49 protein-coding genes, 1 tRNA gene and 2 pseudogenes (2 of these 52 cut by a window edge) are annotated in these 57,671 nt (G+C 35.3%); 33 read left to right on the plus strand and 19 right to left on the minus strand.

Annotated elements, in window-relative coordinates; genetic code table 11:
- Positions 1–1,472, plus strand: the end of a protein-coding gene (locus ABWH96_RS01210) for a T9SS type A sorting domain-containing protein (protein WP_375579726.1). 2,608 nt of this gene lie to the left of the window's left edge; only the last 1,472 of its 4,080 coding nucleotides appear in the window; the start codon falls outside the window, past its left edge; it ends in the stop codon at positions 1,470–1,472.
- A 55-nt stretch (positions 1,473–1,527) separates the two neighbouring features.
- Here the strand turns inward: ABWH96_RS01210 and ABWH96_RS01215 are convergent, their stop codons facing one another.
- From ABWH96_RS01215 to ABWH96_RS01250, 8 genes are all read right to left on the minus strand, one after another.
- Positions 1,528–1,911 carry a hypothetical protein gene (locus ABWH96_RS01215; RefSeq protein WP_375579727.1) on the minus strand — a complete coding sequence of 128 codons (384 nt, stop codon included), beginning with the start codon at positions 1,909–1,911 and terminating at the stop codon, positions 1,528–1,530.
- Between the two features lie 393 nt (positions 1,912–2,304).
- Positions 2,305–4,200 (minus strand): asparagine synthase (glutamine-hydrolyzing), encoded by a 1,896-nt coding sequence (gene asnB / locus ABWH96_RS01220; RefSeq protein ID WP_375579728.1) that lies wholly within the window; start codon positions 4,198–4,200, stop codon positions 2,305–2,307.
- Positions 4,201–4,268: 68 nt separating this feature from the next.
- Entirely contained in the window at positions 4,269–5,456 is a 1,188-nt protein-coding gene (locus ABWH96_RS01225) for an MFS transporter (RefSeq protein ID WP_375579729.1), read from the minus strand.
- 285 nt (positions 5,457–5,741) lie between these two features.
- Positions 5,742–7,166, minus strand: coding sequence for a TolC family protein (locus tag ABWH96_RS01230; protein WP_375579730.1), 1,425 nt, complete (start codon positions 7,164–7,166; stop codon positions 5,742–5,744).
- Positions 7,163–8,539: an HlyD family secretion protein gene (locus tag ABWH96_RS01235; RefSeq protein WP_375579731.1), complete on the minus strand. Its 1,377-nt coding sequence runs from the start codon at positions 8,537–8,539 to the stop codon at positions 7,163–7,165. The genes ABWH96_RS01230 and ABWH96_RS01235 overlap by 4 nt, the downstream gene beginning before the upstream one ends.
- Positions 8,532–10,265: a peptidase domain-containing ABC transporter gene (locus tag ABWH96_RS01240; protein WP_375579732.1), complete on the minus strand. Its 1,734-nt coding sequence runs from the start codon at positions 10,263–10,265 to the stop codon at positions 8,532–8,534. The genes ABWH96_RS01235 and ABWH96_RS01240 overlap by 8 nt, the downstream gene beginning before the upstream one ends.
- A gap of 1 nt (position 10,266) precedes the next feature.
- Positions 10,267–10,947 carry a TetR/AcrR family transcriptional regulator gene (locus ABWH96_RS01245; RefSeq protein WP_375579733.1) on the minus strand — a complete coding sequence of 227 codons (681 nt, stop codon included), beginning with the start codon at positions 10,945–10,947 and terminating at the stop codon, positions 10,267–10,269.
- A 73-nt stretch (positions 10,948–11,020) separates the two neighbouring features.
- The gene (locus tag ABWH96_RS01250; protein WP_375579734.1) at positions 11,021–12,436 is read right to left on the minus strand and encodes an FAD-binding oxidoreductase; all 1,416 of its coding nucleotides are present in this window, start codon (positions 12,434–12,436) and stop codon (positions 11,021–11,023) included.
- A gap of 27 nt (positions 12,437–12,463) precedes the next feature.
- Between ABWH96_RS01250 and ABWH96_RS01255 the strand changes: the two genes are divergently transcribed.
- The 5 genes from ABWH96_RS01255 to purN all read left to right on the plus strand — a co-directional run bounded on the left by ABWH96_RS01255 (position 12,464) and on the right by purN (position 15,250).
- Entirely contained in the window at positions 12,464–12,961 is a 498-nt protein-coding gene (locus tag ABWH96_RS01255; protein ID WP_375579735.1) for a C40 family peptidase, read from the plus strand.
- A 76-nt stretch (positions 12,962–13,037) separates the two neighbouring features.
- Positions 13,038–13,111, plus strand: a tRNA-Ala gene (locus tag ABWH96_RS01260).
- A gap of 149 nt (positions 13,112–13,260) precedes the next feature.
- Positions 13,261–14,121, plus strand: a complete 861-nt coding sequence (gene nadC, locus ABWH96_RS01265) for a carboxylating nicotinate-nucleotide diphosphorylase (protein ID WP_375579736.1) — start codon at positions 13,261–13,263, stop codon at positions 14,119–14,121.
- Positions 14,122–14,198: 77 nt separating this feature from the next.
- Positions 14,199–14,675: a YcxB family protein gene (locus ABWH96_RS01270; protein ID WP_375579737.1), complete on the plus strand. Its 477-nt coding sequence runs from the start codon at positions 14,199–14,201 to the stop codon at positions 14,673–14,675.
- A complete protein-coding gene (purN, locus tag ABWH96_RS01275; protein ID WP_375579738.1) occupies positions 14,672–15,250 on the plus strand; it encodes a phosphoribosylglycinamide formyltransferase in 579 nt (192 codons plus the stop codon). Before ABWH96_RS01270 ends, purN begins: the two co-directional genes overlap by 4 nt.
- Before the next feature lie 431 nt (positions 15,251–15,681).
- Here the strand turns inward: purN and ABWH96_RS01280 are convergent, their stop codons facing one another.
- A complete protein-coding gene (locus ABWH96_RS01280; protein WP_375579739.1) occupies positions 15,682–16,266 on the minus strand; it encodes a hypothetical protein in 585 nt (194 codons plus the stop codon).
- Positions 16,267–16,454: 188 nt separating this feature from the next.
- On the opposite strand from ABWH96_RS01280, the gene purH reads away from it, so the two are divergent.
- The 7 genes and pseudogenes from purH to rodA all read left to right on the plus strand — a co-directional run.
- Entirely contained in the window at positions 16,455–17,981 is a 1,527-nt protein-coding gene (gene purH / locus ABWH96_RS01285) for a bifunctional phosphoribosylaminoimidazolecarboxamide formyltransferase/IMP cyclohydrolase (RefSeq protein ID WP_375579740.1), read from the plus strand.
- 112 nt (positions 17,982–18,093) lie between these two features.
- Positions 18,094–19,122 (plus strand): rod shape-determining protein, encoded by a 1,029-nt coding sequence (locus ABWH96_RS01290; protein WP_375579741.1) that lies wholly within the window; start codon positions 18,094–18,096, stop codon positions 19,120–19,122.
- Between the two features lie 106 nt (positions 19,123–19,228).
- Positions 19,229–20,065, plus strand: coding sequence for a rod shape-determining protein MreC (gene mreC, locus ABWH96_RS01295; protein ID WP_375579742.1), 837 nt, complete (start codon positions 19,229–19,231; stop codon positions 20,063–20,065).
- On the plus strand, positions 20,055–20,576 hold the full coding sequence (locus ABWH96_RS01300) for a Rod shape-determining protein MreD (RefSeq protein ID WP_375579743.1): 522 nt from the start codon (positions 20,055–20,057) through the stop codon (positions 20,574–20,576). Before mreC ends, ABWH96_RS01300 begins: the two co-directional genes overlap by 11 nt.
- Positions 20,573–21,838 (plus strand): penicillin-binding transpeptidase domain-containing protein, encoded by a 1,266-nt coding sequence (locus ABWH96_RS01305; RefSeq protein WP_375579744.1) that lies wholly within the window; start codon positions 20,573–20,575, stop codon positions 21,836–21,838. Before ABWH96_RS01300 ends, ABWH96_RS01305 begins: the two co-directional genes overlap by 4 nt.
- Complete coding sequence (locus ABWH96_RS01310) at positions 21,798–22,385, plus strand: penicillin-binding transpeptidase domain-containing protein (protein WP_375579745.1); 588 nt, start codon at positions 21,798–21,800, stop codon at positions 22,383–22,385. The genes ABWH96_RS01305 and ABWH96_RS01310 overlap by 41 nt, the downstream gene beginning before the upstream one ends.
- Positions 22,382–23,573, plus strand: a pseudogene (gene rodA / locus ABWH96_RS01315) (rod shape-determining protein RodA); the annotation flags it as partial. The gene ABWH96_RS01310 and the pseudogene rodA, both read left to right, overlap by 4 nt.
- A gap of 75 nt (positions 23,574–23,648) precedes the next feature.
- Here the strand turns inward: rodA and ABWH96_RS01320 are convergent.
- The 4 genes from ABWH96_RS01320 to ABWH96_RS01335 all read right to left on the minus strand — a co-directional run bounded on the left by ABWH96_RS01320 (position 23,649) and on the right by ABWH96_RS01335 (position 28,310).
- Positions 23,649–24,701, minus strand: a complete 1,053-nt coding sequence (locus ABWH96_RS01320; protein ID WP_375579746.1) for an imelysin family protein — start codon at positions 24,699–24,701, stop codon at positions 23,649–23,651.
- A 1-nt stretch (position 24,702) separates the two neighbouring features.
- Entirely contained in the window at positions 24,703–26,091 is a 1,389-nt protein-coding gene (locus ABWH96_RS01325; protein ID WP_375579747.1) for a di-heme oxidoredictase family protein, read from the minus strand.
- Between the two features lie 16 nt (positions 26,092–26,107).
- Positions 26,108–27,268 (minus strand): imelysin family protein, encoded by a 1,161-nt coding sequence (locus ABWH96_RS01330; protein WP_375579748.1) that lies wholly within the window; start codon positions 27,266–27,268, stop codon positions 26,108–26,110.
- Between the two features lie 85 nt (positions 27,269–27,353).
- Positions 27,354–28,310, minus strand: a complete 957-nt coding sequence (locus ABWH96_RS01335) for a hypothetical protein (protein ID WP_375579749.1) — start codon at positions 28,308–28,310, stop codon at positions 27,354–27,356.
- 32 nt (positions 28,311–28,342) lie between these two features.
- Here ABWH96_RS01335 and ABWH96_RS01340 point away from each other — a divergent pair, with 32 nt between their 5' ends.
- Positions 28,343–28,666, plus strand: a complete 324-nt coding sequence (locus tag ABWH96_RS01340; RefSeq protein ID WP_375579750.1) for a 2Fe-2S iron-sulfur cluster-binding protein — start codon at positions 28,343–28,345, stop codon at positions 28,664–28,666.
- 123 nt (positions 28,667–28,789) lie between these two features.
- Positions 28,790–29,368 carry a thymidine kinase gene (locus ABWH96_RS01345; RefSeq protein WP_375579751.1) on the plus strand — a complete coding sequence of 193 codons (579 nt, stop codon included), beginning with the start codon at positions 28,790–28,792 and terminating at the stop codon, positions 29,366–29,368.
- Here ABWH96_RS01345 and ABWH96_RS01350 read toward each other — a convergent pair.
- Together ABWH96_RS01350 and ABWH96_RS01355 are read right to left on the minus strand one after the other, a co-directional pair.
- Positions 29,355–30,107, minus strand: a complete 753-nt coding sequence (locus ABWH96_RS01350; protein ID WP_375579752.1) for a hypothetical protein — start codon at positions 30,105–30,107, stop codon at positions 29,355–29,357. The genes ABWH96_RS01345 and ABWH96_RS01350 overlap by 14 nt on opposite strands.
- Before the next feature lie 11 nt (positions 30,108–30,118).
- Entirely contained in the window at positions 30,119–30,547 is a 429-nt protein-coding gene (locus ABWH96_RS01355; protein WP_375579753.1) for a beta-ketoacyl synthase N-terminal-like domain-containing protein, read from the minus strand.
- Positions 30,548–30,734: 187 nt separating this feature from the next.
- Between ABWH96_RS01355 and ABWH96_RS01360 the strand changes: the two genes are divergently transcribed.
- The 9 genes from ABWH96_RS01360 to ABWH96_RS01400 all read left to right on the plus strand — a co-directional run bounded on the left by ABWH96_RS01360 (position 30,735) and on the right by ABWH96_RS01400 (position 42,373).
- The gene (locus ABWH96_RS01360; RefSeq protein ID WP_375579754.1) at positions 30,735–30,971 is read left to right on the plus strand and encodes a hypothetical protein; all 237 of its coding nucleotides are present in this window, start codon (positions 30,735–30,737) and stop codon (positions 30,969–30,971) included.
- Positions 30,953–31,267 (plus strand): type II toxin-antitoxin system RelE/ParE family toxin, encoded by a 315-nt coding sequence (locus ABWH96_RS01365; protein WP_375579755.1) that lies wholly within the window; start codon positions 30,953–30,955, stop codon positions 31,265–31,267. Before ABWH96_RS01360 ends, ABWH96_RS01365 begins: the two co-directional genes overlap by 19 nt.
- 25 nt (positions 31,268–31,292) lie before the next feature.
- The gene (locus tag ABWH96_RS01370; protein WP_375579756.1) at positions 31,293–31,430 is read left to right on the plus strand and encodes a hypothetical protein; all 138 of its coding nucleotides are present in this window, start codon (positions 31,293–31,295) and stop codon (positions 31,428–31,430) included.
- 155 nt (positions 31,431–31,585) lie between these two features.
- Positions 31,586–36,076, plus strand: a complete 4,491-nt coding sequence (locus ABWH96_RS01375) for a translocation/assembly module TamB domain-containing protein (protein ID WP_375579757.1) — start codon at positions 31,586–31,588, stop codon at positions 36,074–36,076.
- Positions 36,051–36,530: a translocation/assembly module TamB domain-containing protein gene (locus ABWH96_RS01380; RefSeq protein WP_375579758.1), complete on the plus strand. Its 480-nt coding sequence runs from the start codon at positions 36,051–36,053 to the stop codon at positions 36,528–36,530. The genes ABWH96_RS01375 and ABWH96_RS01380 overlap by 26 nt, the downstream gene beginning before the upstream one ends.
- On the plus strand, positions 36,497–38,836 hold the full coding sequence (locus ABWH96_RS01385) for a BamA/TamA family outer membrane protein (RefSeq protein WP_375579759.1): 2,340 nt from the start codon (positions 36,497–36,499) through the stop codon (positions 38,834–38,836). Before ABWH96_RS01380 ends, ABWH96_RS01385 begins: the two co-directional genes overlap by 34 nt.
- A 194-nt stretch (positions 38,837–39,030) precedes the next feature.
- A complete protein-coding gene (locus tag ABWH96_RS01390; RefSeq protein WP_375579760.1) occupies positions 39,031–40,008 on the plus strand; it encodes an NAD(P)H-quinone oxidoreductase in 978 nt (325 codons plus the stop codon).
- Between the two features lie 122 nt (positions 40,009–40,130).
- The gene (locus tag ABWH96_RS01395) at positions 40,131–41,039 is read left to right on the plus strand and encodes a mechanosensitive ion channel family protein (protein WP_375579761.1); all 909 of its coding nucleotides are present in this window, start codon (positions 40,131–40,133) and stop codon (positions 41,037–41,039) included.
- A complete protein-coding gene (locus tag ABWH96_RS01400; RefSeq protein WP_375579762.1) occupies positions 41,036–42,373 on the plus strand; it encodes a DUF2254 domain-containing protein in 1,338 nt (445 codons plus the stop codon). Before ABWH96_RS01395 ends, ABWH96_RS01400 begins: the two co-directional genes overlap by 4 nt.
- 103 nt (positions 42,374–42,476) lie before the next feature.
- On the opposite strand, the gene ABWH96_RS01405 is transcribed toward ABWH96_RS01400, so the two are convergent.
- Positions 42,477–42,950, minus strand: coding sequence for a regulatory protein RecX (locus ABWH96_RS01405; protein WP_375579763.1), 474 nt, complete (start codon positions 42,948–42,950; stop codon positions 42,477–42,479).
- A 47-nt stretch (positions 42,951–42,997) separates the two neighbouring features.
- On the minus strand, positions 42,998–44,146 hold the full coding sequence (locus ABWH96_RS01410) for an aminotransferase class V-fold PLP-dependent enzyme (RefSeq protein WP_375579764.1): 1,149 nt from the start codon (positions 44,144–44,146) through the stop codon (positions 42,998–43,000).
- Positions 44,147–44,464: 318 nt separating this feature from the next.
- Here ABWH96_RS01410 and ABWH96_RS01415 point away from each other — a divergent pair, with 318 nt between their 5' ends.
- The gene (locus tag ABWH96_RS01415; protein WP_375579765.1) at positions 44,465–45,904 is read left to right on the plus strand and encodes a hypothetical protein; all 1,440 of its coding nucleotides are present in this window, start codon (positions 44,465–44,467) and stop codon (positions 45,902–45,904) included.
- A gap of 173 nt (positions 45,905–46,077) precedes the next feature.
- A complete protein-coding gene (locus ABWH96_RS01420) occupies positions 46,078–46,449 on the plus strand; it encodes a nuclear transport factor 2 family protein (protein ID WP_375579766.1) in 372 nt (123 codons plus the stop codon).
- Between the two features lie 3 nt (positions 46,450–46,452).
- Here the strand turns inward: ABWH96_RS01420 and ABWH96_RS01425 are convergent.
- Positions 46,453–48,078, minus strand: a pseudogene (locus ABWH96_RS01425) (carbon starvation protein A).
- A gap of 111 nt (positions 48,079–48,189) precedes the next feature.
- On the opposite strand from ABWH96_RS01425, the gene guaB reads away from it, so the two are divergent.
- The 7 genes from guaB to ABWH96_RS01460 all read left to right on the plus strand — a co-directional run bounded on the left by guaB (position 48,190) and on the right by ABWH96_RS01460 (position 55,885).
- Positions 48,190–49,662, plus strand: coding sequence for an IMP dehydrogenase (gene guaB / locus ABWH96_RS01430; RefSeq protein ID WP_375579767.1), 1,473 nt, complete (start codon positions 48,190–48,192; stop codon positions 49,660–49,662).
- Between the two features lie 151 nt (positions 49,663–49,813).
- On the plus strand, positions 49,814–50,233 hold the full coding sequence (locus tag ABWH96_RS01435; protein WP_375579768.1) for a nuclear transport factor 2 family protein: 420 nt from the start codon (positions 49,814–49,816) through the stop codon (positions 50,231–50,233).
- A gap of 94 nt (positions 50,234–50,327) precedes the next feature.
- Positions 50,328–51,344 (plus strand): hypothetical protein, encoded by a 1,017-nt coding sequence (locus ABWH96_RS01440; protein ID WP_375579769.1) that lies wholly within the window; start codon positions 50,328–50,330, stop codon positions 51,342–51,344.
- A gap of 386 nt (positions 51,345–51,730) precedes the next feature.
- Complete coding sequence (locus ABWH96_RS01445; RefSeq protein ID WP_375579770.1) at positions 51,731–53,773, plus strand: M3 family metallopeptidase; 2,043 nt, start codon at positions 51,731–51,733, stop codon at positions 53,771–53,773.
- A gap of 421 nt (positions 53,774–54,194) precedes the next feature.
- Entirely contained in the window at positions 54,195–54,746 is a 552-nt protein-coding gene (locus ABWH96_RS01450) for a DUF488 family protein (RefSeq protein ID WP_375579771.1), read from the plus strand.
- Positions 54,747–55,223 (plus strand): DUF488 family protein, encoded by a 477-nt coding sequence (locus tag ABWH96_RS01455; RefSeq protein ID WP_375579772.1) that lies wholly within the window; start codon positions 54,747–54,749, stop codon positions 55,221–55,223.
- On the plus strand, positions 55,223–55,885 hold the full coding sequence (locus ABWH96_RS01460) for a hypothetical protein (protein WP_375579773.1): 663 nt from the start codon (positions 55,223–55,225) through the stop codon (positions 55,883–55,885). Before ABWH96_RS01455 ends, ABWH96_RS01460 begins: the two co-directional genes overlap by 1 nt.
- Before the next feature lie 175 nt (positions 55,886–56,060).
- On the opposite strand, the gene ABWH96_RS01465 is transcribed toward ABWH96_RS01460, so the two are convergent.
- On the minus strand, positions 56,061–57,671 hold the 3' portion of the coding sequence (locus tag ABWH96_RS01465) for an adenylyl cyclase (protein WP_375579774.1). The gene runs 159 nt beyond the window's last position; only the last 1,611 of its 1,770 coding nucleotides appear in the window; the start codon falls outside the window, past its right edge; the stop codon is at positions 56,061–56,063.

The following is a 57,671-nucleotide window of genomic DNA, read 5'->3' on the forward strand; positions in this document are numbered from 1 at the left end:
TTGTAAATGATATTCCAACTCATATTGAGAAACGGGGAGATTCAATTAGGTTATTTGGAAATAGTAAAATGGAATATATTGTAGATAAAGATCTAAAATATAAAAGAATGGTTTCAGAGGGAAACAGCTCATTTGACCATTTGGATGATAGATTAATTACTAATTATAAAAATAGAAAACTCCAATTATCGAACAGATCTATCTATGAAGTAAACACAAATGATTCAGTATACCTTAAACATTCAGGTAGTCTTCCTTTCGAAGAATCTACAAGATCATTAGCCTTTGTTCACAATGATACCTTAATCTATTATCCCAGCCACACAGTTTGGTTAGGAAAACGCTTTAAAATAAACAATTTCTATTATAAGAATTATAGTGCACCTAAACCTGTTCAAATCATAAAAGGCATTGAAGGATTTGACAAGATAGATTTAGAATGGACTGATTCAAACAATGAAGAAGGGTATATTCTGAAATACAGGTATATTAGAAAAGATAACGGTTACAGACATGAGTTTGATACTTTATTCTTGGATGCAAATGTTAACACTTTTGAATTAACAGAACTTTCTACTAATTCTAGAATTGAAGTTGTTATTACCCCCTACAATGAAAATGAAACGGGAGAATCTGTAGATGCTATTTTTAATACTTTAGACCCTAAACCCAACACTCCAATAATTACAAGCATAAAACAAGAATCGGCTGAGGGAATTGAATTAAGTTGGGAATTAACAGAACCATATATATTAGTTGAAGAGCTTTCTTTAAACAGATTGAAAATGAAAAGTAATGGCCCTTCTCAGAAATATATTATTAAGAATTATGAAGAAAATACGGATTTTCATGTTGAATTCTATGCATTAAATGAATATGAAAAAAGCGATGTTATCTACAGCGACACCATTTTAACCCGTTTATATTCTCCTTACATATCTGAAGTAGCCTATTTTGAAAAAGAAGGTAAATATCAAGTGGTGGTAAACGACAGTTCCAAATTTGAAACCTTGTTTAAGCTTTATAGAAAAGCTGAAGATCAAGAAGACTTTGAGTTATTAGAAACCATAGAAGGAAATCAACCCAACGAATTCACTTTTGATGACTTCATTGATGATCCTAGTATTAAGTACGAATACTATGTTCAAAGCTATTTGGTAGAAAATGACTCTGTGATTAATTCTTCATTTCCTTCAGATACGATTTCAACCGAAAATGCAGTATTATCCAACACACCGTTACATTCAGACGAGTTAAGTATTTTCCCTAATCCTGCTAATGACCATATTTTTATTAGTAGTGATTTAAATATTCAACTTCAGAGGATTGAAGTACTGTCCTTAGAAGGGAGACAGATTAAAACTTTTGAAGCTTCTGATATGATAGATGTTTCAGAATTAGAGAAGGGAATTTATTTGCTGAAAATTAAAGCGAAATCTGGAGAAGTGACCAAACGATTTATTAAAGAATAAACTTTAACAGCCTTGATTAAAAATAGCTCAAGGATTTCCTTGAGCTATTTTTTTATTATTCATTTAACCAATTTATGGCTTCCTCTTCCTTATTAAAATTTTTCTTGGGCATTCCGCTTTCTTTGGATACACTGTCAAGTTGCATTATGGATACATTTTCTGTGTGCAATTCAGCAACTTTTTTTACACCTGCCGTTACAATTTTTTCTTGTGCTTTGGAGTGTACATCTCTAACATCTCCAGGGTGAATAGCCATTTCAGTCGCATCTGTTAATAAAGTAAAATCTTTAGATAATTTATTTATGGCTTCATCCCAGTCCTGTAGGTAGCCAGGGATGTCTTCTTTATTTCTCCAGAATCCATTGATTTTTAAGAAGGCTCTGTTTTTAGTGATATCTACTTTTAAAGAGTATTGCTCATTTTCTGCAATTGTAATCATTTTAAAAAAATTTTGTTTGTGATATAAATATCCGGCAAAAGCGTAATTTTGTTTAGGCATAAATGCCTTTTTCGATAACCTTTAGATTTAACGGGATAAGTAATTGTATTATATTAATTTATTTTTGATTTGCTTTGGGATACTCCTTTTTTTGGGCTACATAAAGCCTTGGTGGGTTTTGTGGTGGAATGATGCGCCAAACAGGCTTAAGGTTTTGAAATATTATGGAATTACGTTTTTACTCCTGCTAATCTTGCGCTTCATTATTTAACTAATCAAAGTTTAACTAATTTCTGTCTTTTGCAATTTTAACAGATATTTAATCAATTAGATCATCTCAAAAACTCAAATCCAATTTTACTCTTAAACAAAGTAAGTATTGAATGATCAGCATTATTCCATATACTGCTCCCACCATTCTTGAAAAACAATCAAGGCCCAGACGTGGGCGTGGCTGTCTTCAGGATTATTGGAAAACAGTTTCATTTTGAGTGATGCTATTCCATCCCAATCAAAAACGTTCTGACGTTCGATTCGCTCTTTATCCAGCCATTTATTTTCAATATCTTGTTTTAAATCTTTTCTGAGCCAATCTAAAAGCGGTACTTCAAATCCGTGTTTGGGTCTATTGTAAATTTTTTCAGGTAGAATATCTCTGAAAGTATCCTGCAGAATCATTTTCTTCCTTTTACCATTCACTTTGAAATCTTCAGGTAGGCTGTTGGCAAAAGCCACTAATTCATGATCGAGAAATGGTACTCGAACTTCCAAAGCATGTTGCATGCTCATTAAATCTACTTTTTGCAACATATCCCCTTGGAGAACTAATTCTTGGTCTAGCTGTAAAGATTGGTTGATAGATTTAGTGTTGAGCGTTGAAAGCAAATTGTCTTTCCATAAATCAAAGCTCTCGAAATCAATATCTTCTAAAACGGAATTGGATAATAAATCTGTTGTTTTTCTGGCACTTTGCAAGCTGGCCAACATCCAATATTGTGATTGAATATCGTGCCTGGAAGCATCAGCAAATTTCTTTAATTGTCTCGCCAGATTTCCAAACGGGTTATTTCTTGACTTGGGTAATAAATTCCATAGTGGACTTAATGCAGTTACCATTTTCTCTTTAGCTCCTGGATGCCATAATCTAAAAAGGGCTGCATGCTTATTATATCCTGCAAAGAGTTCGTCTGCTCCATCTCCTGATAAAGCAACTGTTACATTTTCCTTGGTTAGTTGACTTAAAGCATAAACAGGCAAAGCAGAGCTATCGGCAAAAGGCTCGGAAAAGCTTTTTAACATTTTTGGTAAATAACCATATAAGTCATCCAGGCTTAAGGAAAATACTTGATGCTTGGAACCAATATGTTTCGCTACTGCATTAGCATATTCTGTTTCATCAAAAAAGGAATTCCCTTTATAGCCAATTGAGAATGTATGTAAACCCTCTACTTTTTTAGCAGCTATCGCTGAGATAATAGAAGAATCTACTCCACCGCTTAAAAATGTGCCTAAAGGAACATCAGCCACTAATCTTCGCTCAACTGCTTTCTCCATTAAGGCTTTCAGTTGAACTTGGGCATCTTCATAAGTCCCTTGAAAAGGCTTTTCAAAAGTTGTTTTCAATTCATAATAAGAATTGAATTCAACCGATTTCTTTTTAACAATTGCATATTGGCCCGGCATTAATTTCTTAACACCTTTTACCATACTCATGGGAGCAGGTAAATAATTTAATTGTAGATAAGTATAAAGAGAATTGGGATCTATACTTTTTTCAATCCCAAATTTGAGAATGGCTTTCAGTTCACTGGCAAAAATAAATCGATCCTCATCTTCTAGGTAATAAAGTGGTTTTATTCCATAGCGATCTCTTGCCACTAACATTTCTTCCCTTTGCTGGTCGTAAAAAGCAAAAGCAAAAAATCCATTAAGTTTATCTAAAGCATCTTTTCCTTCATGAATTAATAGTTGCAATAAAACTTCAGTATCAGATTCTGTTTCAAAATGGACACCATTACTTGTAAGTTCTTGCCGAAGGCTTTTATAATTATAAATCTCACCATTAAAAACTAATTGATAGCGACCATCCTCAGCTGACATAGGTTGGTTTGCCTGGGGTTTTAAGTCAATAATGGATAAGCGTCTATGACCCAAAGCCACAAAGTCACCCACAAAAACTTTTTGAAAATCAGGGCCACGATGTTCTAAGGTTTCCGTAGCCAAGGAAATATTGGGAAGGTTAAACCTGCCAATTTCATTAAAAGCAAATACTCCTGTTATGCCGCACATGCTGCGAAGATATCAATAAATTTTTGATGTTTAGTACGATAAAAGTGGGAATGAAGTAGATAGAAAAATTAGGTGTTTTCTTCAATATTCTTTGGCACTTGACTAATGACAATCAGTAAACCGATTCCTGCTAAAATAGATCCAGCAAGGAAAGGGAAAACATATCCAAATCTAACGGCATAACCAGACACAAAAGAACCTAAAGAAATTCCTAATCCGAAGGCCATGGTAACAACCGAAAGTTGAGATCCTGATTGTCCTTTTTCTGCTAAATCACCCGCTAAGGCTAAAGATGGAGCAAAAACCATTGCTGCACTAATTCCTTGTAAAGCCCTGGCCGTTATCATTTGCCAGGGTTCTGTTGTCAAACCTTCTGATAATACAATAGGTATTAGACAAATTAAGCCGATGATTATAAAAATTCTTCTTCCGTATTTATCACTGGCTTTTCCTACGATAGGTTGTGCAATGGCTAATGCTGCAATTAATGCACTGAATTCTAATGAAAACATAAAAGCTCCTTGAGAAAGGCGTTCATTGGTTTTAGTTTCAATGGGTGCTAATAAGGAGAACCCGAAACTCATCACCAAGGTAGCTAAGGCTAATGCAAAAATTGGATCAAGTAATTTTCCTTTTGTTTTAGATAATATTCGGATATTCATTTTACGGTCACTTGGTTCAATATCATCAGGGTCACTAACAAAAAAGTAGACTAATATTGCACTTAATAATGCTGCAAATGCTGCAACACAAAAGGAAGCAACAAAGCCGTTAATAGATCCAAAAACGGGAACTTCGTATGGGCCATTTTCAACTAATATGCCACTACCTAATGGCCCCAAGCCAAACCCAATTAATCGAAAAGAATTGTAAACGCCCATATTATTCCCACGTGTGCTTTTAACACTTACTTCGCTCACTAAGACTAAGCTGGAAGTAATAGTAAAGGCTGCAGCAATTCCTTGAGCCATACGGACTGCCATGAGAATCCAATAAGTATGAGCAAAAGAATAGGCGAAGTTGGCAAAAGTAAAAATGATAAGTCCCAAAAGCACAAAAGCTTTTCTTTTGCCAACTTTATCAGAAAGCCTGCCAGTAAAAGGTTGAGAAAAGCTGGTAATCAACCCAAAAACACCTAAGATTAATCCTGTGATTAAAGACTCCGTTAAACCGAAAAAGCTGCCATTTATATTTTCGCTTGCTATATAAAGTGGCAAAACTACAATAAGAAATGAATTACCCATTGCATCTGCCATGCGAGCAAACCCAAGAAATACAACGCGACTATCTATCCCAAAAAAAAATCTGCTTTTATTCCCTTTCAAATTTTTTGTTTTTCCTCAATGGATTTTCCATAAATGATGGAAAGACTAAAATAAATAATTTGGTATACTAACAGAATGAGGCAACCATAGTTTTATTTTTCCTTGAGCATACCCAACTAAAGAAGATGTAAAAGCTATTTGACCTCAGAATAATTGCTGTAATACACCTTATTTATTTTTGAGGCAAACTTTCATAATAGGAAAATGTTGTAGACGTTAATTTTGCATCCAAAGCTCAGGTTTAGCCCCCAAGCTATGCAACCATTGACGATAGTATAACCTATATTTTGCCTGCAACTCTATGTATTTCATGCGAGCATTAACCAAACTCATTTGTCTGTAGTTAATTAAGAAAATACTGCTTTCTCCTATTTCAAATTTCCTTAATTCGGCTGTTAATAGACTCTCGTATTGCACTACAATATTCTGATAAGTTTCTAATTGCTGGGCAATATTTTCAAAAGTGTTTTCATACTGTCTGGCTTTGTTGCGAATGGAAAGTTGCTTTTGTTGCAGCTCAAAATTGGTGTTTTCCAATTTGATTTCATTCATTCTTAGCTCACCTCTGGGTTGTCTTAAAAATAAGGGCATGCTAAAACTTAAGCCCCAGTTGTAATTATCCAAACCTCGAATTTCGTTAATATTTCCGGCAGGATCTTGTAAGAGATTATATTCTAAATTTAATTTTGGTTTAAGTTTTTCTCTTTTTAAACGATTTTCAATTTGTAGTCTCTGAATTTTAAATTCACTTTCTCTTATTGCCGGGTGCTCTTGTATGAAAATGGGCAGACTTGCTCTAAGACTATCTATTTTGTTTTGGGAAATATTGTTGATAGCCGAAGCTTTCAATTCGGATTCTTCAATCGGTTGTTCTTTTCCCCACAAAAATGTAAATAGATTCAGTTTTGCATTTTCTAAATCTACTTCCAACTGTTGGTTCTGTATCGTTAAATTTTGCAATTGAATAGATGCCTCTAAGGTGTCAACAGCTGGTTTATCTCCTTGTTCATAAGAGGTTTTATAGTTTTCAAAATTATCAGTTGCCAGTTCTATTGCATCTTCAATGACCCTTTTTTGATATTGAAACTTTGCAAACTGCCAGTAGTAGTTGGTTCCTTCTAATAAAATATCTATTAACATCAGCTGAGCCTCGTTTTCAAAAGCTCTTCTATCAACAAAAGCTTTTTGAAGTGCGGCCCTTCTATCATCAATAAATAAACCCTGCAGAACAGGAACACTTACTCCTGCATACCACAATCCTGCATTAGGTAAAGTAGCTTCATTACTTAAATACTCTCCTGCAGTCCAATCATATCCTCCTTGTAAAGTTATTCCAGTTCTGGTAGGTAAACTAATTCCAGATTCACTGTATTGATAGTAATTTTTCTGATCGTAGTACTTTTGTTTGTTTTTGGAAAAAAGTTCTGGATCAAAGTTTCCCTTTGCGGCCATGACAGCAAAGTCACCCATTTCTCTTAAGTTTTGAGCTTGTTGAATTAAAGGGTGATTTTCCATAACCAATGAAAGAAACTCCTGCTCACTTAATTGATCTGAAATAAGAGTATCTTGAGCCTGCAAAGTACTAAAGGAAAGTAAAAAACAGGAAAAAGAAATGACTATATGTTTCAGTTTGATAATCATTTTTTAGCTTTTCCTTGAAGTTTATTTGCTTCACTAGACTGCCCTGTATTCTCAGGAGTGTAAAAATTTGGTGGAAAACCATTAATTTGTCGCCAGATTTCATACCACACTGGTACTATATCTAATAGTGCTAAACCACTCGTTCCGCCACCAACCCTTAATGCTTCTGGCCATTCTGGTTCTTCTGGATCTTGGGCAATTAAAATCCTGTATTTACCATTATCACTTATAAAGCGGTCAATTGCTACTACTTCACCTCCGAAAGTACCATAAGTTATTATTGGCCAACCTGAGAAAACTATTGAAGGCCAACCATCAAAAATCAACCTTACTTCATTTCCCACATTAAAGAGCGGTAAATCTCTTGGCAGAATATACATTTCAACTGCGTAGTCAATATCTGCAGGCATTATGGAAACTAGAGATTCTCCAGCTTTAATGTTTTCTCCTATACCGGTGCTTACTGCTCTTGTAATGTAACCTTTTTGCGGTGCAAGAACATAATAGAAGCCAAACCGCACTTGATAATTTGTGAGTTGATTCTCCATTTTCACTACCTCAGCTTGTGCATCCTGAAGCATCGAACGAGTACTAAATAAATCAGAGCGAGCTTTTTGTAGCTTATTCGTATATTCATTATAGATGGAATTCAGTTCAATTTTTGCATTTAAATACTGATTTCTACTACTTAGTAATTTACTCTCCATACTGATTTTTTTGGCTAAGGCTTCCTGATATTTATTGTTCCTCATCTCCAAATCAGTTAGAGACTTTAATCCTTCTTCGTAGAGTTCCTTTTGTCTGCCAAATTGCTTTTCGGCTATTTCCAAATTAATTTGAGCAGCTTCATAATCAATGCTGTCGGCTTGAATTTTTAATTCTGCTTGTCTTAGATAATTTTTAGCTTGTTGTAATTTAAGCTCCCTATTTTCCTCAATTGCTTTTATTTGACTTCCTAAGGCGTCAATTTTTTCTTCATAAAAACCTAAAGATTGTCTTTTAGCCGTAATTTGCTCTTGCGTTCTTTCAAGTAGTTGAGGATCAAAATATTCATCTTTAATTTCTCGAATGAATAGAATTGTATCTCCCTTTTCTACCAAATCCCCTTCCTGGGCGTACCATTCTTCAATTCTACCATCTATCATTGAATTGAGTTCTTGCGGACGTTGAGAAGGAGAAAGTGCCGTTACCTGGCCATTTCCACGAATATTTTGTGTCCAGGGTAAAAAGGAAACACCAAGAAATAATAAAAAGAAAATTATCAAAAGGCGTTTCAATACCTTGTCAGCTCTAATTTCTTTGAATAGAGCAAATGATCGATACTTAGTAGTATTGACCTTATCTTTTATAGAATATGGACTTATGTTAAGCATTTTTATTCAAGCTTATTTTTTCAAACCAATCATGATTTTTAACTCCCTTGCCAGGCACATCATATAAGATCTCACCATTTTCCATTCCAATCACTCTATCACACTTTTCTAATATTCGCATGTCATTGCTCACCATTATAACGGTTTGCTTATTATTTTCTCTGCAGAGATAGTTTATAAATTTATGTTTGTTGTCTTGTGACATCATTCCAAAAATGTCTTCCCAAAGGATAAGCGTTTTCTTACCTATAATTCCTCGAGTCCACAGAATTTGTTGCTTAATTTTCTTTGGAAAAGTTCGGTCGCCAGGAAAAAGCATTCTTTGATAGCCCAATGGTTCACCATCCATAAATTCATCTAAACCAGTAATTTGAGTAGCTTTTTGAATTTCTTCCATTTCACTCAATGGAGAACCTATCCTTATGTTCTCCTCAATGGTTCCTTGAAATATTCCTCCAAAACTCATACAATCCCCTATATTTCTTCTTACTTCTGAAATATTTAGGTCTCGTAAGGCAGTTCCATTAAACATTATATTGCCTTTATAATCATTATACCAACCTGAAATCAATTGTAATAATATTGACTTACCAGCATTTGAAGTTCCGGCAATTCCTATTTTTTCTCCTCCTTTAATATCTAGGTTAACGTCTTTTAAAAATATATGGCCTGTATCTTCTTCCTTTAAATTAATATCTTTCAGTTTAACGGCCATTCCATCAGACTTAATTAATGAATGGCTTCCTGATAAAAATTCCTCCAGAGGTTTATCTGTTACAACTGCAATTTTTTCTACAGCAGTTAATACATCGTAGATAGATTCAATAGTAAAAATCATTTTTTCTACAGAATTAATCACGAGTATTACAATGATTTCAGCAGCAACAAACTGACCAATGTTCATTTGTTGTTCAATTACTAAAAAGCCCCCTATTAATAATAACCCAGCAGCAACAACTGCTTTAAAGCCAATCATTAATGAAAATTGATTGATAATTACATCAAAATGTGACCGTCTGGCTTTTACATAATTTTCTGTGTTCTTATCATTTTTTTCTAGAGGAAGTTTCGAATCCTCTGCCATTTTAAAACTCTCCACATTTCTGGCAAGCTCTTCCAGCCAATGGGCGGTTTCATATTTATAATTAGATTCCTGAAGACTGGTTTTAAGTCCTTTTGGACCCGTTAATCTCACAATTAAGAAAATTAACAAAATCAAAAAGAAAGAAAATATGATAAAGAAAGGGTGATAAAATGAAACGAGTATTAAGGCGAAGATAATCTGAAAAAAAGAAGTTGAAAAATCGATTAAGATTTTAGACAATCCCTTTTGAACCGACATTGTGTCAAAGAATCGGTTGATTAACTCTGGAAGATATGAATGTTTTACTTGGTCAATTTTAAATCTAGGGATTCTGTATGCGAATTCAAATGAAGCCCTTGTGAATATTTTTTGTTGTAAAACCTCATTGATGGTTAATTGCCTAACTTGCAAAATTCCATTTATGATGATTCCTAAAATTACCAAAAACACTAAAATGATCCAGGAAGTACTTACCTGTCCACCCATGATAAGGTTAATGATCGCTTGAATTCCTAATGGCAGAGATAATCTAATCAAACCTGCAAAAACCGCATAAATGTATATAGTAAATACAAAGCTTTTTTCAGGTTGAAGCAGGTCTATAAACCTTTTGAAAGGATGTACTTTAAAATTATCCGCCATTTTAATTCTTTAGGTTTTTTAAAATAATCTGATAAAAAACATTTGATAGTTCGTCTTTATCAGATTGAATGTCTGATAAAGAAGGCATATGAGCTGCAAAATATTGCTGATGCAAAATACCCACTATACTAGTAGAAGCCAAGGTATTAGCATGACTAAATTTAGGGTTAATTTCCAACATAATATCCGCCAATCGTCTAGAAACCTTTTTAAATGTCAAAAATAATCCAAATTGATTTTCTTGGTCTACTTCCTTTGTTAAGTAAGCTTTTGATGATTCAGATATGACAATATTAATTAATTGTTGAAAATTCATTTTACTGATACTTTTATCTTCTGTATCGGGTTTACAAATTATTTCAACTGCTTTTTTAAGTTTTGAATCTGGACTTGATAAATTATGAGTATGAAATGCTAGTTGTAAATCGATCCAACTCCAATACCAATTATAGAAATATAAAAGTAGTTTGTGCTTACTTTCAAAATATCGATAAATGGAACTCTCAGTAGTACATAAAGCTTTTGCTAGTTTACCGAAAGTAAAATTTTCTAACCCCATATCATCAATCATTTGTAAGGATTGAGATAATATTTTTCTTCCTAATTCAGAAGATTCAGGATCTTTTTGAAAAAGGTGTGGGTTGAGCTCAATTTTAATAGAAGAAAGTAATTTATCCACCATTTGTTATTTTACACGCAGCATTAAAAGTAATACTACCGAAAAACGGATATCTTCTATTCTTGTTCAGAAAAAGTTAAAATATTTTTTCTGGGTTTAAAATATTATTTGGATCAAACACTTTTTTAATACCTCTCATCAGGTCAAGTTTCACATCTCCCATGGCCATTTGCATATACGGTCTTTTGGCAATTCCGATTCCATGTTCACCTGAAAGTGTTCCACCCAAGCGAACAACTTCCTCAAAAATTTCGCCTATTCCCTCATTCACTTCCTTATTCCAATATGCATCACTCAACTCTTCTTTCATGATGTTGATGTGGAGGTTTCCATCACCAGCATGTCCATAGCATACTGAGTTAAACCCATATTTTTCTCCTACTTCATTTATGAAAACAATCAGAGCAGGCAGGTTTCCTCTTGGAACAACCACATCTTCAGCTTTAGTTAGGGAATAGGCATTTACAGCAGGACTCACATTTCTTCTTAATTTCCAAAGTTCGTCTTTTCGAGCTTGAGTATCAGCAAAAAGTACTTCACCACCAGTATCAAAATCTTCCAATACATTTAGAATGATTTCTGCCTCATTCATCATTACCTCTTCATCATTTCCATCTAATTCTATCAGTAAATGGGCCTTAACATGGTCGGGTAAATCTACGCTTACCGTTTCTCCCATTTCATTTTTAATGTAATCTTGTGTTTTTACAATGGCATCTCGCTCCATAAATTCCATACCTGAAGGTGCTACTCCAGCTTTAAAAATGGCAGCGATTGCACGGCAAGCTTCTTCATTGCTCGTAAAAGGAGCTAGTAACGTCACATCTTTTCTCGGAAAAGGTCTTAATTTGAAAACGATTTTAGTGATGATCCCTAATGTGCCTTCACTTCCACACATTAATTGAGTTAAATTATAGCCTGTGCTATTTTTCAAAACATTGGCTGCGGTCCAAATGATTTCTCCATTAGGCAAAACCACTTGCATATTCAAAACATAATCACGAGTAACGCCATATTTCACGGCTTTTGGACCACCAGCATTTTCTGCTAAGTTACCCCCCAAAAAGCAGGTTCCTTTACTGGATGGGTCTGGTGGATAAAATAATCCCTTTTCTTTTACAGCATTTTGGAAAACTTCTGTTATAACTCCAGGCTCGACAGTTGCTTGCAAATTCAATTCATCTATGGATAAAATTTTATTGAATTTCTCCATGCTGATTACGACTCCTTTTTTAGTAGGCAAGGCACCACCACTTAACCCAGTGCCACCGCCTCTAGGAGTTACTGGGATTAAATGTTCGTTACATTTCTTCATAATGGCACTTATCTCTTCAGGAGTTGAAGGCTTTAGTACTACATCAGGCATGAAGGAATAATCCTCCGTGTGGTCATGAGAGTATTTATATTTATCTTCATCAAGCAAAAAGGCATTTTTTGCGCCAACTATGCTTACCAATTCCTCAAAAATGCTTTGATTTGTAACTGTATCCATGAATTATTTGATTTCTGACTAAGAATTATGCTTCAACACAAATTTAGGAAAATATATTCCATCCAATTGATTTTATTCCTACTGATTGTGGTTTTTCTATCAGGCTGTGCAACAAGCAAGAAGAAAAAACTAAGAGCAAGAAGGCTCGATACTATAATTCAAACCGCTCGATCTTACACTGGCACTCCATATAAATGGGGAGGTGTAAACCGTTCTGGTATGGATTGTTCAGGATTATTATATGTCAGTTTTAAAGCAGGAGATGTGAATATTCCTAGAGTTTCTAGGGACCAGGCTAAGGTTGGAAAAAAGGTTAAATTTAGAAAATTAGAAAAAGGCGATGTGGTATTTTTTGCTATGGGAAAAAGGCGAAGAAAAATTACCCACGCAGGACTGGTGACAGAGGTAAGAGGTAAAAATGATGTACGCTTTATTCATGCTTCATCAAGTGTAGGTGTAGTAGAAGCTAATATTTATACTGACTACTACACAAAAAAATTCAGGAAAGCCAGAAGGTATTTTTAGAAATGGATTTTTTACATAGATTTGCAAACCGTTGATTCTTGTCTACTGTCAATTGTCAACTGTCTATTTAAGTTTTGGGGCATTAGCTCAGCTGGCTAGAGCGCTACGCTGGCAGCGTAGAGGTCATCGGTTCGACTCCGATATGCTCCACAACCAAAAGCTACTTCGAAAGAGGTAGCTTTTTTTGTTTTAGCTTTTTGTCAGTTTTCTGAAAACCCTACTTCAAAATTAATACCCCTGATTGTATTATAAATACCGATATCACCGTAACTTTGAGCTAGTATCAAAAAGTAATAATCTTGGCTTACCAATATTTAACCGAAGAGAATATTAATCAATTTATTAAAAATGCTTTAGAAGAAGATATCCGAGATGGAGACCACTCTTCTTTAGCCTCAATTCCTAAAGGAACGCTAAATACAGCTCAGTTAATCATTAAAGATGATGGAATTTTGGCTGGCGTTAAAATGGCGGAATATGTTTTTAATGCAGTTGATAAAAACCTAAAACTTGAAATTCATAAGAAGGATGGCGATGTTGTAAAAAAGGGTGATATCGGGCTGAAAGTACATGGTGAAGCATCTTCTATTCTAACAGCAGAGCGATTGGTTTTAAATTGCCTTCAAAGAATGAGTGGAATAGCTACTTACACTTATAATTTGAGTAAGATGATTGCACACACATCCACCAAAATATTGGATACCCGCAAGACAACCCCAAATTTCCGCTTAGCAGAAAAATGGGCAGTTGAAATTGGAGGAGGTAAAAATCATAGATTTGGATTATTTGATATGGTGATGTTGAAAGATAATCATAATGATTTTGCAGGTGGTATAACCGCTTCGGTTACGGCAACCAAGAAATATTTGAAAGAAAAGAATCTTGATTTAAGAATTGAGGTAGAAACCCGGAATTTGGAGGAAGTTAAAGAAGCTTTAAAAGTGGGAGGTGTGGATGTTATCATGCTGGATAATATGAGTGTGGAGGAAATGAAAAAAGCGGTGAATTTGATTGGGGGTCAATGCCAAACAGAAGCTTCAGGTGGCATAACCGAATCCACTATTGTTAAGATTGCGGAGACGGGTGTAGACTTTATTTCGGTAGGTGCATTAACCCATTCTTATAAAAGTTTAGACATCAGTTTGAAGGCGGTTTCTTGAAACCATAAAAATGCGATATATTTGCAAACCCAAATAAGGGTTTATAAAAAATTACATAAGAAAATTGAATTGCAGAAATGCTAGTTAAAACAAAAAAATATAAGCTGGATAACAGCACATACATCAAAACAGGTTTGAAAAACATTGTGAAGGAACAGTGGTGGGTGTTTTTAATTGCATTAGCCATATGTTCTGGTTACGCCTGGGTTCCTAATATTTGGTGGTTTATAGGCTCCTTTATTGCTTTATTATTGTATTTCCTTTTCTGGGTCATTCAATTTGCGGGCGTTACGCAATTAGATCAATATAAAATATTGTTTGAGCGTCTCTCTTATGAGATCAGTTCTCAGCAAATATTAATAAAACTAAATGCCAAGCAAGGCATGCCCATAAAATGGGATCAAATAAAATCAGCCAAAGTGGGGAAAAATGCATTTACTTTTGTGCTTTCGAAAGCTCAGTTTGTGTATTTGCCTTATAAAGTATTTAAAACAGAAAACGAAAAGAAATTTGTGGAAACGATATTAAAAAGGAAGGAATTGATTAAATCATGACCGATCCTAAAAATATAGCTATTTTGGCTTCAGGCTCTGGAAGCAATGCCGAAAAGATTATTCATTATTTTAAAAACCATAAGACTATCAATATAGCTTGTGTGATTACTAATAATGAGAATGCTGGTGCAATAGAGCGAGCTGAAAAAGCTCATATTCCTTCGAAATACTTTACAAAACAAGATTTTGAGAATCCAGAGGTTATTCTTCAGTATTTAAAATCAAAAGAAGTTGACTTTGTTGTCTTGGCTGGGTTTTTATTGAAAATAGCCCCTGAAATTGTTGCTGAATATTCAGATAAAATAATTAACATTCACCCTGCCCTTTTACCAAAATATGGCGGAAAAGGAATGTACGGAAACCATGTTCATGAATCAGTAATATTGAATAAAGAGACAGAAAGTGGCATCACCATTCATGTAGTAAATGATAACTATGATGAGGGGCGAATCATTTTTCAGGCTAAATGTGATATCTCTCCTCAGATGGGAGCAAAGCAATTGTCAGCTAAAGTCCAACAACTGGAGCACCAGCATTTCCCTAAAATTATAGAGGAGTTTGTGGAGAATCACTAAGTGATTTTCCCGATCTCCTTTTCAAACTTCTAAAAATTAGAACTTAAATTCATAATTCTCTTGAGAACTCACTGATTTATTTTCGATATTTCAATTGTGAAAGAGATGTCTTATTTTTTATAGAGAGCTAAATCAAGTATAATTTAAAACTCAATGTGAATAATTTGTAAAAAATTAATCTGTGGGAGCGGGCTGGAGGAAAGTTTAGCGGGCCAGCGTTGGCATTGAGGGAGGAAGCATTAAACTTTCTTGAATTTTTGTTTCTTTTTGGTCAAGCAAAAAGAAAGGCAAAGAATTAAAAAGTAAGAGGTTATGTTTTCAGCCTGATTTTTCGAAAAAATGTTAGCCGTATTTTTTTGGATTGCGCTCTGATGGTTTTTATAGAACCAAATATTATAAGAACTAAAAATTTGTTATTGAACTGTTGTAACTTACTCCCCCCTCTCAAAAAGCGTCTCCACCAAATCGGAAAAACTTTCCGGCTCTGAATACAATCTATCAGAATAAACACTTGCCATCAATTTTAAATAATGTGGCTTTTCATCATAAAGAATCAGCTCTAAACTGATATTACCATATCTTTGGTCGATTGGCGGTTCCATTTGAATGGGCGGTTTTAAATAATAAAATTCTTTGGTAATTACTCGGTCTTGTTCAGCTGTCACCTTCCTGTTCGAGCCTGACTGACGATAACCAATTGCTAAAATTTGCTTTTTGAAGTGCTCCAACAGCATTTTGTAATCTGAGTCAAGCAAACTACTACAATTCGCTATGGCAAAACCATTGGCTTTATTACTTTCCAAAAGGGCAATGGGAATAGGGTCTTTAATATCCGTTTTCTTCAAATGGTAAGCCCTGAAGATCTTATCTAAAATTTCCTTGCTCACATCAGAAGCATGCCATTCATCATAAGAGTCAAATTCTTGCTGACTTCTCTTCAAAACCTCGTTGGTGAGAATTACATTTTTTTTCTCTTTAGGAAATATCTTATTTATGATTTGATCGAAGAATGACATTCAAACTCTATTTTTTAATTAAAGCGAAAATTATATTTCGTCTTATCCATTTAACACATTTAAGGAATGAAAGATTAGCAAAATGGCTATAATCTGAAAAAATATTAAATCTAACAGCATAAAGTTTTTAAAGGATGGGCGAAAAAGCTTTAAATCAATTAGTTTTGCAAAAAAATAATTCTAGCAAAATGTCAGTCAAAAAAATCCAATCTGCACTTATTTCAGTTTTCCATAAAGATAATTTAGAGCCTATCGTTCAAATTTTGAAAGATAAAGGCGTTAAAATATACAGCACAGGTGGCACCCAAAAGTTTATTGAAGAACAAGGTGCCGAAGTCATCGCTGTTGAGGACTTAACCAGCTACCCTTCTATTTTAGGCGGAAGAGTAAAAACGTTACACCCAAAAGTGTTCGGTGGGATTTTAGGAAGAAGAGATTTGGAATCAGACAAGGCGCAGTTGCAAGAATATGATATTCCTGAAATCGATTTAGTGATTGTGGATTTATACCCTTTTGAGCAAACAGTTGCTTCGGGTGCAAGCGAGCAAGATATCATTGAGAAAATTGATATAGGAGGAATTTCTTTAATTAGAGCAGCAGCTAAAAATTTCAAAGATGTCGTGATTGTAGCTTCCCAAAATCAGTACGCTGATTTGGAAAAAGTATTACAAGAAAAAGATGGAAGCACGGACTTGAAAGACAGAAAAGCTTTTGCATCTCATGCATTTAATGTTTCATCTCATTATGATACGGCCATTTTCAATTATTTCAATCAAGAAGAAGCAATCAAAGGTTTTAAGCATAGTATTTCAGAAAATAAAACGTTGCGTTACGGTGAAAACCCTCATCAAGAAGGCGTTTTCTTTGGTGACTTGGAAGAGCTTTTTGACCAGTTAAATGGTAAAGAATTATCCTATAATAATTTAGTGGATGTTGATGCCGCGGTTTCTTTAATAGAGGAATTTGAAGGGGAAACGGCTTTTGCTATTTTGAAACATACCAATGCTTGCGGAATGGCATTAGGTAATTCTGTAAAAGAAGCCTATCAAAAAGCATTTGCAGCAGATACACTTTCTGCATTTGGTGGCGTTTTGATTACGAATCAAACAGTTGATAAAGAAGCAGCGGAAGAAATGCATTCTTTATTCTTTGAAATTTTAATTGCGCCTGATTTTTCTGCCGAAGCTTTAGAAGTATTAAAAGGAAAGAAAAACAGAATCTTATTAAAGAAGAAAACGAACCTATCTACTAAAAAGCAATTCAAAAGCTTACTGAATGGGGTGATTGAGCAAGATAGAGACTTGCATACGGACAGTCATTCAGATTTGAAAGTTGTGACCAAATCGGCACCAACTGCTGATGAGGAGAAAGCGCTATTATTTGCTTCCAAAATTTGTAAGCACACAAAATCGAATACTATTGTCTTGGCTAACCATGGTCAGCTTTTGGCAAGTGGTGTTGGTCAAACGTCAAGAGTGGATGCTTTGAAGCAAGCAATAGAGAAAGCCAAAGTTTTTGGATTTGATTTAAAAGGAGCGGTAATGGCTTCAGATGCATTTTTCCCATTTCCTGATTGTGTGGAAATTGCAGATCAGGCAGGAATTACTGCTGTGATTCAGCCTGGGGGTTCTATTAAAGATCAAGATAGTATTGATTATTGCGATGCTCATGGTATGAGAATGGTGACCACAGGCATAAGACATTTTAAACATTAAAAGTTAATCTTTAGATAAATCCAGAAATATTTTCGTTGAACCGCTTAATTTATCAAAGTAATTTGTAAATTTCCAAAGCGTAAATTTTTAAATATATTATACAAGAACATCCATGGGGATATTTGATTTCTTTTCAAGTGACATAGCCATAGATTTAGGTACAGCCAATACCTTAATTATTCATAAAGACAAAATAGTGGTGGATGAACCCTCCATCATTGCCATTGATAAAGCTACTAACAAAGTGTTGGCCATTGGGCGCCAAGCCATGCAGATGCATGAGAAAACTCACGAAAACATAAAGACTATTCGTCCTTTGAAGGATGGAGTAATTGCTGATTTCCACGCTGCTGAGCACATGATTCGTGGGATGATTAAAATGATTGATGGCGGTAAGAGAAACTTTATGCCTTCTTCTCATAGAATGGTGATTTGTATTCCATCAGGCATTACCGAAGTGGAAAAAAGAGCCGTTCGAGATTCAGCTGAGCACGCAGGGGCAAAAGAAGTTTATATGATTCACGAGCCTATAGCGGCAAGTATTGGTATAGGCGTTGACATTGAGCAACCTGTTGGTTCCATGGTGGTGGATATCGGAGGAGGTACAACTGAAATTGCTGTAATTGCCCTTTCAGGAATTGTATGTGACCAATCCATCAGAGTAGCGGGTGATACTTTCACCAAAGACATTTTAGATTATATGCGTAGACAGCACAACCTTTTAATAGGGGAGCGTTCTGCGGAAAAAATAAAAATTGAAGTAGGTGCTGCTTTAACTGAATTGGATGATGGACCTGAGGATTATGAAATCCGAGGTCGTGATTTGATGACGGGTATTCCAAAAGTAATTAAAGTATCTTATTCTGAGATTGCTTTTGCCATTGATAAGTCGGTATCCAAAATTGAAGAAGCCGTGCTAAAAGCTTTGGAGATTTCACCGCCCGAATTGTCTGCCGATATTTATGACAATGGAATTCATTTAACTGGTGGTGGTGCTTTATTAAGAGGACTTGATAAAAGACTGGCGCTTAAAACAAAGCTTCCGATTCATGTGGCGGATGATCCGTTGAGAGCGGTAGTTCGTGGTACGGGAATCGCTTTGAAAAATTTAAATCATTATAAAGCAGTTTTAATGAGTTAAATGAATTATTCAATGCAAAATATTTTTGGAAAAGGGAATCCTATGAAAGGCATTCCTTTTTCCTTTTTAAAGCAATTTATTTTTTTGCCTGTAACCCTAAAGGTAAATGCGTAGGTTATTTCAGTTTATTTATCAATATCGGGCTTTCTTTATCTTTCTGCTACTGGAAGTCATTAGTGGTTGGCTGGTAGTCAATCATAATGATTACATCAGTGCCTCCTATTTTAATAGCTCCAGTGCATTTGCAGGAAATGTTTATAAAAATAAGCAAGCCGTGCAGGATTATTTCCAATTGGCTAAAGTCAATAAAAATTTGGTGGAGGAAAATGAGCGCTTAAGAAATCGTCTGGCAGTTGATAGTATTAAAATAGATTCAGATTCAGCAGATATCCCTTTCGAACTTAATGGTCAGTATGAATTTATCACAGGAAAAGTGGTCAATAACTCTGTGCATCGATTTAGAAACTATTTTACTTTAAATAAAGGAAGCGAAGATGGGATTGAAGAAGGAATGGGCGTAATCAATCCAAAAGGAGTGGTAGGAAAAATAAAAAGCGTGTCCTCTAATTTTTCCACAGCCTATTCTGCTTTGCATAGTAGCTTATTGATTTCAGTACTGATCGATGAAACAGAGACTTTATGTACGGCAAACTGGTCAGGTGAAGATCCAACCGAAATTTCATTAGAGTATGTGCCTCGCCATATCAAGGTCCAGGAAGGAATGCAAGTGATAAGCTCAGGCTATGATGCTATTTTCCCGCAAGGGGTAAAACTAGGAACGGTTAAAAGTGTAGAGATAGATGAAGAAGCTACTTTTTATGATATGGAAGTGGCGCTTTCAGCGGATTTCTTTAGTCTGGATTATGTGTATGTAATCGGCAATAAGCTGAAACAAGAAAAAGATTCTTTGGAACAGGAACTACAAACAGAATATGAACAGTAGTAATAATTTCAAACAGATATTGATTTGGGTGCTTTTTGTAGCATCTCAAATATTGTTTGCGCAAAATTTTGTGCTCTACAACCGTGCGTTCTGTTTTGTATATGTGGGCTTTTTGCTTTTACTTCCTTTGGGAATCTCCCGTAACAATATTTTACTGTTAGGTTTTTTCACGGGCTTTATCATTGATATATTTTATAATAGTTTGGGAACGCATATGGCGGCTATGACGTTGGTTGCTTTCATTCGCCCTATATGGTTGAATGCCATTACACCAAGGGGTGGATATGAGAATGTGGATAGTCCAGCCATTAAAGACCTAAGTTTATCCTGGTTCCTGGCTTATGCATTGCCTTTATTATTTATTCACCTAGCTGTAGTCTTTTTTATAGAAGCAGGTGGCTTTCATATGTTTTTTTATGTGATTTCTAAGGTGTTGATGAGCACTTTATTAACCGTATTGGTGTTGGTGATTTTACAATATCTATTTTATTCTAAAGGGAGGTTTTCATGATAGAAAACAGAAAGTACATCATTCAAATTTTAATCATAGTAGTAGGAGTTATTTTCCTGGTGAAATTATTTTCTATTCAGGTTATGGAAAGCCGTTATAAACTAGCGGCTGAAAATAATGTGATTAATAAGGTGGTGCAATACCCTTACAGAGGATTAATTCTGGATAGAAATAATAAAATAATTGTTCATAATACTCCTGTTTATGATATAATGGTGGTACCAAAAGAGGTGGAGGTTCAGGATACCACCGCTTTTTGTTATTTATTGGATATCACCGAAGAGGAATTCAAAAGTAAAATCCATAAGGCTAAAGAATATTCATACATCAAGCAATCCCTTTTTTATCCACAATTAAGCAATGAAGAATTTGCCAAAATCCAAACCCGTTTGGTGGAATATAAAGGCTTTTATCCTGTTGCCCGTACTGTTCGAAAATACCCTGAGCCTGTTTTGGCAAATGGCCTTGGATATATTGGAGAGGTCAGCAAAAGACAATTAGAAAGAGATACTACTAATTATTATAAACAAGGTGACTTTATCGGAATTTCAGGAATAGAAGCCGCTTATGAAGAAGAGCTGCGAGGAAAAAGGGGCGTAAAATATAAGCTGGTGAATGTACGGGGAATTGAAAAGGGCTCCTTTAATGATGGGAAATTTGATACACTTTCTGTTCCTGGGAATAATTTGGTTTCCACTATCGATCTGGATTTGCAAAAATATGCCGAATACCTGATGGATGATAAGGTTGGAAGCATAGTCGCCATTGAACCTTCAACTGGTGAAATTCTAGCTTTTGTCAATAGCCCTTCTTATGATCCTAATCTGTTAGCAGGAAGAAACTATAGTAAAAATTTCAGTGAGCTGAATAAAGATACTTTAAAGCCACTTTTTAATAGACCTATCATGGCGCAATATCGCCCAGGCTCTGTATTTAAATTGGTTCAATCATTAATTGCTTTACAAGAAGGTGTAGTTGTGCCTTCTACTCGAATAGTTTGTAATAGAGGTATCATTAATTGCCATGGTTCCCACACCAATGAAGATTTGCATGGCGCTATCAAGTATTCTTGCAACCCATATTTCTATCAAACTTTCAAAAGAATTATTCAGCAAGGAAAAGTAGAGGGTATGAATAAAGATGCCAGAGTGGGCTTAACCACCTGGAATAATTATTTAAGTGATCTTGGCTTTGGGCGAAAATTAGGAATCGATATTCCAAATGAAAGTTCAGGCATGGTACCTGGAACCTACTTACTATGATTACTATTATCAAAAAGACCATTGGAATTTCTATACTATTTATTCCTTAAGTATAGGAGAAGGAGAATTATTGACAACGCCATTACAAGTTGCCAATTTAGCTTCCATTTTAGCGAATAGAGGTTTTTATGTTCGCCCACATATGGTTAAAGGAATTGAAACACCCGATTCTTATTACAAACTGCAATATGACAGACAAGATACTGGTATTGATTCAGTGCATTTCAAAACGGTAGTAGATGCGATGGGTGAAATTGTAGATGGTACTGCAAGAGTTGCAAGAGTAAAGGATATTGAAATAGCAGGTAAAACTGGAACCGTGCAAAACAAAAATAGCTTTGACCACTCTGCTTTTATGGCTTTTGCACCAAAGGAAAATCCACAAATTGCCATTTCTGTTTATGTAGAAAATGCAGGTTGGGGCGGTGGAGTTGCCGCTGCGATAACAGGCTTACTAATTGAAAAATACATTAAAGGAGAAGTAGCGTCCAACAGGGCTTGGGTAGAAAATTATGTGATGACCAAAGCTTATTTGAAGAATTTATGAGAAGACAGGATAGCTTATGGAATAGGGTAGATTGGTTATTGATAGCCGTATATTTTTTACTGGTTATTTTAGGCTGGCTCAATATCTACGCTGTGGTTTATGATGCAGAACAAGCTCAAAACATTTTCAGCTTTGACCTAAATTCTGGTAAGCAATTAATCTGGATTGCTGGTTCTCTAGTTATCATTATAGCCATCATGATACTAGATTATAAGTTCTTTGATTCCTTTGCCTATTATATTTATGCAGTAATTCTGGTCTTATTAGTCTTGGTTTTACTGGTTGGAACGGAAATATCAGGAAACCAATCCTGGTTCGTTTTGGCCTGTTCGACTACAACCCTCTGAATTTGCTAAGTTTGCCACCGCTCTGGCTGTAGCCAAATATTTTAGTAGTAAAAGTGTACGACTTGATCGATTCAAGGAGCAAATTAAGTCTTCTCTTCTTGTTCTGGTACCAATGGGTTTGATTATAATGCAAGGCGATGCAGGAACTGCCTTAGTGTTTATCAGCTTTATTTTAGTGTATTACAGAGAAGGACTTCCTTCTTTTTACGTGATTACAGGCTTGTCGGCAGCATTGATTTTCATATTGACTTTGTTAGTAGACCAAATTTACTTGACCATCGGAGTTATAGTTTTGGCTACCATTATAGTGGTGATAAACAATAAACGCCTTAAAAACATAGGGATTACTATTTTGGCAGCTGTTTTAGTAATAGGCGTAATTCAAAGTGTGGATTATGTGATTTCAGATGTATTGAAACCCCACCAACAAAACAGATTGAAGGCATTGGTAAATCCAGATGCGGATCCATTAGGCTATGGTTGGAATGTAACTCAATCAAAAATTGCTATTGGCTCAGGTGGAACTTTCGGAAAAGGCTTTTTGGAAGGTACACAAACCAAATTTGACTTCGTACCCGAGCAAAGTACCGATTTTATTTTCTGCACCATAGGAGAAGAACATGGTTGGGCAGGCAGCTTTGTCTTGATAATTTTGTTTTTGGTACTGATGGTTAGGATAATCGTTGTAGCCGAAAGACAAAAGTCCAATTTTGCCCGAATCTACGGCTATGCAGTAGCGGGAATTTTCTTTTTTCACTTCGGAATTAATATCGGAATGACCATCGGGCTCTTTCCAGTAGCAGGTATTCCACTTCCTTTCTTTAGTTATGGTGGTTCTTCGCTTTGGTCGTTCACCATCTTGCTATTTGTGTTGATTAAGTTGGATGCGCATAGGATGCAGGTTTTGACTCGCTAATTAATCTCCATCACTATCACTAAATGTAGTAATTAACCCTAATTGACCCATTAGATCAGTTTTAAAAAGAATGCTTAGGTTAATTACTTCCAGATAAATCTGATCTAATTTTTCTGAATCTTCTTGGATTAGATTAATTAAATTATGTTTTTCATGATCGGTCAATTCAATTAACAAGTCAAATTGTGAATTGATTTTGAAGCTTAAGAGCTTGCCTTCATCGTCTTTGATATCCAGGGCATTTAAATAATCATCAACTCCTTTACCTTCTCCACCATTAAATGACTTTTGCATTGCTCTTAGATTTGCTTGAATTAGGGATAATGAAATATTAGCATATGGTGATTCAATGGCAATAAGATTTTTATCCTCTTCTGCAATTATTCCTGAAGGCATCCCAACCTTGACATTCTTAATTTTTTCAACCGTTTCTATCCATTGATTGCTTAAAAGCGTCATGCTTGCATTTATATCGTTACCTGGCTTGCGAATAAAAGACTTTGCATAATTGGAGGTCCAATGATTTAGTAATTCCTCGTTCAAGTTTACTAGATTTCTGCTTATCATTTTAGCAAAAGAAATCTTTGTTGAATCGAGACCTGTTTTTTTTGAAAATAATAAGTACTCTATGGCTGCTAATCCCCTCGAATTACTGCCTATTTGATTTATAAAGTCATCTTCTCCGTTAAATTGTAATAATGATTTGTTGAGAATGGAGGTGTCAATTGGGAAATAATGAAAGTTGTTTTCAATAAGTAACTCATCGATCGGGCCAAAATGATAAGGAATAGTCTCAGCCCAGGTAATGGAAGCATTTTTCCATAGCTCTCGGACATTTTTTAAAAGATTATCTTCATTTTCTTGCTTTAGTAAGCTTATGGAGGAATCTAATGAAATGAAAGATTTAAGGCTACTTTCATAAGCTGGAATTGCCAAATTTTTAGCAATATTTTCCAACATGGGCTTTTTGTCAAAATCAGTATTTCGATCCGTATTGGTACAGGCAGACAAAATGATAAAGCTTAGGAAGACTATTATTTTAATGTTTTGCATATTATAAAGAGTTTACAAAGGCTATTAAATTCACCCTTTCATTTTTTGATAAAGCTTTAAATTGATTTTTACTATTTTCAGCTTCTCCACCATGCCATAATATTGCTTCCTCCACATTTCTTGCTCTACCGTCATGCATTAAGGTGGTATGTCCATTTACTGTTTTTACCAAGCCAATTCCCCATAGAGGCGGAGTTTTCCATTCCATTCTTGTGGCATTACCATCGGGCCTGTTGTCCGCCAAACCTTTTCCCATATCGTGCAAAAGCAAATCGGTATAGGGATAAATACTTTGATTATTAAAAGCTGGAATATCTTTATGTTCAGCAGTAACAAAAGAAGGGTTGTGGCAAGCGCTGCATCCAATTTCGGAAAATAATTGCTCACCCTTAATTATGTTCTTGTTGTCGGTATTTCTTCTTTTAGGCACGGCTAATACTTGTGAATATAGCGTAACCCGATCTAAAATATCATCGGAGATTTCAGGTTGTCCTCCGGTTTCCGCATCAATAAATTTTGCCTGAATTGTGGTTTCGTTTTCATCCATAAATAAAGAACTACTTAGCCCCATATCACCCTGAAAAGCAGCGGCTACTTGTTGTTTTACATTGGGTTCATTAGCTTTCCACCCGAATCTCCCTAATTCCAGATTTTTAGAAACCACATTGTTTACATAATTAGGTCTTCCAGAAATTCCATCTTTATTTTTATCTTCAGGGTCGGCTAGGGCAAGGATATCCTTTTCATCTATAGCTTCCAGTAGTCCCAAACCAATAATGTGAGGAGCCACTCTTGGAGAAACCATAACATCTTGCTGCATTTTTCCATAGTTCAGATTAGTGAAACTATAAATGGGTTTTCTCAAAGTATAAGTTTCTCCATCAGGAAATTCCCTATTGATTTCTTCATATTCTATTTTTACTTCACCTTCTTCTTTTACCCCCAAAATAGCAAGGTGATTAAATTGGTTTCCGTAAGTGGGTTCTGCTTTTGTAGTATTGGTTTCTGAAGGTATACTTAGCCTAAAAAGCAGTGCAGAAGATTGTCCTTTTTCAAAACCAGGTTCTCCTTTTCCGTCCAAAAAATGACAGCTCGAACATGATTTGGCATTAAAAAGTGCTCCCAATCCATCTAGATCGGCTGTTGAAGAAGGAGCTGTAACCCAATTTCTTTTGAAAAAGGCATTACCAGTCACAAACTGCATTTGTTTATCATCAGAAATATTAGGCGCAGCATGACCAAAGGCATTCACTGAAAAGTCATCAGTAGTAGCATCACCCCCTGGATAAAGAGCGGACTCGCTCACCGCTTCATAAGTTTGTATATTGTCACAGGAATTCAATATGATCAGAATTCCGAAAAGGAAGGTAATTGAAAATATAGAGCGCATTGCTAAGGATTAATTTTCAGATAGCTTCAGGGTCAAATTTAAATCCAAATTTACTGGCAGATGCAGCCAGTAAATCGCCTTGTTTTCTAAATAAGCTAATTGTTTTAACAATTTGTTTTCTACCCTTTTCATTTTTTATTTGTTGATCGAAAGGGGCTTCAATCTTTTTGCTTTCAGCAAGTCCGCTAGCAATGATTTGCTTTAACTCTTCCGCCAAAGGCTCGTCTTGTTGCTTTACTAAATCATAAATAGAAGGGCCACTAATAGTACTATCGTTTCTGAAGGTTTTGTATTTACCTAAATATACATTTTGAATTCCCCTTGCATTGGCTAGGATATCTCTATGAGTATTATCGCTAAAACAAGAATGCTCATCTTCCTTTGACCTTAAATCATAAGCTACAAACATTCTTTCTCCTGCTAATTCACCTTTGCTTAATTTACCTAAACCAGAAATAATTTTCTCTATTGATTGGTCAGGATTTGTTGTAAATCCACCTCTATAATTTTGCTGATTTGGTTCCCATTCTTTTAACACTGATTTTAAATCACTTATAAGCAAATTGCTAGTTTCCAGTAAGTATTTTTTTCTTCTCTCCGCATTTTCTGCACTAGATTTTTCTCCCTCAATATAATCCGTAAATTTTCTTTCTCCAGCTCCCGGACCCTCGCTCAAATCCTGACCCCAAAGTAAAAATTCTATAGCATGATAACCTGAGCTTACATTAGTTTCACTCCCTTTCTCATTCATAGAAGCAATTAAATCAACTGTTATTTCAGGAAAAGTTTCAAGACTATTTATGATGTTAGCGTTGTTGTTTTCTGAGGCAACATAATCAATATAGGCTTCATCTAAGGGCCAAGCGTTCAACTGTCCTTCGGGACCATTTTCACCATCAATCGGTCCACCGTAAAAACGGAATGCTTCCGTTTGGCCATAACTTTCTCTAGCCAAGAGCCATGCCTTTTTAGTTTTTTCAAACCCTGCTTGAGTGGTGTTTTCGGTAAAATGCTTTATTTCCTCTCTCAATGCCAAAGCATGTTCATGTGCATCCAGATAGTTTGCATAAACTATGTTGGCATAGTTTTCTACTACCTCTTTTTTAGAAATTTCTTCCTTTGTGCTACAAGAAAATAAAACTAGTACCAGGATGACTACGGAAATCGCGCTCTTCATTTTATTTAGATTTATTAAACATAATGCAAAAGTAATACAGAATGTTTTGAAAAGAAATGAAGTTTAAAAGAATGTTGAAAGCTCTTTATGCTCCAAACCTCTTCTCCACTAATTCCATAAATTCCTGCACTTCCTCAGTTTCCATATCCCAATCGTATTTATCAGCAAAGGATTTTTTGACATGGGAGGAGGCTTCCTTATAATTATCCATGCCATCTATTTGCTCCACAGCAGAAAGAAATTGATTTTGATTGCCTTCGAATAATTCATTGACAAACATAAACCGTTGGTTGAGGGTCAGCATTTTCATAATGCTTTTCCCACCACTTTTAGCAAGTTTATCAGCAAGGGTTTGTTTGTCCTTGCTTTGTAGAGAGTCATTTAGCATACCGCCTTCTACTTTTTCTTCTTCCAGATAAATATCTGCAAGCGAAAGTGGCAATGTTTTGGAGAATTCAGCTAAAAGCGGCTGAATATCGGCTGGTTGTTCATCCGAATTGCTGCAAACTTCATTAAACATCTCAAAAGCCGTATCATTAAAAACTACATCTTCTTTATGCGACTCGAAATGATCAATCAATCCGTCCAATAGAAAATCATTGAATTTGATATATTTTTTCAAATCTTTTAAATCAGATAATCGCAATCGGCTGTCATCCCTTTGGTTAATTTCCTTTGAATAGAAATCATAGGGAGAGAAAGCCAACAAAACGCTATCTTTGATAGATTCCTTTAATAAAGGTTCGAAATGTTCTTTTTTAACATAAATATGACGGGAGAGCGTATTCATGAAATCTTTCATGGCTTTTTTCACCTCATCACTATGGTAGTCGAAATAAGGGCTTTGCAATTTTGCGTTTTCCTTTTTCCATTTTCTGAAAAGGTTTTTGAGCACCATCAAATTAATTTGTTTGTTTGGGCTCAGCTCTAAAATTTCTTTTCCGCTGATGTGAGATGAATTACTGAAGAATGATTGACTCAGTTGTTTTGCCAATGCTTTGCTGTAAGCATCAATTGCCTGATGATTTAATTTGCTCTCCATTGTTTAATTTACTTTTTTTGCAATTTATTCTTATGCCTGAAATTGAGATTACCAACCTTTATGAACGCAAGATAATCACTAATAGCACAGAAAAAAGAGCGTTAGAGATTATACACGAAAACTTTATCGATTGGATGCATGCCTGCGGAAAAAAAGGAAGATGCACCACTTGTAAAATGATAGTGGAGGAGGGAATAGAAAATTTAGGTGAACTTACATCTGCAGAAGAAAGGTTTAGAAATCAGAAACGATTGGCGGATAATGAAAGATTGGCGTGTCAGGCAGTAGTTTTAGGAGATATAAAAATAAAAGTAGCGGAACGAAATAAGTTTCCGCATATGGAGTATTCGGATTGAATGGATTAGCATATTAAACCTGTCAGGTTTCCGGTAGAATTAGAATATTGAGATTGCACAATTGCTGTGTAATATAAAATCACAAACCTGACAGGTTTTAGGTATAAAATATATAATTGAAAAATGTTTGTAGAACCACATATAGGAAGAGAAGAAGGCGGGAAAGGCAAGGGATGGATAGAACTGATTTGTGGTTCTATGTTTAGCGGAAAAACCGAGGAATTAATCCGAAGGCTTAATCGTGCACTAATTGCAAAACAAAAGATAGAGATCTTCAAACCTAAAATTGATACACGCTATGATGAAACTGAAGTAGTTTCGCATAACAAAACTAAAATCCGCTCAACTCCGGTTGATTTCGCAGAAGATATTTTATTGTTCTCTGGAAATTCAGAAGTAGTAGGCATAGATGAAGCCCAATTTTTTGATGCGGAAATTGTTAATGTAGTAAATACTTTAGCAGATCAAGGCAAAAGAGTTATCATAGCAGGCTTGGATATGGATTTCAGTGGAAAAGCATTTGGCTCTATGCCTGAATTGATGGCAACTGCAGAATATGTAACTAAAGTCCACGCCATATGCGTAAAATGTGGAGGTATTGCCTCCTACTCCTACCGCCTAAGTGAAGAAAAACAAAAGGTAATGCTGGGAGAAAAAGATAAGTATGAGCCTAGATGTAGGAAGTGTTTTAACGCCCCCTAACTTCCAAAACAGAAACGGCATTGCTCGTGCCAGAACCCCCAATATTAACCACTAAACCAGTCTGGGCATCTTTTATTTGATGTCCCCAAGCTTCTTGCATCAATTGTTTGTAGATGTAAGCATGCATTCCAACTCCTGTTGCTCCGATGGGGTGACCTTTCGCTTTGAGCCCACCCGATAAATTTACAGGCAATACTCCATCAGCATAGACTTTACCACTTTCCAAGGCTTCAAACTCTCGACCTGCAGGCGCTATTCCCATAGCACTGTACAAAAGTAATTCTGTAATAGTAAAGCAATCATGTACTTCGGCCAGGCTGATATCTTCGATTTTTAGACCAGCTCCTTTTAAGGCTTTATCCACCGCAAAAGCCGCACCTTCTAGAAAATGGTCAGATTTATTCTTTCCGAAACTATCCAAATAATCAGCTGCGCTATAGAAACTTTTGATGGCAACAGATTTCCCACTACTTAAACTGGCATCTTCCAGCACTAAAGCCGCAGAACCATCAGAAACTAAGGAGCAATCATGTAATCTAAGTGGCTGATATATCATCGGATTCTTTTCATCAGGCAATGAAAGTATATCTTCTGCTGATTTAGGCTTTTGAAGCTGAGCTAATGGATTTTCCGCAGCATTGGTATAAGCTTTAGCAGAGATTTGAGCTAACCAAGGACGGAGTTGTTCTTCAGTATAATTGTATTTTTTCATCCAGCCTTTAGCCAAATCTGCAAACATGCAGGGAGCCGTTACCGATTTACTACCTTCTTCGGCCAGTAAGTAGCCAGCGCTAAAGCTTCCGTGACTCCAGCTATATCCAAATCCGTCATTTTCTCTAATCCGACCACTAAAACACGTTTCATCATGCCTGATTTTATTGCCATAATCGCCATGTGAATAGCAGAAGAACCGGATGAACAAGCTGTTTCGGTTCTATACATCGGTTTGTGGCGCAATTCAGGAATAGCATTTACGCCATAGGAAGCGATATTTTCCTGCCTATTGAAAGCTCCTCCACTGTAATTTCCTACAAATACTCCATCAATAGCTTTTGCTTCAATTTCTGCATCTTGCAAAGCTCCTTTTACTGCTTTTTCATAAAGCGTATATAAAGTCTCGCCTTCTAATTTGCCAAATGAAGAATGATAAGCTCCGATTATATTTACCCCTAAATCCATTTTCTTTTGTTTTAGGTCAAGTTAGTAAAAGTGTCTTAAAAATGTCCGATAGATTAATTTTTTAGGAAAAGGAATTTATGATAAAGCGATACTGTTTTAGAATAGCTTAAGGAAATCAGAGGCAAAAAGATTTGATTATGAAAATCCATTAATAATTAGCATTTTTATAAATGAAATGAGCAAGGAAATGGCAACAGTAAAACAGATAAAAAGCGGATTGATTGATAAAATTCATTCGATTAAGGATAGAGAAGTTTTAGAAGCGCTTCAGAATTTTATTAATGTCAAAGAATCTGAATTTGAGGTACTGACTGACGAGCAAAAAGCAATGTTGAAAATGAGTGATCAGGATGTAAAAGAAGGAAATTTAATCTCTCAAGAGGAAATGATGAAAAGAAATCTTGAATGGCTCAACGCAAAGTAATTTGGACAAAAACAGCTGATATTCAATTTATAGGGATTTTAGAATACTGGGTAAACAGAAATAAATCTAACACTTACTCAAAGAAACTTATAAGTTTAGTGTCTCAAAAAACCAAACTGATTGCTGAAAGCCCATACATTTATAAACCAACTGATTATAAAGATATTAGAGTTGCTTCACTAGAGAATTTCAGTCTGTATTATTCAGTCACTGAAAAACATATAATTATTTATGCATTTTGGGATAATCGACAGGACCCTAGAAAATTATTGAAAATATTAGAAAGCAAAGGTTAATTAAACTACAATTAAAAGAATAGAAATGGAAAAATCTGAAGAAACCGCAATTCAAGACTACCCCCTTGAAATAGTTGATATATTGAATATGTCAGATTCTGAAAAACTAGAAGATTGTATTGAGCATACAACTTCCAGAGATAGCCTGAATGGAAAATACTGAGCAACTTTATTGGAAAAATCTCTTAGCTATTCCAATTTTCCTCCAACCACTTACCTATAAACCCAAATTTATATTTCCCCAATAAAATCCAATCCACCACTCTTCCGTTAGGATATAGCTGAGGTTGTCACTAAAATTGTGCTTTAGAAATTAATTTGAAGAAAACAGGCAAAATCATATTATATATTTTAGGGAGCATTTTATTGCTCTTAGTAATCTTTATACTTTCCTTAAGATTGCCTGTTGTACAACAAAAAATCACCAATTATGCCACCAATTTTGTAAGCGAGAAAACGCAGACCAAATTTGAAATAGATCGCCTTTATATCACTTTCCTTGGAGCAGCGCAGATTGAAGGGCTTTATGCGGAAGATAGCAATCAAGATACCTTAATTTATGCCAATTCCATTTTAGCAGATGTGGCCTGGAAACCACTTTTAGATGGAAATGTGGATGTGAAAAACTTAGAACTAATAGGAATTAAAGGAGCAGTCCATAATAATTCAGCAGATAGCAGTTACAATTTTCAATTTTTGATTGATGCTTTTGCAAATGCTGATTCTACCAGCATTGAAAAAGAAACCGATACTACTTCCGCCACTACCATTAATGTACGCCATATCCTTTTGGAAAATATTGACTTAAACTTTCAGGATATCAGTGTGGAAATGAAAACCAATCTAAAACTGGATGAACTGGAGCTTTCATTTGATACCTTTGATTTGGACAGCTTACATTTTGATGTTGAAGAATTAGTCCTTCAAAATGTGAAAGCAAATTATTCGCAAGGTTTAGCTTTCCCTCCTTCAGAAGAAGACACCACCGAAAGCACTTTACCCAAAATTCAAGTCCAAAAGCTAAGCTTAAACGAAATTGATTTAAAATACGAAACCCTTTTTGACAGTCTTCAAATGTCTTCGCTTATCAATTTATTGGATATTCGAAATGCCAAAGTGGATTTAACCAAAAATGAAATTGAACTGGATAAATTTGATAATAAAATCAGCCATTTTAGAATGCGATTACCAATATCATCGGATTCCACTCAAGAAGAAAGCAATAGTAATCCTGCTCCTTTTGTATTTCCAAAATATACAATAAAGCTCAACACTTTCAATTTTGATTTAACTGATTTGAACATAAAATCAACGGGAAAAATTAAAGAAACAAAAGGTTTCAATCCTGATAATTTGCAGTTTCAGGACATCAAACTCAATTTGAAAAATGCTAAATATCTAGCTGAGGATTTAGGCATAGAAAATTTAAGATTCTCTGCTAGAGACAGCAAAAATTTTGAATTAAAAGAACTAAGTGGTGGAGTAAATTTCAATGCCAATTCAGCTTCTTTGGAGAATTTAAAAGTAGAAACCAAAAACTCAATTTTGCAAACTGATGCAAGCATTGATTTTGCTTCTTTCGATTCATTATTTGTCGGGAGCTTTTATAAATCACAATTCAAGTTGGATTTAAAATTGCCTACTACTTTGAATATTACAGACGCTTTCTATTTTTCACCTGAGCTGAAAAAAGACAGCAGTCTAATGGCACTTTCAAAACATCCTGCCAAGCTTTATGGAAAGATCAAAGGAGATGACAAAGATATTAACTTACAACAATTTCGTCTTTTGTATGGAAATAAAACCTCAGTAGCCTTAAATGCTAATCTCAAAAACTGGCAAGACGGAGAAAATCTAATGGCTTCTTTTGAAAGCTTAGAGCTAAAAAGTAATGTTTCTGATTTTCCATATTTCATGCCGAAAGATTATCCAGATTATTATCCACAAAAAGTGAATTTAAGTGGAAAAGGTAATTATAATAACGGAAAAATAATAGCCAATATATCTGCTAAACTAGACGATATTAGTCGAGTAAAAGTCAAAGGAAATTTCGATTCCAACCAGCCCGAAAGCTATCAAGCTGATATAAGGTTAACGGATTTGGAATTAGCTAGATGGTTGCAAGACAGTCTTAATTTCAACACCGCTAATATTGACATTGCCATAAATGGAAAAGGTTTAAAGCCTTCTGAAATGGATACCAAAGCAGAAGTTAGTATTCGAAATTTCAGCTATATGGCGAATGAGTTTGATTCAATCAATATGACTGCTTCTTTGGTAAAAAATCAGCTGGAATTCAGCAGTAATTATTCAGATTCCATAGCGGATTTTGATTTAGACGCATCTGGAAATATTGATTCCCTTCATCAAAAAATCAATTTGAAAGCTGATATTAAACAACTCGATTTATTGGCGCTCAATATTTCAGATAGTGCCGTTTGGGCATCTTCCAAAGCTGCAGTAAACTACGAAATGGACAGTCTCCATCAATCTTTTAGTGCAAGGCTGACAGAAACCAATTTGACCAGTCCGACTGAAAGTATATCATTCACACCTTTAGATTTAAAAGCTTATAATTCTGATGATAGTGCAAGTGTTAAATTGAATTGGGAGAATATTGCTTTCGACCTTAACATGAACCATCCATTTGATGGATTAGCGATTGCTGATTTGGATGCTTCTAAACTGCAAAAGGCAAAACTTTTTAAAGTAGACACAACAGATAATCCAATGCGGCTTACTTTTTCACTTCAAGCAGATGAAAGCCAAAGCCTGATGACTTTCCTTCCTGTTGACATAAGTTTCGAACCAATCAGTGCCAAGGGAGATTACAATAGTGCTGAAGAATTGGTAAATTTTCATCTTGATATACCACAATTTCATTTTCAAGATATCGATTTGGATAGCCTGAGTTTGAGTGTCAACAATTCAGAAGATGAATTCCACATTAATACTAAATTTCAAAGAATTACTTCTGGTGATTTGAATATTTACCCTACTAAATTGAGAGCTGATATTACTCCAGAGAAAGCACTATTTAATTTATTTGTTGAAGATGCCGAAGCCGACAGCTTATTCCATGTAGATGCCATTTCTGAAAGAAAACAGGACTCGTTATTTTGGTCACTTAAGCCTGAAAATTTAATATTAAATGGGAAACCCTGGAATATGCATCCTGAAAACAGGCTTTACATCGATACTGCCAATATTCAGATTGAAAACATGGTTTTTGAACGAAATAAGCAGCTTTTTGAAATAAAAACAGCTTTGGAAGATAATATTAATTCTCTCCAACTGAATTTTGAAAACTTTAGAATTGAGAATTTCTTTGCCATCATCAATGCAGAGGAAAGCCTTGTAAAGGGAATTATAAAAGGTGGAATAGTATTGGAAAACCTAGAAAACCTAATGGCTTTTTCTGCATCACTTAAAATTGACAGCTTAAGTATTTATAATGAGGAGGTTGGCAACCTTAGTTTAGATGCTGAACAAGAATCTGAAAATCGCTATAAATTTAGTTTGGCTTCTAAAGGTGAAGTAAGCTTAAGAAGTAATGGATGGTTTGATAATAATCCTGAAATCCCTGAGTTTGATTTTGAACTGGATATGGATAGCGTTTCCTTACCTTTTTTGACTACTTTTTCAGAAGGCTTGATTAAAGAAGCTAGTGGTAATTTGGCAGGTCATTTTAATTTCAGTGGAAACACAGAAGATTTCGTTTATGATGGGAGATTGAATTTTCAGGATGCTTCCCTTTTCTTTCCGTATTTAAATTTGGCTTATAAATTACCGGATGAAGTAATCAATTTGAAAAATGAGGAAATTAAGCTGAATAATTTCACGCTTTTGGATGAGCAGCAAAGCAAAATGCAACTGAATGGGAAAGTAACTACCCAAGACTTGCTCAATCCAAGGTTTGACTTAAGGTTAACTGCTGATAATTTTCAATTGTTAAACACCACTAAAGATAATAGTGATTTATTTTTCGGGAAGGCATTTTTCAATGCAGATATTGATCTGAAGGGAAGTCTGAACCAACCAAGAGTGCAGGCAAAAGTAGGGTTAAATGAAAATACGGATTTGGTTTATATTATTCCTGAATCACAGGTGGATGTAGTAGAGCAAGAAGGAATTGTTTATTTCAAAAAGCCTTATGAAGCCTCTGATACTATTCCTTCATCAGAGTCAGAACTACAAAGAAGTGCTGATATTGACGGAATGGAAATGAATGCCATTATCAATACAGATAAGAATGCCAATTTTAAAGTGATAGTGGATGAAAAGAGAGGAGATTATTTAACCGTTTCGGGTGATACAGATTTGAATTTTATCTTGAGGAAAAATGGGGCTATCAGTTTAAATGGTAATGTAGAAGTAAATAAAGGTTATTATCAATTAAGCTTATATGATTTAGTCAAACGCAAATTTGAAATTCAATCTGGTTCAAGAATAAGTTGGTCTGGAGACCCTTATGAAGCCACTATGGATATTACAGCTTTATACAAAACAGAAGCACCCGTGAATACCTTAATGGAAGACCAAATTTCTTCCGCTTCTTCATCAGTGAAAACCCAATACCGACAAAAACTTCCTTTTTACGTTCAGCTTTTTGTAGGTGGTGATTTGAGTAAACCTGAAATCTCTTTCGGTTTGGATATGCCTGAAACAAGCCGTGGAGCCTTGGGTGGCAATATTTACCAACAAGTGCAATCCATTAATTCCAATGAAACTCGGTTGAATAAGCAAGTTTTTTCTTTATTGGTATTGAATCAATTTTTCCCTAGTGGAAGTAGTAGTGGAGGTGCCTAATTCTGAATCGATTGCTAGAAACAGTGCAAGCCAGATTTTAAGTAATCAACTGAATAAACTGAGTAGCCAATATGTGAAAGGCGTAAACCTAAATTTAGACTTAAATTCTTATGAAGATTACCAAAGCGGAACAGCGGAAGATAGAACTCAACTTGATGTAAGCCTAAGTAAAAATTTATTCAATGACCGCTTTAGAGTGGAAGTGGGCAGCCAAGTTGATTTGGAAGGACAACAAAGAACTCAGCAAGAAGCCACTGATATCATCGGAAACATAATGGTGGAATATTTATTAACTGAAGATGGACGCTATAAACTTCGCGGCTACAGAAAAAATGAATATGAAGGATTAATTGATGGGCAAGTGGTAGTTACCGGTATTGCCATTCAATTCAGTAAAGAGTTTGAAAAGTTCAATGAGCTTTGGCAAAAACCAGAAGAAGAGGACGAAGAGTGAGAAAGATTTTTGTACATATCGCATTGATTAGCTTTTTAGGAGTGCTTTTTTATTCCTGCAATACCACTAAAAATTTGCAGGAAGGAGAGAGATTATATGAGGGTGGAAAGCTCAAGCTAAAAGAAATGGAAAGTTCTAAATATAAAAAAGAATTAGAACGCGATTTAGAAGAAGTTAATAAGCCGAAGCCAAATGAAAAACTTGCCGGTATGCGCTTAGGCTTATGGGCAAGTCAAAAAGTAAATAAAGAAAAAGCAGGGTTTTATGCCAAATGGGTAAATAAAAGGATAGGAGAAGAGGCAGTTTTGCTTGATCAAGTCAATATCAATACTGTACAAAAGCTAATGAAAAACCGAATGGAAAATTTAGGTTATTTCAATAGTAAGATTAAGTATGAAGTGGTTGAAAAGAAAAAGACAGGCTATGTGGAATATGAAATAAATCCAGGCAACAGATTGCATATTGATTCTATTCATTACCAAAAAGTAGGTGAACAAAAGGTAGACAGTCTTATTTTATATTATTTGGAAGAAGAAACTCCAATTAAAGAAAACGAGCCTTTTTCCCTACAAAAACTTAAAGATACGAGAAAAGACATTTCTGATTTTCTTAAAAAGCAAGGCTATTACTATTTCACATCAAACAATTTGATTTTTGAGGCAGATACATTGAGCACCGAAGAGCAGAATGAAGCTATAATGGAACTTCGAATAAAGGACAATGCCTCTGAGCTTGTGTTGGTTCCTTTTGAAATTAAAGAAATTCATGTGTTCCCTAAATATTCACTAGATACTTCTGAAGGAGGTAAAAGTGCAGATACTACACTTTTGAATGATGTGGAATTTATTCAATCAGAGGAGTTTTTTCGCTCGGACCGACTTTATCCTTATTTGTTTATAAAGGAAGGAGAGCTCTACAGTCCTGAAAAGGAACGATACACGAACAAAAGGTTAAACTCCTTGAAAACTTATCGCTTTGTCAACATTCGATACCATGAAGATAGTCTGCTGGAAAATGGCATAGGGCAATTAACGGCTAATATTTACTTATCACCCCTGAGCAAACGTTCCTTCAGTTCTGAACTACAAGCAGTGAGTAAATCCAATAACTTTGTGGGTCCGAATTTGAATTTTGAATATTTAAATAGAAACCTATTCAAAGGTGGAGAAGCTCTAAGGTTATCAAGCAAGATTGGCTATGAAGCGCAGCTTAATAGCGGTGATATAGAGACTGGTTTAAATAGTATTGAAACAGGAGTTGCAGCAGAATTAATAATTCCTAGAATGGTAACCCCATTTCCGATAGAGGAAAAATTCCGGTATTCTATTCCGAAAACCAAATTCAAACTATCTTATGATTTGCTTAATCGCTCTCAGTGGTTTAACCTCAATTCCTTTTTAGCGGTTTATGGTTTTGAATGGAATCCTAATATTTTTGTCACCCACAACCTAAATCCTGTTTCCATCAATTATATTGATATAGGAAATGAAAGTGATGCTTTTTTAGAATTATTGGAAGGAAACCCATTTTTAGCTCGAAGTTTTGAACAACAGTTTATCCCGGGCATGTCTTACAGTTTTCAGTGGAGTCAGCTTGTGAGGAATATTAAAAGTAATCGCTTTTACTTCTCCTTTAATGCAGATTTTGCAGGAAATGCTTTGGCTCTAGCACAAAATATTGGAGGTGTGAGAGGAGATAACAAAAAATTCTGGGGACAAAGTTATGCACAGTTTTCCCGCTTCGATTTTGACCTACGTAATTATCAAAATATAGGAAAAGAAAGCCGATTGGTCAGTCGAGTTTTTGCTGGTATTGGGTTGCCTTATGGCAATTCAGTTAGTTTACCATATTCAAAGCAATATTTTTCTGGAGGTCCCAACTCAGTTCGGGCTTTTCGTATCAGAAGTTTGGGGCCAGGTAATTATCAAACAGAAGATATAACAGACGGAACCAGCTTTTTTGACCAGGCAGGAGATATAAAAATAGAAGCTAATCTGGAATATCGTTTCCCGCTTGTTTCCTTCTTGAAAGGGGCTGTTTTCACAGATGCAGGAAATGTATGGCTTCGTAATGAAGACGGAAGAAATGGTAAATTCACCTCTAATTGGATTAATGAAGTGGCAATAGGCTCTGGTATTGGACTAAGAGTAGACATTGAATTTTTTGTAATCCGTTTGGATGTAGCCACACCAATTCGAAAGCCAGGTCCTGATGGATTCTTCTGGCAAGATAATTTTGAATTTGGTAACAAAAGCTGGAGACAAAAGAATATTAATTGGAATTTCGGGATAGGGTATCCTTTCTAAAGCCCCTAACCCCCAAGGGGGGAATTGTTTAGCAGATAATTGTTAATTTCTGCTAAACAAGGTCATTATCGCAGATCCAGAAATAGAGTGAAAAAATTAGAAATAAAATTGAAATATATTGTGAGTTATCATTGTACTCTATTCTTATTACATTTACTTAAAACCTAAAACTTACGACCTAAAACTAAAAAAATATGCAAGCAATCATAATCAAAAAACCAGGCGGTCCAAAAGTACTCCAATTAGAAAAAAGAGACAGCCCAAAAGTTAAGGCAAATGAAGTTTTAATTGAGGTAAAAGCTGCTGGTGTTAACAGGCCCGATGTGTTCCAAAGAATGGGTGGTTATCCAGCTCCCGAAGGTGCTCCTGATGATATCCCAGGATTGGAAGTGGCTGGAGTTATAAAGGAAGTTGGAAATGATGTGACGCAATGGAAAGTTGGCGATAAGGTTTGTGCTTTGGTGGCAGGCGGAGGCTATGCATCAGAAGTTACCGCCCCGGCAGTACAGTGTTTACCAATTCCCAACGGACTGAGTTTTGTAGAAGGCGCATCCTTACCTGAAACATTTTTCACGGTTTGGTCAAATGTGTTTGACAGAGGTAATTTTCAAAAAGGCGAAAGCTTTTTAGTGCATGGCGGTACTTCTGGCATTGGCGTAACGGCTATTCAAATGGTGAAAAGCATGGGTGGGAAAATTTTTACTACAGCAGGAACCCAAGAAAAATGTGATTATGCAATTAAACTGGGAGCTGATCTTGCTATCAATTATAAAGAGCAAGATTTTGAAAAATACATAAAAGAAAAAAAAGAAGGGGTAGATGTGATTTTGGATATGGTGGGTGGTGATTATACCGCTAAAAATATTAACATCTTAAATCCTGAGGGCAGATTGGTGATTATCAATGCTATGAAAAATGCGGAATCCACCATAAATATGAAAAAAGTGATGGTGAAAAGATTGACTATTACTGGTTCTACTTTAAGAGCTCGCTCTCCGGAATTTAAAGGAGCTATTGCTGAAAATCTTAAAAAGCATATATGGCCTAAAATTGAGACAGAAGAGATCAAACCTGTTATTTATAAAATATTTCCTCTGGCAGAAGCTTCTAAAGCCCATGAATTAATGGAAAGCAGTGAACATATTGGAAAGATAATTCTTAGTCTTGAATAGAGCTTTACATAGATAACTCAGACTTCTCAATAACATCATTTTTGGTTTTTACGATTTGAGCAGTTTTATATTTTTAAAAGGTTTATGTAGCTTTTACCTTTTAAGCTCGTTACTGTAATCAAATGAAAGAAAGATTTATCTCCACTTTTCAGTCCTATTGGGAAAACATCCTTGAAAAAACCCCCGAAATCACCCTAGCTTTCGCACTATTGTTGATTTTTATTTTTATTGGGGTATTTATTAGAAGGTTAATAGAAAACCGTTTGAAGAAAAAAGTTCAGGATAGAATACTTTTGGTTTTCATTGGCAGGGCAGTTTTACTCATATTTTCAATCATAGGCATAGTGGTTTTCTTAAATCAGGTGGGCTTGGGAAATGCTGCTGGAGGTCTGCTTGCCGGGGCAGGAGTCTCAGCTTTGATTTTAGGATTTGCCTTTAAAGATTTGGGAGAAAATTTTCTTGCTGGCTTCTTTTTAGCATTTAGCAGACCTTTTAGCGGTGGGGATATTATTGAGGTGAATTCTTTGGTTGGCAAAGTGAAAGAAATGACACTTCGAAATACCCACATTCGTACTTTTGATGGACGTGATATTTACGTTCCCAATGCTTTATTAATAAAAAATCCGTTGACTAATTATACAAAAGACGGCTTGATGCGTCATGAGTTTATAATTGGTATGGATTATAATATTAACATTAGTGAAGCAATCAAGCTTATCCTAAGCACTCTGAATTCACAGGAAAATATTACTTCTGCAAAAGGTTTAGAGCCCTTTGTAATCATAGAGAAATTTGCTTCAAGCACCATTAACCTCAAGATTCTCTTCTGGATTAATACTCAGGATTTTCTTGGCTCAATCTACGGGCTAAAAAGTAAGGTGATGCAAGAAGTTGTAGAAGCACTTATTGCAAATGGTTTTGGTATGCCGGCTGATATCTTTGAATTGAAAATTTATCAGGAAGACAATCCAATACCTATTAATATCAAAAATTTTGATTCATTTACAGGTTCTAATAAAAATAAATCATGAAAAAATGGATAGCAGATTTGCAAAAGCTATATCTAAAAGTAATTAATAGTATAGCATTTTATCCAACTTTGTTATCAATAGTATTTCTCGTTCTTTCATTAATTATTATTCACGTAGAGTACTCTGAATATCTGATCGACCTTAAAAAAGAATTATCAATCTCATTAGTTAACAATTCAGATAATGCCAGACTAATTCTGGGAACAATAGTCGGGAGCATTATTTCTTTAATGGTTTTTAGTTTTTCGATGGTTATGGTTGTTTTGAACAGAGCAACTGCCACATTATCACCAAGAGTACTTCCAGGTCTGATTTCCAACCGTTTTCACCAAATGGTTTTGGGCGTATATTTAGGAACTATCATTTTTAGTTTATTGCTGATCGTTAATATTGATGCTCCCGATAGAGAATTTCAAGTACCTTCTTTGGGAATCCTAATCAGTATGATTCTATCCTTCATTTGTTTAGGCCTATTTGTGTATTTTATCCATTCTATTTCAGAAAAAATTCAAGTAGATAATATTTTGAATGATCTGAAAAAAAGTACTTATAAAGCCATACAAGAATCAAATATTGCGGAAGAGGATAGTGAGAATCAGAATTCTTCTAGTGTTCAAAATTCAAATTTTAATAATTGGTATAAGCAAAAAGCCTCTAAATCAGGATTTTTAAAGAGGATTTCTTTTAAAAGTTTAAAGGATTTTTGTATTGAATATGGTGTAAAGGTTAAAATGGAAATTCAAACGGGCACTTATCTGGTTGAGCATTATCCTTTTGCACTTACTGACAAAGAATTAGATGATGAACAAAATCAAGCACTTTTAGCTTGCTTTACACTTTATACTGAAGAGCATATTAGCGATCATTTTTCATTTGGATTTGGTCAAATATCAGAAATAGCCGTGAAAGCTTTGAGCCCTGGAATAAATGATCCGGGAACGGCAATAAGAGCAATAGATTTATTGGCCAAATTATTTATTCAACTCATGTTGATAAGGCAACAAGTCTTTATAAAAGATGAGGATGGAAATATCTGTGTTTATTTAATGCCAATTACATTTGAAGATATTCTCTTTCAAAACTTTACCCCAATAAGAAATTATGGACAACAAGATGTAAAGGTAATGTTACAGCTTTTAGCAAGTTTGGAAAAGATGCTTGAAGTCGATGATGAGAGGAAATTATATTATAAAGAAATCTATAATTTTACCTTTAGCACAATTAATTCTTGTGAAAGTAAATTTGCAAACAAACTAGATCGAGAACAGCTTAACAAAATGATTTATAAAATCAATTTGAAGTTTGCAGCCCAACAACAATTTGAGCTTCTTTAACCGAACAACACTTGCATCTTAAAAATCTAAATAGTTATTTAATTTAGTAGGCTAACATCAGTAAATTTTTTTAAAATTCGAAACTTGTACACTAGCCAAATCTTCAACCAGCCAACTTATTTACCGCCTCCCATACCAAGTCTGACTCATAGCCTTTTTGCAATAAATAGCGAACAGCTTTCTGCTTTTTGATATAAAGATTAGACTCTTTGAGGGTTGTCCATTTTTTTTCAAGCAAAGAATTTATGGTTGCGGAGTAATCTTCATCATCAATCTCTTTCATTCCTATTTTAATGCAGTAATCAGAAATTTTCTTTTGCTCTAAGCCTTGCTTGATTTTTATTCTACCCCATTTTTTTAAGTTAAAGTGTCCCCTCACGTAACTTTGTGCAAATCGCTCTTCATTAATAAAATCTTCTGAAATCAACCAGGCAATCACTTCTTCAACTTCATCTCCATATAAACCCCATTCGTAAAGTTTATCCCTTACCTGCTGTTGGCTTCTTTCTTGCAAAGAACAATACTTAGCCCCTCTGGATTTTCCTTCTTTGATTGTATAGATTAATTGCTTTGCCATAAGTATTATTAGGATAATTAAAAGCGTTTAATTTTAGAGAAACAAAATTAAAAATGCTGATCTAAAACTTTAATCAATGCATTTATATCCTTAGCATTATTATAAACATGAGGCGATATTCTAATGGAACTTCCTCTTGCTGATAAATGAATATTATTGGTTTTAAGGTCATCGAGGAGATTATTTAAATTGACCTTTTCAGGCAAGAATAAACCATATAAATGTGCACTTACCAATTTATCATCATCTTTTTCAATTCCTTTATCTTCCAAATATTTTCTAAGCGGTTGGAGCAATTCAAAACAATAATTTTGAATGTTTTCGGGCTTCCAGTCTAGTATTTGTTCTAAGGCAGATTTAATCATGGGCAAAGCAATGAAATTACTAAACTCACCTACATTATAGCGCATGGCATTTGCTCCAAATTCTTCTGGATATGTGGTGAGTTTACTGAAATCATGGCTATCCTTTCTGGTCATCCAAGAATATTCGATAGGCTCGCCATCATTAAATTTTTCACTGTAATATGCTAAACCAGATGAATAGGGGCCTAAAAGCCATTTGTAGGAAGCACAAATCAAAGCATCAATTTTAAAAGCTTCCACATCCATTGGCAGGGCGCCTACAGATTGGGTACCATCCACTATGAAAAAAGTATTGGTGGCACGGCATTTTTCGCCTATTGCTTTCAAATCAAACTTCAATCCCTCCATCCAATGAATAGAGGACATCACTACTACTGCTGTTTCTTCATTAATGCTGTTGATGATTTTTTCCGTCCATTCCTGAGTTCTGCCCAAAATGGTTTCAGGTGGCTTTATCACTATTAATTCTGCTTGATTATCTTGACAGAATTTCCTTAATGTCAAATGATCGCTGGGGAATTCTTCATTTACTGTAATGGCATGCTGTCCCTTCTTTATGGGTACATTTCGAATGGCATTCATTAAACCATAAGAAGCTGAAGGTATAAGGGCTATTTGTTTAGAGGGCGCGCTTATCAATTTTCCAAAAAGCGATTTTACTTCTTCAGCGGGCTGAAAAAAATCTGTTTCCTTTATAGATGTTGGGTCAGTTTTCCTCATCACTCCTGCAATCCCTGCCTGTTCAACAGCTTTTAAATTAGGCGACATATAAGCCCCGTTCAGATAGTGGATATTATCTGGTAGATTAAAAAGGTGTTTTTGGTTTTCCATATCGGAAGTTACAAAAAATGAAAACAGATGATATTAATAAGCTCAAATTTCAGCTGAAATATTATTCAGTCAAATTAATCATGCTAATAATAATTAAACCTTTACAATAATCAATCTTGAATAACAAATAGCCTATCACTTTTTAAAATTGGTAGGAATAGGTAAAGTAGAAGAATATTTCACAAATCGTTGCCCTTATCTCTATGGAGATTCAAAATCTTATAATTACTAAAATGAAAAATATAAAATATTATTTTTTTACAGGTGTATAAAATATTATTTTTTAGTTATATTTATGTGAACCAAATTTAAAATAATATGAAAACACTATCAACCCTAGTATTCTTGGGCACCCTGCTATTATTTAGTTGCAGCCCTGAAACAGAAAATGTAAAAGATGACCAAAGCGGTAAAGTTAATTTTAACTTATCCCTAAGCAATGAAAACGGTCAGTCACGCCAAGTCCTAGCCGTACCGGCTGGTTCCTATTTACAGATCAGCATTGAAACATTAGAAGGTGAACCTGTGCTTGAAGACGAAACTGTAGATATTTTATCATTCAATGGTAATTTTGTGAGTGAACCCCTTGAATTGAACGTAGGGGAGTACTTTTTAACAGAGTTCTTGGTCATCAGTCCTGATGATGAAGTACTTTATGCAACACCAATTTCAGGCTCACCCATGGCTGATTTAGTGAGTAAATCTCTACCACTGTATTTTGAGATAGAGGAAAATAGTTCCATTCAGTTACCACTAGAGGTGATAAACGTTTCATTGCTTCTTCCTGAGGATATCGGCTACATCTCTTTTCCATTTACAGTTATAGACTTTTTCTTTTTAAATGTTTTCAAATTCGATGCAAGTGGAAATAGTTTAACTCATGCAAAAGGAATAATCATTCAAAATGAAGACACAATCAAACGTTTTACGGTAAAACCCACTATAAACACTGTGGCTCTTTCAAATATTGGAAATGAAGAGTTTACTTTAGTGATTACTAAAAAAGGCTTCGCTAGGTATAGTGAAACATTTACCATTGAAAGTTTATTTGAGACCCATGAAAATGGTTTGATTAACATCCAACTAGAGCCGGCATTAACTTTTACTGCTTTACCTTATACATATGGGGACGATGAGGCTGAGTTTGATTTTCAATTTAGCCTTTCCTATGAGGGAGAAATCACTGTTGATTGGGGCGATGGTCATATTGAATCCGACATACCATCTGATGTATATTCAAATGAATTTGCTCATAAATATGGAGATAATTCGGAGTACTTTGTCAGTATTACAGGTGATATTGATAAGATTACAGACTTCTATTCCTATTATGGATCAGGGCCTATTAAAGAAATCACCCTAATTCATTTACCAAATTTAGAAAGCTTCCGAAATGGATTCAATGGGCCAAATATGAGTCCAAAGGTTTTGGACTTTTCAAAAAATTCAAAGCTTAAAGATGTTAATGTTGCGAATAATGCTGAACTGGAAAAAATTATTTTCAAAGATAATAATGTAATCAAAACATTATTAATAGAAGGGTGTGTTCAAATATCAACCACAAACCTAGATGAAATTATTAATCCTATTTATAATTCCGTAATTGCAAGTGGTAGAACTGATGGAGTGATAAGTATCAATGACTACCCTTGGGGTACAGAAACCACCATTGGGCCACCATCAGCGGATGCCTGGACGAAATTTTCAGTTTTGGAAAACGATTATAACTGGACTATCATTACTGTTTTTGAAGAATAAATAAAATAGTAAAAGAGTGGAGAGTTTAGATTTTTTATTTCAAGTCCTGCCTGTCAATAGGTGGGACTTTTTTTACTCCTTGGTTTATTTCCATAGACTATTCTGGAAGGAGAAAAAAAAGACTATATTTAACCCGATGTGTATTGCTTTAAAATGTCGAAAAGTTAATTACTATGAACACTGTAAAACAAATAGCGATAGACTTTTTAGAAATGATAGGCGAAGGAAAAGTGCAAGAAGCCTTCAAAAACTATGTGGCAGAAGGTTTCAAACATCATAATCCTTATTTCAAGGGAGATGCTAAATCTCTAATGAATGCCATGCTAGAGGATGCACAAAACAATCCAGAAAAGGAGCTGAAAATTTTAAGGGCTATAGCAGCTGAAGATTTAGTAGCAGTGCATTCCCATGTTAAGCAAAACCCTAGTGATTCAGGCTTTGTGTTGGTGCATATTTTTAAATTTCAATCTCAAAAAATCGTGGAGCTTTGGGACTTGGGTCAGGAAATTCCTGATGAAATCATCAATGAAAATGGAATGCTTTAATGGCTAAACTTTTATGACCTCATCCTCCTTCTTCAAACACCTTTTAGCTAAAACTAATAATACAATCGCCAGTACAAACAATAATCCTGCAATTATAGAAATGCTATAAATTCCTTTTTCAAAATTCTGAAAAGCCAGAAGAAACAATGAACTCAGCGTTACCACAAACATGAAAAACATTGGGATTAATAAAAAGCCGGCTTTCTTGCCTGATTTTATCATCCAGACTGCCACGGCTAATAATGCTAAAGCTGCCAGCAATTGATTTGCAGATCCGAAAATGGGCCAAAGTGTGGTGAACTCACCTGATAATAAAAAAAGTGATGATAAAATGACCACCACTGTGGTGGATAAAAACCTATTTTGAGTTACGCTTCGAACTTTTGGATTTTCAGTTTCCTCAAAAAATTCTTGAAAAGTAAATCTCGCCAAACGAGTGCAAGTATCTAAAGTAGTTAAGGCAAATGCTGAAATGGTTAAGGCCACAAAATTTACGGCTAGGCCTTCTTCAATTCCCAATGAAGAAATCACAAAGCCCATTCCATCAGCAAACATATTCACGGGTCCATCAGCAGATAAACTTCCCACATAATCCGTTCGACTGATCACCATCACAGCACAAACAGAAATAATGGCTAAAAAAGATTCAATCAACATGCCGCCATATCCCACAACTTTTGCATCGGTTTCTTTATCGAGCTGTTTTGATGTAGTGCCCGATGCTACCAAAGAATGAAATCCGCTGATTGCCCCGCATGCAACCGTTATAAAAAGCACAGGGAATAAATACCCAATATCTTCACTTTTGAAAATGATATTGTTATCCATTTTTACTTCCGGATTGGCTACAAAAACCCCGACAATTGCCAACAAAATTAAACCATACAATAAAAAACTACTGAGATAATCTCTCGGCTGCAATAAAACCGACATAGGAGTAACCGATGCCACAAATGCATAAGCCAATAAAAGCCCCACCCAAAAAACATAATTTAATTCAAATGGAATGTTATTTCCCAATATCACAAAGTAATACATCAAGAAAACGCCTACGATGGAAAGCCATAAGAAAGCAGATTTTTTGTGAGCTAATTTTCTATTGAAAAATCCAAAGACAACAGCAAGCAAAATGAATAGAGCGGAAGTAGAAGCCACTCCGGGATTTTTCACAAAAGTTTTTGCAATGATATCCGCAAAAACAGCAATGATGAGAATTAAGGTGGAAAAACTGAAGATCAAAAAAAGTCTTTTGCCACTTCTTCCGATATATTGGTGGATAATGACGCCTATGGACTTCCCTTTGTGTCGCAATGAAGCAACCATACTTCCAACATCATGTACAGCTCCTATAAAAATTCCGCCAATCAAAATCCAAATAACAGCAGGAATCCAGCCAAAAGTTACGGCTATAATCTGCAACTATTGGCCGGCACCTGCAATAGAGGCAAAATGATGACCCAAAACCACCAGCTTATTCGATGGTACATAATCCACCCCATCTGCTTGAGCATGAGCAGGTGTGGGTTTATCATTTTTAATATCAAATTTTTTACTGATAAACCGGCCATAAGTGAAATATGCACTTATTAAAATAACAGCAGATAAAAGTAGTAGCAATGGTAAACTCATATAGAAATTATTTATGAACTGTTAACAAAATAATATTAGCAATAAATTTCCAATAATGGAACTATCTTCGTACTTTTGCCCTGCAAATAATAACAGCAAATTATTTGCATTATGAGCTTAGACACATCCAAATTCGTTTACGAAGCTTTAACATACGATGACGTATTATTGCTTCCAGGATATTCAGAAGTTTTACCGAGAGACACTGACACTTCCACAAAATTAACTAGAAATATAACGCTTAATATTCCTTTGGTTTCCTCAGCTATGGATACCGTAACGGAACATCATTTAGCTATTGCTATTGCATTAGAAGGTGGTCTTGGATTTATTCATAAAAACATGACCATCGAGCAACAGGCTATGGAGGTTAGAAAAGTGAAGCGTTCTCAAAGTGGGATGATTTTAGATCCCATCACTTTGCATATCGAAAGCACCGTTGGTGATGCACTAAAAATCATGAGGGAAAATAAAATCGGAGGTATTCCGGTTGTTGATTCCAACAAAAAATTAGTAGGCATTGTCACTAACCGTGATTTAAGATTTCAAAAGGACGGTAAAGTATCGGTTGAGAAAGTAATGACCAGCGGAAAACTAATCACAGCTGAAGAAGGTATAAATTTAGAAGGTGCCGAAGGAGTCTTGCAAGAACATAAAATCGAAAAATTACCGATTATTAATAAGTCAGGTATTTTAATGGGTTTGATCACTTATAAAGATATTCTGAAGAAAAAAGATAAACCCAATGCTTGCAAAGACGAATACGGAAGGCTGAGAGTAGGTGCAGCAGTTGGGGTTACAGGAGATATTGAAGAACGTATCGATGCTCTAGTGAAGGCCGGAGTGGACGTGGTGACCATTGATACTGCTCACGGGCATAGCAAGGGCGTGATTGATGCCGCAACCAGAATTAAAAAAGCCTACCCAGACTTGGAAATGATAGTGGGAAATATTGCTACACCAGAAGCAGCCAAAGCTTTAGTAGCGGCTGGCGCAGATGCTGTGAAAGTTGGCGTTGGCCCGGGAAGTATTTGTACGACCAGAGTAGTTGCCGGAGTAGGTGCTCCACAATTATCTGCAGTTTATGAAACTTATAAAGCCATAAAAGATACTGGAGTTCCAATTATTGCCGATGGCGGTATTCGTTTTTCAGGAGATATAGTGAAAGCCTTAGCTGGTGGAGCCGATAGCGTAATGATTGGTTCGCTTTTAGCAGGAACTGAAGAAGCACCAGGCGAAATGATTTTATTTGAAGGAAGAAAATTCAAATCTTATCGAGGTATGGGGTCTATTGAAGCCATGAATATGGGTAGTAAAGATCGTTACTTCCAGGATGCTGAAGATGATATCAAAAAATTGGTTCCTGAAGGCATTACAGGTAGAGTTCCATTCAAAGGCTTGGTTTCGGAAGTATTGCACCAAATGATAGGTGGACTAAAAGCTGGTATGGGATATTGCGGAGCAGGAAACCTTGAGCAATTGAAAGAAGCGAAATTCGTAAAAATCACTGCTGCCGGTGTTGCTGAAAGTCATCCGCACGATGTGCATGTAACGAGAGAAGCACCGAATTATAGCCGTAAGTAGATTTAAGATTTAAAGATAAAAGATTTTAGACTTTTGAAAATAGCGTTGGGAAACTGACGCTATTTTTTTGCATTTTAAAGTAAATGGTTTTTTGGTTAGATTTACTTATGTACAATTATCATTTATTGTATATCTAACCAACTATTTAATCATGAAAACTACAACCCTTGAAAAATTTAAGCATTATTTTTCTCCAATAGATTTCACCAACCAATCTATTTTAAACGACATCTATTCTAAAAACATAATCTTCAAAGACCCAATTCACGAAATAGAAGGAATTGAAAACCTCAAAAAATACTTCAATAAACTAAATGAGAATCTGATTGAAGGCTCATTTTATTTTACAGATGAATCGATGGTTGAAAACAAAGTATTTTTAAGTTGGAATATGGGTTTGAAACTAAAAAGACCGAAGAAAAATGTGAAAGCATCTGGTATTTCGGTTCTGATAATTGAAGATAAAATTATCAGCCAAAGAGATTACTTTGATGCGGGAGAGCTGTTCTATGAAAACATTCCTGTTTTGGGAGGAATAATTCGAAGCATAAAAAAGAAATTATCGAAGTAGAAAATCATATAAGCGAGCGATTTAATAATGAAGTAGAATCAAATCTGGATTTTAGATATTGCAGATATTTATTAACTTGATAACTAATTTAAAATTGAAAGGCTGTAAAACAGCTGCCGTACTTGTTGTATATATAAGCATGAAAATTCTAATAAAATTTATTCTATCAATTGTCATTTTCACTTCATGTAGTACTAATGAAGAAACTTTTTGTAATCAATACAACTATAAAAAAAATGAGATTATAAAATCTTTTTTAGATTCAATACAAGCCAATGAAACAAACAATGAATTGTGGAATAATTATTTCCTTATTGGGAAGCTTGAAAATGAGACAAGTCAAATCACTAAGAACCTTTTATCAAACTTTAAACATGAATCAAATAAATTATCTGAAGGCAATTGCCGTGTTTACTTAAATGCATTAGAATATATAGAGACTGGTAAATATCTTAGTAAAAATCCAATTGGGCAATTTAAATCATATATACCAATCTTAACATTTGATAAAAAAGGGAATGTGATAGATGTTAAGGCAATCATTAAATTAAATAATGATAAGACTGATACGGTTACATACGAGGATATTTCTACCCTTAAACCATATGTTAATAATTGGAAACTTAAAAGAACAAAAGCAAATTTGCAGGCAGAAATTAAAGCAAAAAGAATAGAAGATGAAAAGAAGCGGAGACAGCGTATTGAGGATGAAAGGATAGAGGAACAGAGGAGAAAAAGGGAAGAAGAAAGGAAAAAAAGAGAGGAAGAAGCAAAAAGTGAAAAAGAAAGAAATGACATTATATCTAATGCATATTCATCAAAAAAATTAATTAGACTTTTTAGAGGCAATGAGTTAACGGCTAATAAAAATTTTAAAGATAAAAAAATAAGTGTTAAAGGCCGAGTTCAATCTGTAGGTGTTACACTTGGAGACATTTATATTTATCTTGAGGGGGATGCTCAAGGACGAGTTAGTTGTATTATTTCAGAAGAGAATATGATTACAAATTTAAGTCCTGGTCAGATGATTGTGATAGAAGGAATTTGCGATGGTCTTGATATTATCAATTTAGATTTAGTAATAAAAGACACTAAAATTTTATTGTTTTGATTTCAAATAAGTTGATAATCCCATCGATATTAAAATATTTTGTAAAGCATATTAATTTAATGTCAAGTCCTCGCTGTCTTTTGAACTGAACTTCAATAAAGATAACAAAAATTTCCTCTGCGATAACTTTGCGACTCCGCGCCTCCCGACTTACAGTGCGGGACAGGTTATGCGAGACATTTTTTGCGTCAAAGACGCCTGCGTACAAGCTTTATTATATAGTAGAAAAAAGATTAAAAAGAAAACTCAAGTCACAAAGGCTCATCATAAACCACTAATGAATGTCAAAATGAAAAGGCTTCCTCATTTTTTTAATCTTCTCATCCCTTAATTCCGTAATAAACAACTTAAGTTTGCATTCGATATTTTAAAACGAAAAATTTCCCATGGATAACCCATTATTAAAAAACTTTGATACCCCTTTTCAAACTCCTCCTTTTGATAAAATTGAATCCGAGCATTTTATGCCGGCTATAGAAGAAGCCATTAAAGAAGCTAAGCAAGAAATTGAGGACATCACTTCTCAAAGTACAGTGCCTACTTTCGAAAATACTTTGGAAGCAATGGAATTTGCAGGAGAAAAATTAAGCTCAGTAACTTCCATTTTATTCAACCTCAACAGTGCGGAAACCAATAAAAATATTCAGGAAATAGCTCGTGAAGCTTCCCCTATCTTATCGGAATTTGGCAATGATATTTGGCAAAATGCCGATTTATTTGAGCGTGTAAAAACCGTTTATAATCAAAAGGATCAGCTGGAGCTCGACAAAGAGCAAGAAATGCTGTTGACCAAAACCTATAAAGCTTTTATCCGAAACGGTGCCGATCTAAATGAAAAAGACAAAGCCCGATTTAAGGAAATCACAAAAAAATTATCCCAGCTCAGCCTTACTTTTGGTGAAAATGTTCTGGCAGAAACCAATGATTACGAATTGGTGATATCAGATGAAAAAGATTTAAGTGGATTGCCTGATTCTGCTATTCGACAAGCTGCAAATACAGCTAAGGCAAAAGGTAAAGAAGGAAAATGGGTTTTCACTTTGCAAGCCCCAAGCTTCGTTCCTTTTATGGAAAATGCGGATAATCGTGAGTTAAGGGAAAAGCTCTACAGAGCGTATATGTCCAAAGCCAATAAAAATGATGAGCGAGATAATAAAGCGATCATTCAAGAAATCGTAAATCTTCGAAGCGAAAAAGTCAGTCTTTTAGGCTATAACTCTTATGCCGATTATGTGCTGGAAGAACGAATGGCGGAAAGTAAAGATAAAGTGCAAGCTTTTTTGGATGATCTCTTACAACAAGCCTTACCAAAAGCGAAGGAAGAGGTAGCAGAAATAAAAGCATTCGTAAAAGAACTGGGAGATGACATTGATTTACAGCGTTGGGATTGGGCCTACTATTCTGAAAAATTGAAAAAGAAAAAATATGCCATAGACGATGAATTGCTCAGGCCTTATTTCAAATTGGAAAATGTACTGGATGGCGTATTCCAATCGGCTGAGAAATTATATGATATCCGATTTAAAGAAGTCAAAAATATTCCGGTTTATCATGAAGATGTGACCACTTATGAAGTAAGCACCACTTCGGGTGAACATGTAGCCATTTTTTATGCAGATTTCCATCCGAGAGAAGGAAAAAGAGGAGGTGCCTGGATGACGACTTATCGGGATCAATATCGAAAAAACGGAAATGAATTCAGACCCTTGGTTTCCAATGTTTGTAATTTTACTCCTTCCACTCCAGACAATCCTAGTTTATTGACATTCAATGAAGTGACGTCTTTGTTCCATGAATTTGGTCATGCCCTGCACGCCATGTTAGGCTACAGCCGCTACGGCAGCTTGTCTGGAGCCAATGTGTATTGGGATTTCGTGGAATTGCCTTCCCAGATATTTGAAAACTGGTGTTATGAAAAAGAATGCCTTGATTTATTTGCCAAGCATTATGAAACTGGCGAAAAGATTCCACAGGAATATGTGGAGAAAATAAAAGCCAGCAGTACTTATCATGAAGCCTATGCCACCGTAAGGCAAGTAAGTTTAGCACTTTTGGACATGGGGTATTTCAGTTTGGATAGAAATGAAGCTCAAAATATTAAGGATGTAGCTGAATTTGAAGAAAAAGCCATGGCGCCCACAAAATTATTCCCAAAAGTGGAAGGTACGTTAATGAGCACCCAATTCGGACATATATTTTCCGGTGGCTATGCTTCAGGTTATTACAGCTACAAATGGGCAGAAGTATTGGATGCCGATGCTTTCTCTTTATTCAAAGAAAAAGGCATCTTCAATAAAGAAGTCGCACAATCTTTTAAAGACAACATCCTTTCAAAAGGAGGAAGCGAACACCCAATGGAATTATACAAAAGATTCAGAAGAAGAGAACCTAAAATTGAGGCTTTGCTGGAAAGGGCTGGGTTGAAATAAATTCTTTTTAAAAAGTTGATTTAACGAAAGCGTTTCAGGAATTAACTGGAACGCTTTTATTGTGTGGAATTTTAAGGCTTATCGAAAAGGTTCTGGTTTACTAAGGTTTTAATTTTGAAGTTTTTATATTTGGTATGTAACTTAAATTTTAATTGACATTAGATTGATATATTTATTTGATAATAATATGCATCAGGAATGTTGATAGGGAATTGTTGAGGTGCATCCAAAACTAAAGGCGAAAAAATGGAAGATTTAATCAGAAAAAACTTTGAAATAACTACAATTCAGATTGATAAAGAAGTAACTAAGATACGCTACCGTTGGACTTGCGATGCTTGTGGTGGAGATTCTGATACAGGTTGTTTAATGTCAGACCCTCAAGATTGCGTTAGGGGATAAAAATCGTTAAATTTGAAAAATGAGGAATACGACAATTTATTCGATTGGACACGGAAATAAGAAGATTGAGGATTTTATTTCTGAATTAAAATCTTTTGATATCAAGTATCTTCTTGATATTCGCTCAAAACCATTTTCAAAATGGAACCCACAATTCAATCAAAATGAGTTGAAATTTAAACTTAAAGAAAACGGAATCACCTACGTTTTTGTAGGTGATACTCTTGGAGGACTTCCCGAAGATAGAAGTTGTTATGACTTTAATGGAAAAGTTGTCTATGACTTAATCAAGGAAAAGCATTTCTTCAAAAAAGGACTAAATAGACTAACCACCGCAAATGACAAAAAGATTAAACTTGCAATAATGTGCAGTGAATCTAAACCAGAAGAATGTCATAGAAGCAAATTAATTGGACAAGAACTTTTAAAAAAAGATATATCTCTTAACCATATTGTTTCTGCAGAGAGAATTAAATCTCAAGAAACTGTGATGATTGAATTAACTAAAGGTAAAGGAACTGTTGACCTATTTGGAAACGAAATAGACTTTACTTCAAGAAAATCTTACTAAATGGAATTTTTTACAATCGGAGTTTATAACTCAACGGAACATGAGTATTTTAACAAACTCACAGAAAATCGGATTGACACATTTTGCGATATCCGTCAGAGAAGAGGCGTTAGAGGTGCAAAATATGCCTACGTAAATAGCAATAGACTTCAAGAGAAACTAAATGACCTTGACATCAAGTATGGTCATGTTATTGACCTTGCACCAACTAAAGAAATACGGGAGCTTCAAAAAGAAGCAGATGCACAACAAGGTGAACTGAAAAGAGACAGAAACAAACTTGGTAAGGTATTTACAATCGCTTATAAAAATAGGATTTTAAGCAATTTTGACTTTGCCACCTTTATAGATAAGCTTGATGAAGTTGGAGCAAATCGGGTTGTGCTATTTTGCGTGGAAGAAAAACCACAAGCTTGTCATAGGTCAATAGTTACTGATAAACTTGAAGAACTTGGATATAAAACCACTCATTTGTAATGGACGTAATAATTGTATCAAAAACGCATATGTCAAATGCTTCCTGTGTTGGTGGTGTATTAGCAAATGGTCGTTTTGTTAGGTTACTTGACTCCAATGGATTTAACCAAGCTTCTGATACCCAACTTGAAGTAGGAGATGTTTACACAATTACCTTCTCAGAGAGGAATGATACGAGACCACCACACGTTGAAGATATTTTACTAAACTCAATGGAACACAAGTTTTCGTTTTCATCAATCGAAAAAATGGTACAGTATTTAACTGAAAAGCTAAAGGTCAATATTTGGAGAGGTAGCACTGAGGTTTTATTTGACGGAAAATTACAATGGACAAGTGGAGGTAGTGGTTACATTTCGGAAAGTGGAGAAATCCCAGACAATAGTGTTGGGTTTTGGGTTCCAGATAAAGATTTGACCCGAAAGGATTATAACGAAAAAGTAAGATATAGTTATCCCATCAAGTGGAGAAATATATCATTTGTTGGCTTTCAACGTCCAGTTGATAAGATTCCAACAGGAACTTTAGTTCGTGTCTCATTAGCAAGATGGTGGTCACCAAATGAAGATGAAGAAAGATGCTATTTACAATTATCAGGTTGGTATGGCTTACCTGAACCAGAAGAGACTAATGATAATCCAATTGACGATTTACCATTCTGAAAAGTAAAACGTACCTCAACACCATATAAGCGTAATGCGGGGTTAAAAAAATTAAATCAAGCATTTTACTATTAATAAAAATTGAGGATAAGAAAAGTTAAATACTCTAAAACCCCGCACTTATATGCCTTTAACGAACAAATCACTTCAATTCATTGATATAGAAAATCTCATACTATTCCTTCCCTTTAAATCCATCAAACTGTTTAAGTTCGCCCACTTCGGTGGATTCTCCCAATCCATTAATTGAATGATTGATGCCTCCATTGAGTTCAGCGAAGGTTGAGAGATGTGTGATTACTATTCCTGAATTGTCAGGGACTTCCATTGCATTTTCTAACCTGACATTATTGGAGACTGTGGGCTCACCACGGAAAAAACTATAAATACCCAAGCCATAAGCATTATGATTTTCAACGCTATCCGCAACTTTATAAGAAGCATAGCCAGGCTTTCCATTATCATTCCAAACCTCTAAGCTGGGTGGGGAATAGGGGATTTCAGATTGGTAAAAATAAGTTCTTCCGTATTCTCCTTTCCAGAGCGTTTGATATCCTTGGAAGTGCTCATTAAACAGCCCGTAGACTGTTACATGATCCCCATTTACAACAAGTCCGTGCTTATTTTGTCCGTCCATCCATTCAGTTCCCGTACCGTGATCGGCTCGCCATAACCAAAAATGATCGCCAATTACATAATTGCTATTGATAGTTACAGTGGTTTCAGTTTGACCAACTACAGCACCGCCAACTCGGCAATAGATATCATGAAGAGAAATGGGATTACCAGAAAAATCCTCATCAGAATCCTTTGTTCCAATTTGAATCAGGCTTGGAGATAGCTCCGGACCTGCATCTACCATAAAACCGGCTAATTTTACTCCAGAGATATCATGAGTAGCCACCGCAATTTCTCCATTTTGAGGAATAAGTGTTGGAAGTCCAAGCCCGAGTATTACAGTATTAGGATTTGTGATGGTTAGGGTTTCATCTAGTTCGTAAATTCCTGGCGTAAACAGAATATGCTTACCATCAGCTAGGGCTTGATTAATAGAAGAGGAATTGTCTTTGTCGGGAAAAGCGATATAAAATTCAGCTATTGGTATCAGCTCACCCTTCTCATTACGATTCAGCCAGGAAGGACCAGAAGTTTCTCGAAGCAGTTCTGGAACAAATACCGCATAATCTCCCGATTCAGTATAAGTCAAGAACGGTTTTTCTCGAACTACTGGTGTTTTGTCAATTACGGTTGTGGGTTGAGCGGGCCATGTATCATTCGGAGCGCCTTCTACTCCAACAAAAACCCTGTTCCAGTTTCCGCCTTCCCACTTACCGATGCTTGAATTTCTTGTCATCCACTGCTGTCCGGTGGTTAATCCAGCCCGGCCTTCCACTAAAGAATTGGCAAGAACACCACCACTTGCCCAACTTCCTTTATCAAAATTTATATCACCTGCAACATGCATTCTTCGGTAAGGAGCAGCTTGCGAAACTGCCCAATAAACCATTTCGCCATTTTTTGGGACTACCTTGAAATTCTCGGCACCGCGCCAAAACATAGTAGTCACCTTATTGCCACTAGTAGTTGAAGTGGATTGTACTGCTCCATTGATGGTAACATCTTCAGGATATCTTCCTAAACCTAGCGCCTGAACATAATAATCGACCGTCACATCTAAATCATAGCTTCCCGCTTTGAATAATAGTGCATAACGTTCTGAGCCAAACTCATTATATTTCTGCTTTTCGTGTAAGGCTTCAAGTGTCATCTTAATACTATCCAAATC

Source organism: Marivirga tractuosa (assembly GCF_042140215.1).
Classification (GTDB): domain Bacteria; phylum Bacteroidota; class Bacteroidia; order Cytophagales; family Cyclobacteriaceae; genus Marivirga; species Marivirga tractuosa_A.

Excerpts from the sequence above, each read along its gene's own strand:
- ABWH96_RS01450 (WP_375579771.1), top strand. The coding sequence starts at position 54,195 with ATGAGGAATACGACAATTTATTCGATTGGACACGGAAATAAGAAGATT.
- ABWH96_RS01235 (WP_375579731.1), bottom strand. The coding sequence starts at position 8,539 with ATGCTTAACATAAGTCCATATTCTATAAAAGATAAGGTCAATACTACT.
- ABWH96_RS01445 (WP_375579770.1), top strand. The coding sequence starts at position 51,731 with ATGGATAACCCATTATTAAAAAACTTTGATACCCCTTTTCAAACTCCT.
- asnB (WP_375579728.1), bottom strand. The coding sequence starts at position 4,200 with ATGTGCGGCATAACAGGAGTATTTGCTTTTAATGAAATTGGCAGGTTT.
- ABWH96_RS01320 (WP_375579746.1), bottom strand. The coding sequence starts at position 24,701 with ATGCAAAACATTAAAATAATAGTCTTCCTAAGCTTTATCATTTTGTCT.
- ABWH96_RS01415 (WP_375579765.1), top strand. The coding sequence starts at position 44,465 with ATGAAAACACTATCAACCCTAGTATTCTTGGGCACCCTGCTATTATTT.
- ABWH96_RS01350 (WP_375579752.1), bottom strand. The coding sequence starts at position 30,107 with ATGTTTGCAGATTTGGCTAAAGGCTGGATGAAAAAATACAATTATACT.
- ABWH96_RS01300 (WP_375579743.1), top strand. The coding sequence starts at position 20,055 with ATGAACAGTAGTAATAATTTCAAACAGATATTGATTTGGGTGCTTTTT.
- ABWH96_RS01405 (WP_375579763.1), bottom strand. The coding sequence starts at position 42,950 with ATGGCAAAGCAATTAATCTATACAATCAAAGAAGGAAAATCCAGAGGG.
- ABWH96_RS01325 (WP_375579747.1), bottom strand. The coding sequence starts at position 26,091 with ATGCGCTCTATATTTTCAATTACCTTCCTTTTCGGAATTCTGATCATA.
- ABWH96_RS01410 (WP_375579764.1), bottom strand. The coding sequence starts at position 44,146 with ATGGAAAACCAAAAACACCTTTTTAATCTACCAGATAATATCCACTAT.
- ABWH96_RS01460 (WP_375579773.1), top strand. The coding sequence starts at position 55,223 with ATGGACGTAATAATTGTATCAAAAACGCATATGTCAAATGCTTCCTGT.
- mreC (WP_375579742.1), top strand. The coding sequence starts at position 19,229 with ATGCGTAGGTTATTTCAGTTTATTTATCAATATCGGGCTTTCTTTATC.
- purN (WP_375579738.1), top strand. The coding sequence starts at position 14,672 with ATGACCGATCCTAAAAATATAGCTATTTTGGCTTCAGGCTCTGGAAGC.
- ABWH96_RS01255 (WP_375579735.1), top strand. The coding sequence starts at position 12,464 with ATGCTTCAACACAAATTTAGGAAAATATATTCCATCCAATTGATTTTA.
- ABWH96_RS01290 (WP_375579741.1), top strand. The coding sequence starts at position 18,094 with ATGGGGATATTTGATTTCTTTTCAAGTGACATAGCCATAGATTTAGGT.
- ABWH96_RS01305 (WP_375579744.1), top strand. The coding sequence starts at position 20,573 with ATGATAGAAAACAGAAAGTACATCATTCAAATTTTAATCATAGTAGTA.
- ABWH96_RS01455 (WP_375579772.1), top strand. The coding sequence starts at position 54,747 with ATGGAATTTTTTACAATCGGAGTTTATAACTCAACGGAACATGAGTAT.
- ABWH96_RS01395 (WP_375579761.1), top strand. The coding sequence starts at position 40,131 with ATGAAAGAAAGATTTATCTCCACTTTTCAGTCCTATTGGGAAAACATC.
- guaB (WP_375579767.1), top strand. The coding sequence starts at position 48,190 with ATGAGCTTAGACACATCCAAATTCGTTTACGAAGCTTTAACATACGAT.
- ABWH96_RS01340 (WP_375579750.1), top strand. The coding sequence starts at position 28,343 with ATGCCTGAAATTGAGATTACCAACCTTTATGAACGCAAGATAATCACT.
- ABWH96_RS01355 (WP_375579753.1), bottom strand. The coding sequence starts at position 30,547 with ATGGATTTAGGGGTAAATATAATCGGAGCTTATCATTCTTCATTTGGC.
- ABWH96_RS01345 (WP_375579751.1), top strand. The coding sequence starts at position 28,790 with ATGTTTGTAGAACCACATATAGGAAGAGAAGAAGGCGGGAAAGGCAAG.
- purH (WP_375579740.1), top strand. The coding sequence starts at position 16,455 with ATGTCAGTCAAAAAAATCCAATCTGCACTTATTTCAGTTTTCCATAAA.
- ABWH96_RS01365 (WP_375579755.1), top strand. The coding sequence starts at position 30,953 with ATGGCTCAACGCAAAGTAATTTGGACAAAAACAGCTGATATTCAATTT.
- ABWH96_RS01215 (WP_375579727.1), bottom strand. The coding sequence starts at position 1,911 with ATGATTACAATTGCAGAAAATGAGCAATACTCTTTAAAAGTAGATATC.
- ABWH96_RS01240 (WP_375579732.1), bottom strand. The coding sequence starts at position 10,265 with ATGGCGGATAATTTTAAAGTACATCCTTTCAAAAGGTTTATAGACCTG.
- ABWH96_RS01420 (WP_375579766.1), top strand. The coding sequence starts at position 46,078 with ATGAACACTGTAAAACAAATAGCGATAGACTTTTTAGAAATGATAGGC.
- ABWH96_RS01280 (WP_375579739.1), bottom strand. The coding sequence starts at position 16,266 with ATGTCATTCTTCGATCAAATCATAAATAAGATATTTCCTAAAGAGAAA.
- ABWH96_RS01270 (WP_375579737.1), top strand. The coding sequence starts at position 14,199 with ATGCTAGTTAAAACAAAAAAATATAAGCTGGATAACAGCACATACATC.
- ABWH96_RS01310 (WP_375579745.1), top strand. The coding sequence starts at position 21,798 with ATGAAAGTTCAGGCATGGTACCTGGAACCTACTTACTATGATTACTAT.
- ABWH96_RS01360 (WP_375579754.1), top strand. The coding sequence starts at position 30,735 with ATGGCAACAGTAAAACAGATAAAAAGCGGATTGATTGATAAAATTCAT.
- ABWH96_RS01435 (WP_375579768.1), top strand. The coding sequence starts at position 49,814 with ATGAAAACTACAACCCTTGAAAAATTTAAGCATTATTTTTCTCCAATA.
- ABWH96_RS01330 (WP_375579748.1), bottom strand. The coding sequence starts at position 27,268 with ATGAAGAGCGCGATTTCCGTAGTCATCCTGGTACTAGTTTTATTTTCT.
- ABWH96_RS01335 (WP_375579749.1), bottom strand. The coding sequence starts at position 28,310 with ATGGAGAGCAAATTAAATCATCAGGCAATTGATGCTTACAGCAAAGCA.
- ABWH96_RS01250 (WP_375579734.1), bottom strand. The coding sequence starts at position 12,436 with ATGGATACAGTTACAAATCAAAGCATTTTTGAGGAATTGGTAAGCATA.
- ABWH96_RS01390 (WP_375579760.1), top strand. The coding sequence starts at position 39,031 with ATGCAAGCAATCATAATCAAAAAACCAGGCGGTCCAAAAGTACTCCAA.
- ABWH96_RS01230 (WP_375579730.1), bottom strand. The coding sequence starts at position 7,166 with ATGATTATCAAACTGAAACATATAGTCATTTCTTTTTCCTGTTTTTTA.
- ABWH96_RS01370 (WP_375579756.1), top strand. The coding sequence starts at position 31,293 with ATGGAAAAATCTGAAGAAACCGCAATTCAAGACTACCCCCTTGAAATA.
- ABWH96_RS01225 (WP_375579729.1), bottom strand. The coding sequence starts at position 5,456 with ATGGCAGATGCAATGGGTAATTCATTTCTTATTGTAGTTTTGCCACTT.
- ABWH96_RS01400 (WP_375579762.1), top strand. The coding sequence starts at position 41,036 with ATGAAAAAATGGATAGCAGATTTGCAAAAGCTATATCTAAAAGTAATT.
- ABWH96_RS01245 (WP_375579733.1), bottom strand. The coding sequence starts at position 10,947 with ATGGTGGATAAATTACTTTCTTCTATTAAAATTGAGCTCAACCCACAC.